45 protein-coding genes (1 of these 45 running past the window's edge) are annotated in these 57,671 nt (G+C 66.0%); 12 read left to right on the top strand and 33 right to left on the bottom strand.

The window, feature by feature from the left end; translation table 11 throughout:
• Positions 1–88, bottom strand: the 5' end (the start) of a protein-coding gene (gene galU / locus BBA01S_RS31590; RefSeq protein WP_027819929.1) for a UTP--glucose-1-phosphate uridylyltransferase GalU. Its footprint begins 818 nt before the window's first position; the window shows 88 of its 906 coding nt (coding positions 1–88); its start codon is at positions 86–88; the stop codon falls past the left edge of the window.
• A gap of 317 nt (positions 89–405) precedes the next feature.
• Between galU and BBA01S_RS43670 the strand changes: the two genes are divergently transcribed.
• Together BBA01S_RS43670 and BBA01S_RS43665 are read left to right on the top strand one after the other, a co-directional pair.
• Positions 406–1,614, top strand: a complete 1,209-nt coding sequence (locus BBA01S_RS43670; protein ID WP_042298234.1) for an acyltransferase family protein — start codon at positions 406–408, stop codon at positions 1,612–1,614.
• 41 nt (positions 1,615–1,655) lie between these two features.
• Positions 1,656–2,711: an acyltransferase family protein gene (locus BBA01S_RS43665; RefSeq protein WP_052391984.1), complete on the top strand. Its 1,056-nt coding sequence runs from the start codon at positions 1,656–1,658 to the stop codon at positions 2,709–2,711.
• Between the two features lie 18 nt (positions 2,712–2,729).
• Here the strand turns inward: BBA01S_RS43665 and BBA01S_RS43660 are convergent, their stop codons facing one another.
• Genes BBA01S_RS43660 through BBA01S_RS31565 form a run of 3 tightly spaced genes read right to left on the bottom strand, consistent with a single transcriptional unit; the run spans position 2,730 to position 8,178 of the window.
• Positions 2,730–6,350 carry an NHL repeat-containing protein gene (locus BBA01S_RS43660; RefSeq protein ID WP_052391983.1) on the bottom strand — a complete coding sequence of 1,207 codons (3,621 nt, stop codon included), beginning with the start codon at positions 6,348–6,350 and terminating at the stop codon, positions 2,730–2,732.
• The gene (locus BBA01S_RS43655; RefSeq protein WP_042298233.1) at positions 6,347–6,880 is read right to left on the bottom strand and encodes an acyltransferase; all 534 of its coding nucleotides are present in this window, start codon (positions 6,878–6,880) and stop codon (positions 6,347–6,349) included. The genes BBA01S_RS43660 and BBA01S_RS43655 overlap by 4 nt, the downstream gene beginning before the upstream one ends.
• Positions 6,877–8,178, bottom strand: coding sequence for a lipopolysaccharide biosynthesis protein (locus BBA01S_RS31565; RefSeq protein ID WP_167336063.1), 1,302 nt, complete (start codon positions 8,176–8,178; stop codon positions 6,877–6,879). The genes BBA01S_RS43655 and BBA01S_RS31565 overlap by 4 nt, the downstream gene beginning before the upstream one ends.
• Before the next feature lie 114 nt (positions 8,179–8,292).
• Between BBA01S_RS31565 and BBA01S_RS31560 the strand changes: the two genes are divergently transcribed.
• Positions 8,293–8,733, top strand: coding sequence for a hypothetical protein (locus tag BBA01S_RS31560; protein ID WP_027819927.1), 441 nt, complete (start codon positions 8,293–8,295; stop codon positions 8,731–8,733).
• A gap of 10 nt (positions 8,734–8,743) precedes the next feature.
• On the opposite strand, the gene BBA01S_RS31555 is transcribed toward BBA01S_RS31560, so the two are convergent.
• From BBA01S_RS31555 to BBA01S_RS31495, 13 genes are all read right to left on the bottom strand, one after another.
• On the bottom strand, positions 8,744–9,298 hold the full coding sequence (locus tag BBA01S_RS31555) for a putative colanic acid biosynthesis acetyltransferase (protein WP_027819926.1): 555 nt from the start codon (positions 9,296–9,298) through the stop codon (positions 8,744–8,746).
• Positions 9,299–9,315: 17 nt separating this feature from the next.
• Positions 9,316–10,467, bottom strand: coding sequence for a glycosyltransferase (locus BBA01S_RS43650; protein WP_042298232.1), 1,152 nt, complete (start codon positions 10,465–10,467; stop codon positions 9,316–9,318).
• Positions 10,464–11,615: a glycosyltransferase family 4 protein gene (locus BBA01S_RS47685; RefSeq protein WP_052391982.1), complete on the bottom strand. Its 1,152-nt coding sequence runs from the start codon at positions 11,613–11,615 to the stop codon at positions 10,464–10,466. Before BBA01S_RS47685 ends, BBA01S_RS43650 begins: the two co-directional genes overlap by 4 nt.
• On the bottom strand, positions 11,612–12,967 hold the full coding sequence (locus BBA01S_RS47680; RefSeq protein ID WP_027819925.1) for a hypothetical protein: 1,356 nt from the start codon (positions 12,965–12,967) through the stop codon (positions 11,612–11,614). Before BBA01S_RS47680 ends, BBA01S_RS47685 begins: the two co-directional genes overlap by 4 nt.
• A 3-nt stretch (positions 12,968–12,970) precedes the next feature.
• The gene (locus tag BBA01S_RS43640; RefSeq protein WP_042298231.1) at positions 12,971–14,185 is read right to left on the bottom strand and encodes a glycosyltransferase family 4 protein; all 1,215 of its coding nucleotides are present in this window, start codon (positions 14,183–14,185) and stop codon (positions 12,971–12,973) included.
• Positions 14,182–15,201 (bottom strand): hypothetical protein, encoded by a 1,020-nt coding sequence (locus BBA01S_RS47675; RefSeq protein WP_027819924.1) that lies wholly within the window; start codon positions 15,199–15,201, stop codon positions 14,182–14,184. The genes BBA01S_RS43640 and BBA01S_RS47675 overlap by 4 nt, the downstream gene beginning before the upstream one ends.
• A gap of 34 nt (positions 15,202–15,235) precedes the next feature.
• Positions 15,236–16,237 (bottom strand): GDP-L-fucose synthase family protein, encoded by a 1,002-nt coding sequence (locus BBA01S_RS31525; protein ID WP_027819923.1) that lies wholly within the window; start codon positions 16,235–16,237, stop codon positions 15,236–15,238.
• Positions 16,238–16,259: 22 nt separating this feature from the next.
• Positions 16,260–17,375, bottom strand: coding sequence for a GDP-mannose 4,6-dehydratase (gene gmd, locus BBA01S_RS31520; RefSeq protein ID WP_027819922.1), 1,116 nt, complete (start codon positions 17,373–17,375; stop codon positions 16,260–16,262).
• A gap of 78 nt (positions 17,376–17,453) precedes the next feature.
• Entirely contained in the window at positions 17,454–19,721 is a 2,268-nt protein-coding gene (locus BBA01S_RS43635; protein ID WP_084162673.1) for a polysaccharide biosynthesis tyrosine autokinase, read from the bottom strand.
• Positions 19,718–20,911: a polysaccharide biosynthesis/export family protein gene (locus BBA01S_RS31510; RefSeq protein ID WP_027819921.1), complete on the bottom strand. Its 1,194-nt coding sequence runs from the start codon at positions 20,909–20,911 to the stop codon at positions 19,718–19,720. Before BBA01S_RS31510 ends, BBA01S_RS43635 begins: the two co-directional genes overlap by 4 nt.
• Before the next feature lie 190 nt (positions 20,912–21,101).
• Positions 21,102–22,529: an undecaprenyl-phosphate glucose phosphotransferase gene (locus BBA01S_RS31505; protein ID WP_042298229.1), complete on the bottom strand. Its 1,428-nt coding sequence runs from the start codon at positions 22,527–22,529 to the stop codon at positions 21,102–21,104.
• 60 nt (positions 22,530–22,589) lie between these two features.
• A complete protein-coding gene (locus tag BBA01S_RS31500) occupies positions 22,590–24,047 on the bottom strand; it encodes a mannose-1-phosphate guanylyltransferase/mannose-6-phosphate isomerase (protein ID WP_084162677.1) in 1,458 nt (485 codons plus the stop codon).
• A 349-nt stretch (positions 24,048–24,396) separates the two neighbouring features.
• Positions 24,397–25,248 (bottom strand): helix-turn-helix domain-containing protein, encoded by an 852-nt coding sequence (locus BBA01S_RS31495; protein ID WP_407668349.1) that lies wholly within the window; start codon positions 25,246–25,248, stop codon positions 24,397–24,399.
• Positions 25,249–26,217: 969 nt separating this feature from the next.
• Between BBA01S_RS31495 and BBA01S_RS45335 the strand changes: the two genes are divergently transcribed.
• Together BBA01S_RS45335 and BBA01S_RS31485 are read left to right on the top strand one after the other, a co-directional pair.
• Entirely contained in the window at positions 26,218–26,961 is a 744-nt protein-coding gene (locus BBA01S_RS45335; RefSeq protein ID WP_052391981.1) for a hypothetical protein, read from the top strand.
• A 145-nt stretch (positions 26,962–27,106) separates the two neighbouring features.
• Entirely contained in the window at positions 27,107–28,411 is a 1,305-nt protein-coding gene (locus BBA01S_RS31485; RefSeq protein WP_027819917.1) for a glycosyltransferase WbuB, read from the top strand.
• A 151-nt stretch (positions 28,412–28,562) separates the two neighbouring features.
• Here the strand turns inward: BBA01S_RS31485 and BBA01S_RS47670 are convergent, their stop codons facing one another.
• The 3 genes from BBA01S_RS47670 to BBA01S_RS31470 all read right to left on the bottom strand — a co-directional run bounded on the left by BBA01S_RS47670 (position 28,563) and on the right by BBA01S_RS31470 (position 30,904).
• Positions 28,563–28,718, bottom strand: a complete 156-nt coding sequence (locus BBA01S_RS47670) for a hypothetical protein (RefSeq protein WP_167336062.1) — start codon at positions 28,716–28,718, stop codon at positions 28,563–28,565.
• A 211-nt stretch (positions 28,719–28,929) separates the two neighbouring features.
• The gene (locus BBA01S_RS31475; protein WP_027819916.1) at positions 28,930–29,982 is read right to left on the bottom strand and encodes a hypothetical protein; all 1,053 of its coding nucleotides are present in this window, start codon (positions 29,980–29,982) and stop codon (positions 28,930–28,932) included.
• 235 nt (positions 29,983–30,217) lie between these two features.
• On the bottom strand, positions 30,218–30,904 hold the full coding sequence (locus BBA01S_RS31470; RefSeq protein WP_027819915.1) for an MgtC/SapB family protein: 687 nt from the start codon (positions 30,902–30,904) through the stop codon (positions 30,218–30,220).
• Positions 30,905–31,086: 182 nt separating this feature from the next.
• Here BBA01S_RS31470 and BBA01S_RS31465 point away from each other — a divergent pair, with 182 nt between their 5' ends.
• Positions 31,087–32,169, top strand: coding sequence for an AGE family epimerase/isomerase (locus BBA01S_RS31465; RefSeq protein ID WP_027819914.1), 1,083 nt, complete (start codon positions 31,087–31,089; stop codon positions 32,167–32,169).
• 89 nt (positions 32,170–32,258) lie between these two features.
• Here the strand turns inward: BBA01S_RS31465 and BBA01S_RS43625 are convergent, their stop codons facing one another.
• Positions 32,259–33,884 (bottom strand): methyl-accepting chemotaxis protein, encoded by a 1,626-nt coding sequence (locus tag BBA01S_RS43625; protein WP_042298240.1) that lies wholly within the window; start codon positions 33,882–33,884, stop codon positions 32,259–32,261.
• 304 nt (positions 33,885–34,188) lie between these two features.
• On the opposite strand from BBA01S_RS43625, the gene BBA01S_RS31455 reads away from it, so the two are divergent.
• The 3 genes from BBA01S_RS31455 (at position 34,189) to BBA01S_RS43620 (ending at position 38,683) form a co-directional block, all read left to right on the top strand.
• Entirely contained in the window at positions 34,189–34,632 is a 444-nt protein-coding gene (locus tag BBA01S_RS31455; protein WP_027819913.1) for a PaaI family thioesterase, read from the top strand.
• Positions 34,633–34,807: 175 nt separating this feature from the next.
• Complete coding sequence (locus BBA01S_RS31450) at positions 34,808–36,550, top strand: ShlB/FhaC/HecB family hemolysin secretion/activation protein (RefSeq protein WP_027819912.1); 1,743 nt, start codon at positions 34,808–34,810, stop codon at positions 36,548–36,550.
• Positions 36,551–36,598: 48 nt separating this feature from the next.
• Entirely contained in the window at positions 36,599–38,683 is a 2,085-nt protein-coding gene (locus BBA01S_RS43620; RefSeq protein WP_042298228.1) for a two-partner secretion domain-containing protein, read from the top strand.
• 90 nt (positions 38,684–38,773) lie between these two features.
• On the opposite strand, the gene BBA01S_RS31440 is transcribed toward BBA01S_RS43620, so the two are convergent.
• From BBA01S_RS31440 to BBA01S_RS31400, 9 genes are all read right to left on the bottom strand, one after another.
• Positions 38,774–39,622: an ureidoglycolate lyase gene (locus BBA01S_RS31440; protein WP_027819911.1), complete on the bottom strand. Its 849-nt coding sequence runs from the start codon at positions 39,620–39,622 to the stop codon at positions 38,774–38,776.
• A 54-nt stretch (positions 39,623–39,676) separates the two neighbouring features.
• The gene (locus BBA01S_RS31435) at positions 39,677–40,438 is read right to left on the bottom strand and encodes an SDR family oxidoreductase (RefSeq protein ID WP_042298227.1); all 762 of its coding nucleotides are present in this window, start codon (positions 40,436–40,438) and stop codon (positions 39,677–39,679) included.
• A gap of 206 nt (positions 40,439–40,644) precedes the next feature.
• On the bottom strand, positions 40,645–41,514 hold the full coding sequence (locus BBA01S_RS31430; protein WP_042298226.1) for an amidohydrolase family protein: 870 nt from the start codon (positions 41,512–41,514) through the stop codon (positions 40,645–40,647).
• Positions 41,511–42,560, bottom strand: a complete 1,050-nt coding sequence (locus BBA01S_RS31425) for an aldo/keto reductase (RefSeq protein WP_027819908.1) — start codon at positions 42,558–42,560, stop codon at positions 41,511–41,513. Before BBA01S_RS31425 ends, BBA01S_RS31430 begins: the two co-directional genes overlap by 4 nt.
• Before the next feature lie 13 nt (positions 42,561–42,573).
• Positions 42,574–43,884 (bottom strand): UxaA family hydrolase, encoded by a 1,311-nt coding sequence (locus BBA01S_RS31420; RefSeq protein ID WP_027819907.1) that lies wholly within the window; start codon positions 43,882–43,884, stop codon positions 42,574–42,576.
• 21 nt (positions 43,885–43,905) lie between these two features.
• Positions 43,906–44,271 carry a UxaA family hydrolase gene (locus tag BBA01S_RS31415; protein WP_042298225.1) on the bottom strand — a complete coding sequence of 122 codons (366 nt, stop codon included), beginning with the start codon at positions 44,269–44,271 and terminating at the stop codon, positions 43,906–43,908.
• Between the two features lie 16 nt (positions 44,272–44,287).
• Complete coding sequence (locus tag BBA01S_RS31410) at positions 44,288–45,331, bottom strand: ABC transporter permease (protein WP_027819905.1); 1,044 nt, start codon at positions 45,329–45,331, stop codon at positions 44,288–44,290.
• Positions 45,321–46,850: a sugar ABC transporter ATP-binding protein gene (locus tag BBA01S_RS31405; RefSeq protein ID WP_027819904.1), complete on the bottom strand. Its 1,530-nt coding sequence runs from the start codon at positions 46,848–46,850 to the stop codon at positions 45,321–45,323. The genes BBA01S_RS31410 and BBA01S_RS31405 overlap by 11 nt, the downstream gene beginning before the upstream one ends.
• A gap of 65 nt (positions 46,851–46,915) precedes the next feature.
• Positions 46,916–47,983 (bottom strand): sugar ABC transporter substrate-binding protein, encoded by a 1,068-nt coding sequence (locus BBA01S_RS31400; protein ID WP_027819903.1) that lies wholly within the window; start codon positions 47,981–47,983, stop codon positions 46,916–46,918.
• Positions 47,984–48,302: 319 nt separating this feature from the next.
• Between BBA01S_RS31400 and BBA01S_RS43615 the strand changes: the two genes are divergently transcribed.
• A complete protein-coding gene (locus BBA01S_RS43615) occupies positions 48,303–49,136 on the top strand; it encodes an IclR family transcriptional regulator (protein ID WP_042298224.1) in 834 nt (277 codons plus the stop codon).
• A gap of 18 nt (positions 49,137–49,154) precedes the next feature.
• Here the strand turns inward: BBA01S_RS43615 and BBA01S_RS43610 are convergent, their stop codons facing one another.
• A complete protein-coding gene (locus BBA01S_RS43610; protein ID WP_167336061.1) occupies positions 49,155–51,176 on the bottom strand; it encodes an O-linked N-acetylglucosamine transferase, SPINDLY family protein in 2,022 nt (673 codons plus the stop codon).
• Positions 51,177–51,393: 217 nt separating this feature from the next.
• Here BBA01S_RS43610 and BBA01S_RS31385 point away from each other — a divergent pair, with 217 nt between their 5' ends.
• The gene (locus BBA01S_RS31385; RefSeq protein WP_027819902.1) at positions 51,394–51,939 is read left to right on the top strand and encodes a hypothetical protein; all 546 of its coding nucleotides are present in this window, start codon (positions 51,394–51,396) and stop codon (positions 51,937–51,939) included.
• A gap of 34 nt (positions 51,940–51,973) precedes the next feature.
• On the opposite strand, the gene BBA01S_RS31380 is transcribed toward BBA01S_RS31385, so the two are convergent.
• Positions 51,974–54,334, bottom strand: a complete 2,361-nt coding sequence (locus BBA01S_RS31380; protein WP_027819901.1) for a bifunctional acetate--CoA ligase family protein/GNAT family N-acetyltransferase — start codon at positions 54,332–54,334, stop codon at positions 51,974–51,976.
• 348 nt (positions 54,335–54,682) lie between these two features.
• Here BBA01S_RS31380 and BBA01S_RS43605 point away from each other — a divergent pair, with 348 nt between their 5' ends.
• Entirely contained in the window at positions 54,683–55,870 is a 1,188-nt protein-coding gene (locus tag BBA01S_RS43605; protein ID WP_042298223.1) for a GGDEF domain-containing protein, read from the top strand.
• A 78-nt stretch (positions 55,871–55,948) separates the two neighbouring features.
• On the opposite strand, the gene BBA01S_RS31370 is transcribed toward BBA01S_RS43605, so the two are convergent.
• Positions 55,949–57,550: a peptide chain release factor 3 gene (locus BBA01S_RS31370; RefSeq protein WP_027819900.1), complete on the bottom strand. Its 1,602-nt coding sequence runs from the start codon at positions 57,548–57,550 to the stop codon at positions 55,949–55,951.
• Positions 57,551–57,671: the final 121 nt, after the last annotated feature.

Below are 57,671 nucleotides of genomic sequence, written 5' to 3'. Positions count from 1 at the left end.
GCATTTCCTTCGGGCTCGCCTTGGTGGCCGGAAGAAAACGCGTGCCGAGACCCGCGACCGGAAAAACCGCCTTGCGTATTGTGCGCATCGTTATTTCCTCGACGTAGTGTGCGGGCGTCGTTATGGATAAGCCCCGTAAATTCGAGCGTATGGGCACAGCGTCGAGCGCGCTCGCCAATGCCTCGCCGGTTGCAGCCACCGCGCCCCGAATCGCTGGACAACGTGCGCCAGCGCACGCACGGCCCACACCGTGCGCTGCAATGCGCAGTCGATGTCGCACAACGCCGAGACCCTGGCGCACAAAGGCGCCTGCACGGCAGTAGCATCGTTCGAAACATGCAGTCTTCGCGGACAGCCGCACGCGTTCGCCCCGACATTCGCCACGTTGAATCACGATGAGCCACGATGAAGCCAGGGCTTAGCACCTTCCTCGACCTGTCGCGCTGGTTCGCCGCGCTGCTGGTGGTCGTCAATCACGCGCGCGCACTGGTGCTTGCGGATTTCGCCGCGGCATCGGCTTCGTCCGGGCCTGCTGGCGCGCACGGGCCGTTGCTGCGCGCGCTGTACTTCATCACGGGGCTGGGCCACGAGGCCGTGGTGATCTTCTTCGTCATCAGCGGCTTCCTCGTGGGCGGCTCCACGCTGCAACGCTGGCAACAGCGCGGCCCCGATCTGCGCGCGTATACGTCCGCGCGGGCAAGCCGCATCTATACGACGCTGGTTCCCGCGCTCATCATCGGCATTGCACTCGATAGCATGGGCCTGCGCTGGTTCAACGCGAGCGGCATCTACACGACCCTGCCCGAGCCGCCCAACGCGACGATCAATTACGTGATCGCCTCGACGATGAACCTGCCCACCTTTCTCGGCAATCTGTTCATGATGCAGGGCGTGCTCACACAGACGCTCGGCAGCAACGGCCCGCTCTGGAGCCTCGCCTGCGAGTGGTGGTATTACTGCGTGTTCGCGCTCGGTGCGTATGCACTCACAAGCGCGAGAGGCCGCCGTCTGGGCTGGGCCACGGCGGCCTGCGCGCTCGCCGTGCTGCTGCCGTTCTCCATCATGCTGTGGGGCGTCGTCTGGTTGATCGGTGTCCTGACTTTCCGATGGGTCTATTCAAAAGCGTGGCGTCCGCATCCGGTCGTGGGCTTCGCCCTGTTCGGCGTCGCGCTGGCTGTGTCGCGCTTCACGCACGGCATCAGCGCCATCGAGACCCATCTCCTCGCTGCATTCGCACGCGACCTCATGCTCGGCATCGCCTATGCAGCAGCGCTCGCGAGCGCGAGCCGACTCGCTCGCGGCCTGCCCTTCGCGGCGTGGCACAAGCAGCTCGCCGAGTTCTCCTACACCACCTATCTGTTTCACTTCCCCGCGCTGCTGCTGATCTGCGCGGCAGCGGCGCAAAGCTTCGGCCTGCATTTCGCGCAGCGGCCCGACGCGCGCGCCATCGTGTTGTTCACCGTGGCCGTCGCGCTGGTCTATGCGTATTGCTACGCCGTTTCGCTGCTCACCGAGCGGCACACGCCGCGCGTGCGTCACGCACTCGATACGCTGTTGCGCGCGCGCCCCGCCTTGCAGGTCGAGCCGTCGCGCTCCCCGGCGTCCGAGGCCTGACCAGGCCGACGCACGGCGGATCGCACCAGGAGGGAAGGAACATGGCGCCAGGCGCTTTGCGGTTTTTGCTCGCCACCCTCGTCGTGGTGTTTCACTACACCAGCTTCGGCATCGGTCACATGCCGGTTTATCTGTTCTTTGCGCTGAGCGGCTATTGGGTCTTCACGATGTGGCAGAACAAGTATTCGGCCACACGCGAGCCTTACGCGACCTTCATCGTTTCGCGCGCGTGGCGGCTCGCGCCGGTGTTCCTGCTGTGCAGTGCCGCGGCGCTGGTGGTGTCGTTCGCGCTGCCGCTCGTCGTCGCGCCCGCCGTGCCGTTCGCGCCGCCCGAGCCGCTCGCGCTGGTGTCGAGCCTCGTGATTCTCGGCTACAACACGGCGGGCGGCGCGCCGCTCGTGCCCGCGTGGTCGCTCGATATCGAATTGCAGTTCTACCTCGTCGCGCCATTCGTAATCGCGCTGCTGCAGCGGCGGGCGCTGCTCGCCGCCGTGCTGTGCGCGGGCGTGAGCGTGGCGTCATTCGCGCTGTTCTACGACCGTGCGTTTACGTCGTACCTGCCGTGGTTTCTTGCGGGGATGCTGGCCGCGCGCTATCCCGCGCTGCTGCCGCGCCGACGCGTCGCGCTCGCTTCGGGCGCGCTCGCGGCGGGCGTGATCGTGCTGTTTGCCTGCGTGCCCGCGCTGCGCCCCGTGCTGTTCGGCGGCGCGCATCGCGGCGCACTGTATCTCGCCTGGAATCCGCTGCTCAATGCAGCGCTGGCCGCCGTGGCGCTGCCGTTCGCGCTGGGCACGCTCAGCGTGCGCAGCGGCAAGTTCGACCGCCTGCTTTCCGATGCTTCGTACTCGCTTTATCTGGCGCACTGGCTGCCGCTGATGTATGTCACGCACTACGTCCCGCAAATAGCGGCGCTGTCGCACGTCTCGCGCGCGCTCGCCACCTTGCCGTTGGTGGCCATGTCGTATGCGGCGGCGTTTGCCATTACCGTCTATGTGGATCGCCCTTGCAGCCATGCGCGCGAACGCTTCGTGAAGGCCCGGCGCTCGACGCGCGAGCAGGCCGCTGCGGGAACGCTGGCGCATCGCAGCGCACGCTAAGCGCAACGTCGATTCGCGCTACTGACTCGCGGCCGCCACGAAACGCAGCTTGCCCCATAGATTCGGTGTGAGTTCGGCTTCGCCGGGCAAGTCGCTGACCAGCCCACCCGCCTTGTTCGACCAGTACGCGCGTTGCAGCGTCTGAAAGCCGTTGCCGCGCAACACGCCAATGTCACCGGACAGCGTGCGGCCCGCCGTGGCGTTCACACCCAATACGCCGAGCGGCACCGACAGCTTGTACAGCACGCCAGGCACGTCTTGCGCGTTCGGCGCTGCCTGCTGACGCTCGATCGACACATCGACCTTGTCGCTGACGTCATCGACGCGATCGAAATGGATCGTGCGCAGCGGCGAGCTGTACGTAATCGGCGCGAGCCCATCGGGCGTCGCCACTGGGCGATAGAGCATCGCCTTCGTCATATCGTGCACGCGCGACACCACGAGTCGCTCGTCGCCCTTCACTGCGTTGCTGCGATTCGGGTCGGCGTCCGCATCGGCGCCCAGCATGAGGTCGATGCCGCCACCTGTTGCGAAGAGGTTCTGCAAGGCTTCGCCGCTGTTGTCGAGCAGCGTGGGCGCATCGGTCGTCACCGCGATATAGAGCCGGTCGCCGAAGATCGCCAGCGCCGCCTTCGTTTCGCTATCCTGATGCCCCCAGTCGCCCACCTGCACCGAGCGCGTATCGATGGTCGCCCACCGCGTGCCCGAGTCGGGCCAGTTCTGCGCGCTCGCCTCGGCGTGAATCGCCACGTCGAGCACATTGCCGCCCGCGCTTGCACTGGCGACGCGCGCGGCAGATTCTCGCGATGCGCGCTGCGCGTCCACGAGTTGTTGCGCACTCAACGTAATCTGCTGGTCTGGCAAGCGCCGCACGCCTTCCAGCCCGACGATGCGCAACAACGGCGCGGTGGAACCCGCCTGCATGTAGACGTTGCCGTCGTCGGCGCGCACGATGGTCGGATGGAAGCACTCCGGGCCGAGGCTCATCGCAGCCAGATCCATCCCGCGCGTCGCGGATGACGGCGGCGGCGCGGTATCCAGGCGCGTGTCCCTGAACAGCGTCGCGACGAACAGGCCATCGGTCGTGAAGAGATAGACGCTGCCCTCGTTGCCGTTGATCGCCCACAATGGCCCCGCGTCCGAAGGCGCGGGCGCATCGAACGGATTGCCCAGCACGCGCGTCGTGCCGATCAACTCGCCCGGTTTTGCAGGCACCGGCGCGGCATGCGAGGCGTGCAGGCCAGGCCACAGACTCGGATACGACCACGCCGCGCCGTCCGCACGCATGCCGCTGACGCCTTGCGGCGCGAACGGCGCGGGCGGTGTCGTGAGGATGGCCCAGCCATCGCGGGCCACGAGAACCTGGCCGCCGCCCGTGCTGACGGGCGCCTGCACATTCGTCGCGAGTGTCTTCGGATGCGCGGTGTCATATACGGGCACGCCACGCGCGCCAATCGACGTCGCGGACACTTCGACGGCTGAATTCCCCGCATACGCAATCGCAAACGAAAGATCGTCGAGCACCGTCACATTGCCGAGCATCGCCGCGTTGCCGCGCGCTTCGCCTTGCGGCTGCCAGAACGTGACTTCGTCGGACGTCATGCGGCCATCGCCGTTCGCGTCGCGCCAGAGGAACAACAGCGCGCGATGTTGCGCATCGCTGCCCGGCGGCATGCGCGCGCGCATCGCATCGGTGTTGAAGGCGGGCAGCAGCTTGCCCGCGCTATCGAAGGTGCTGCCCGCCGCAGCGACCGCACGCGCCACGCCATCGGCGCCCAGATGCCAGACGATCGCGCTGGGCCTGCCGCTCACCTGCGCACTGTGCGCGTTCGTCAGATAGCGCTCGTTGCCGCGATAGAGCGGATAGTCGGGCATGCCGCCCGTATCGCTGCCGCTCAGGCCGAGATCGTCGCTATCGGCGCGGTACGTAATCGCCGAGGGTACGCTCGTGCCGTGCGCCCAGTCGAGCTTGAATTCCATTGCGCCTGCTTCGTCCGCGTAATAAAACCGCGTCCGGTCACGCGGATCGAGCGTCCCGCCGCCGCCATAACGCGGCGGCCCGTAGAACGCGTTCACGAGCCTGCCGCTCGCCGCGTCCCACACGCTCACGCGCTTGGGCGTCTTGTCGTTTTCGGCGACCCAGAGATGCCCGCTGCCATCGAGCGAAATGCCGGCGGGATGATTCATATGCTGCGGATCGTATGCACCCACCACGGGCGCGCCCGCGTGGCCGATTGCGCGCAACAGCTTGCCCGCCGCGTCGAACACCTTCACCTGATGGCTCCTGCCCCAATCGCTGACGTAAATTGCGCCGCCCTGGTCGACGCAAAGCGACTGTGGATCCTCAAGCGCCGAAACGGTCAGCGCTTGCGGCGCGGAAACATGCAATTGCCCGCCGCTGTCGAGACTCGCATCGAGCCGCACGAGCCGCGTGCCCGATAGCGCAAGCACATGCCCCTGTGCATCGAACGCGAGACCGCGCGGGTCGGCCAGCGCTGCACGCCCCGCCACGCGATGACGAGTGGCGTCGACAAACAGCAGTTGGTTCAGCGCACGCAATGCGACGACAACGAGACCATCATGTGCGGCGAGGCCCGCTATCGCCGCATGACGCTCGGGGTAGGGATCGTCGGCGGCGGGTTTCGCGGTATCGGCGGGTTCCTCTATGCGATAGGGCGGCGTGAGCACCGGCACGTCCTCGCCTGTGCCAAGACGCGCATCGGCGGGCGCATTGCGCTGCGCGGCCGCTGTCATCAACGCGTTCAAGCGCAGTTCGCTGTAGTGGTCACCCGGCTGATCGCCGCGCCATGACGCCGCCGCGTAGGCATACACGCCTGCAGCCGCATGCGCGCCCGTATCGCGCGTGAGTTGCGTCGCGCCCGTCCACACGCCGCCCATCCACGTCTGGCCCCACAGCTTCTTGCCCTGCGTATCGAGCCACGCAAGCCCGCTGCCGCCTTCAGTGACATAGCTGCCGACCAGCACGGCGCCATCCGGGCCAGCGTGCGCTGCGCCACTCGCGCCGCCGGGCACGAACAGCACCGCCGAAGGCGCGGCATGATTCGCCAGCCACTCGCTGTCGCGCTGCGCCGTCTTCCACGGCGGACGCCCCGGATCATAGGGATTGAATTCGTAGAGCGCCTTCAACGCGGGCCGAACGAGCCCGCGCACGCGATACGTGCCCGGCGCGACGAGGCGTCCAGGAATGCGATATTGCGCGTGCGCGGCGGCATCGGCGTCCCGGCCCAGGTCGTCCAGACCGTCCCACCAGGCGGTGTTGTCGCCCGCAGGAAACGGCGTCTCGCTGACGAGATTGCGCACGCGGCGGCCATCCGTCGTCTCGATCACGAGCGTCACATAACCCGGCTGCGCGAGCGAAAAGCGAATGGGAATCGCCGCATGATCGGCTGTGTCGGCGGCTTGCTTATCAGACGCATTCAGGCTGGCTTTCGCATTGGCGTCGCTTGCCGCGCTCACGGCATCGGCCGCTTGCACGACCGCCGACGACCGCATCATGTCGAGCGCGATCCACGCTGCGTAACCCAGCGCAATCGCCGCGCAAATCGCGATGCTCCAGCGCGCGATGCGTCTGCGCGCTGCCGTCTGTTCGCCGTGCCGGGTGCGCCGCCGCTGCATCATTTGAATAAGCGCTGGTAGCGCGTGCTGTAATCGAGCTGATCGTGACGCCGCCCGATCGCGCGCGCCGGCACGCCCGCGACAATCGCATACGGTTCGACCGAAGCCGTCACCACCGCGCCCGCCGCAACGACCGCGCCCTCGCCGACCGTCACGCCCGGCATGATCAGCGCATTCAGCCCGATCCACGCGTAATCGCAGATCACGACGCCGCGCTCGTAGCCCGCGAAATTCGCGCTGTTCGGATCATGCGACGCCGTGAGAATGGTGGCGCGCGAGCTGATCGACACGTTGCGCCCGAGCACAATGCCGCCGCGCGTATCCATGCGCGCGTCCTCGTTGACGACGGAGTTCTCGCCCATCGCGAAGCCGCGCCGCGCGTCGAAGGTCACGCCCATCAGGATCGCGGAACTGGGCGCGACGCTAAAGCCCATGACGTTGCGGTACCAGATGCGCCGCACGAAATGCGACGGAAGGCGGTTCGCGAGGAAGTTGTTGACGTAGAGAAGCAGTTCGCTGATGACGGTTTTCATCCTTCCATCCTGCCGAAATGAAGCATGGCCGAAGCCAGATAGACAGCGATCGACACCACCGGACTGATCGACGAAAAGATCACGACATGCGCAATCGAATCCATCGGCATGAAGGCGAGCAGCACGGCCTGGAAGGCGAGTGTCACCGCCACCTGAATCCACGAAGGCGTGATCCACGCGCGCGACATGTTGAGCGAGAACAGCAGCGCCTCGATCACATAGAGTGCGGCCGAGCCAAGAATCAGCAGCAGTTCGCCATGCAGCCCCGCATAATGGCCGCCGAGCACCGACAGCACCGTGCCGGGAAACAGCCACGCCGCGCCGAGAAAGACCGCGATCAGCGCCAGGAACGCCAACAGCGCCAGCACGTATTTGCGCTTCATATCGGCTTTGTCTTTCAGCACGGCAAAACGCGGCATGAGGATGCTGGCGAACACCGACTGCGCGACCATCAACAACGCGGATATGCGCCCGAGCGCGCCCAGTTGCGCAACCTGCGTCGCGCTGCCGAAATAGCCGAGCAGCAGCACATTGAGCTGGCCTTGAATGCAGAAGTAGATCGACGCGGGCGCCTGCCGACGCGCGACTTTCGAAAATTCCGCGCGGGCCTCGTCGAGCGGGAAATGCGTGTCCTGATCGACAATGTCGTAGCGGCGGCGGATCGCCCAGGCTTGCCAGGCAATCGCGACGAGCGCCGCGCAGAGCGCCGTGAGCGTATTGGCCGACACGAGCAACGCGGCCAGCAAGACCAGCCGCAAGGCTGCGCCGGAAATCGTGATCTGCTGGAGCGACTTGAGGTTCTGTTCGAGCTTCGGCAGCACCGAAAGCAGGCTGAAATTAAGCTGGAAGAACGTCACGGCCACCACGCATGCCATGATCGCAGCAGCCAACATCCATGACGCCTGCGACTTCATCAACAGGAAGAATCCCGCGGCAAATACCACTGTGCCGAACAACGCGAAGAATCTCGCACGCGCTTCATAAGCCACGGTAAAGAGACGGTTGACCTTCGGACGGTCGGGCCAAAGCCGCCCGGCAAGACTCATCAGCGCGGCGCTCACGCCCATGTCGCTGAGCACGCTGCCCGCGCCGAGCATCGTGATGGCGATGGTGTACCACGCGTACTCGTGCACCGTGAGCGCGCGCACCACCCAGATGCCGCCGACGAAATTGAGGCCCTGCACCACGGCCTCGCGCGAGAGAAACTTCGCGACAAAGACCGGCAAGCCGCCAGACTTGCGCCGTGAATCCGGAAGCCAGGGCGTGTCGCCTGGGGTCTCGCTGCGTGGAGTGCTCATCGTGACCGTCATCGCCTGAAAGGGTTTGGTTTGCAGACCGGTGCTGCCTATAATCGTTGCGGTCGGCTTCGGATTCTTTCGTTCAACGCCTTGCCTAAATTAATACGGACTGCGATGAAACATTCGATTGCATGGATTGCGTTCTTCACAGCGTCAGCCGTCATGCTGACGTGTCCTTATGCCAGCGCAGCTTCGAGTGACAGCACGGCCTCCGCTGCAACTTCCCCCGCGACGGCATCGCCAGCACCCGGCACGTCGAGTGAATCGGGTCAATCGGGTGACTCAGCGTCATCGCACGACAGCGGCCTTGCGACCGAAGACGCCTCGCGCGCCAGCGAACAACAACTGCTCGGCCTGCCTCGCGTGCCGAAAGACACCAACCTGAGCGCCCCGCTCGACGACGGCACGGCATCCACCACGCGCGTTGCGCTGCGCCGCTCGACGTCAACGCACGTAAGCGCCGCTCCGAAGCGCGTGGAGGTGTTCGCCGCGCCGTTCCCTTCGTCCATCTATTCCAGCGGCGCAACCCGCTCCGTCTACAAGAACCCCTGGTAATCGCCGTCATTCATGCAGGCTTCGGCACGCGCCGCCGCACCGGCTGGCACGGATGGCCGAAGCACACCATGCCTTCGGGCATGTCGCCGAATACGCTGCTGCGCGCGCCCACAATCGCGCCCCGCCCGATCGTCACACCCGGCCCGACAAAGACATCGGAGGCGACCCACGCCTGATCGGCCACCCGGATATCGCGCGCACGGATCGGAAAATTCTCCAGCGTGGCATCGTGATCGCCCGCGCACAGATAGCAGCCTTGCGAAACCACGGCGTGATCGCCCACGACGATTTCGCCGAGGCTATAGAGCACAGCGTGGTCGCCAATCCACGCGTAGTCGCCGATGCGCACCTTCCACGGATACGTGATCGTCACCGAAGGCCGGATCACCGTATTGCGCCCCACGCTCGCACCGAAGCGACGCAGCAGCCACGCGCGAAATCCATAAGCGAATTGCGGCGAAGGCTTGAACAACAGCGCCTCGGCGATCCACCAGCACTGCACGAACCATTTCGAGCGGCCACGAAAGTCCGCTGGCACGCTGAACTGCGAGAGATCCTGATACATGGCGCGCTCCAGGAAATTCAGGCGAAACGCTCGACAGCGTCGATCAGGCCGTGCGCCATCGCCTTCACGGTAAAGTGCGATTCGTAGAGCGATTGCGCGCGCACTTTCATGCGCTCCTTGTCGCCCAGCTTCAGGCGCAGCCAGCGATCGAGGCTGTGCTCGACGCCATCCACGGTGTCGTCACTCACGAAACCGGCCTCGTTTTCCAGCACTTCGCGCCAGATGTTGACCTTGTTCGTGATGAGCACGGGCAACTGGCAAGCCAGCGCCTCCGCAATCACAATGCCGAAATTCTCCTGGTGCGAAGGCAGCACGAAGACATCGCTCGCATAGAACGCGGCCCATTTGTCGTTGCCTTCGAGCATGCCTGTCCACGTGATGCGCTCGCTCATCCCCAGCTCGCTTGCGCGTGCGCGCAGACGCTCGCCCAGGTTGCCGCTCTCGGGGCCGGCCACCACGAGCTGCCAGTCCGGATGCGCCTGGGCACGGCGCGCAAATGCCTCGATCAGCAGGTCGCAGCCCTTCTTCGGATGCACGCGGCTCAGGAACAGCATGAGGCGCTTGCCGCGCAATTGCGGGTGGCGCGCAAAGAACGTATCGCGCAGCGAATCGCCTTGCGCGGGCGGGCTGGCCGTGCCGCAGGGCACGATGTGCTCGTTCGCGCGATAGAGCCAGAACGAATCGCGCGAGAGCAGGCGCTCTTCTTCGCTGGTGAACAGCACCGCGCAGGCGTCGCGCAGCAAGCGATATTCCGACCACGGCCAGTAGAGCCACTTCTTCAGGTGCTTCAGCGGATAGGTGCGTTTGAACCACGGATCGAGCATGCCATGCGTAAACACGAAATACGGCACGCCTGAGCGCCGCAACGCGCGCCAGGCGCCAAAGCTGTGGTATTGCCAGAGCCCGTTGATGATGACCGCGTCATAGCGCTGTGCATTGGCGCGTAGCCACGGCACGAGGCGCGAGTTATAGCGGTAGTGCCCCGCCGAAGGCCCGATTGCGTGCACCGGCAGCGAGAACGCCGCCACGTGCGCCTCGCCGGGATCGTCGAGCGACAGCACATCGACGGTATGGCCCGCCGCGCACAGATAGGCGCCCGACTGGCGCACCGCTTCCACCGTGCCGCCAAGCTGCGGATTCGTCGAAGGCAGGATATGCAGTATCTTCATGCGTGCGTCCCTATGGATTCCTCATGAGTGGCGAAAGACCGGGTTGTGCGCAGGCCCATCGTGACGATGAGCTTGCGGGTCATTTCGTCGATGCTGAAGCGCCCCGCGTTGTCGAGCCCCGCCAGCTTCAGGCGCTCGAAGTTCGCGCTTGCAACGAGCTGCGCCGCGCGCGCCGAATCGGCGGGATCGAAATAGACCGCCGCCGCGCCGCCCACTTCCGGCAGCGGGTCGATGCAGGAAGCGAACACTGGGCAACCGCACGCCTGCGCCTCGATCACAGGCCAGCCAAAGCCCTCGTTGAGCGACGGAAAGAGCATCGCCTGCGCGCCCGAATAGAGCGCGACAAGCAACGCATGCGACGCATCCTCGATCGTATGGACGCGCGAGGCAAAGCCGCCCGTCGCGATCACTTCGCGCATCGCGGCATCGGGCGGCGGGCCGACGAAGACGAGCTGCGCATCGGCGAAACGCGGCATGCGCTGCAGATGCGCAAAGATGCGCGTGACCGCCACGCGGTTCTTGCGTGGATGATCGGAGCCGACATGCAGGAAATAAGGACGTGCGGCCAGCGCGCCATAGCCGTTTGCCGATAGCGCGGCGCGCCACTCGGGATCGGGACGAAACGCACCATTGAGCGCGTTGAGCACGACAGACGTGCGCGGCGCAAGCTCGTCGCGCAGCGCCAGCAGATTCGAGCGCGTCAGGTCAGACACGCACACGATGCGCTGCGCGCGCGCCATGCCATGAAAATTCAGCGCCTGGAGCACTTTGCCCGTGAAGCCGGTATGCCAGCCTTCGACGAGTCCACGCGCCGCCTGAATGGCAATCACGTCATGACATGTCACGCTGCTGCGCGCGCGCGGCAGCCAGAACAGATACATGCCGTTGGAGTGATCGCAGACATGCGTGCGATCGAAGCGGCGCGCGGCGCGTACGAGCGAAAAGGGAAAAATCACGAACTTATCGATATACCCGATCCACTTCGCGAGCCCCGACACCGAGGCGCCCGCGCGCAACAGCACCGGGCGCGGCGCGATGAGCTCCACCTCCACGCCCGCGGCGCGCAAGCCGTCCAGCAGCATGTGCGCATAGGCCAGCATGCTTTTCTGGCCATCGGCGGGATAGTTGCCTACCAGCAGCACCTTCATGAGCGCACTCCCCAATCGAGCATCGGGTCGCCAAGCGGCGCAGTCACCGGCAAATCGCGCGTCGAGCACAACGCCAGGCCCAGCGCGATATAGCCGAACGCATTCGCACTCACCTGCCCGCTCACCGGCCACGACGACATGCCATAGGCGGTGGTCGCCCAGATCAGCAGCGGCAGGGTCTCGCTGCAACGCACGAGCCGCACGAGGCTGCGCGAGATGCCCACCGCGAAAATCAGGCACTTCACGAGCAACCACGCGAAGCCCACGACGCCCATTTCCAGCAGCACGCGCGCGGGCTCCGATTCGGCAAGCTCGAATGCGTTCTCGCCGGTAAGCAGCACCGATCCCGCATTGGTGCCCGCGCCCAGGCCGTGGCCGACAAAGGTCATTTCCTTGCGCGCGGCAGGCTCGCCGAGCAGCTCGGTTTCGATGCGGCCCATCACGTCTTCGTCGGCAGCCGCGGTCTGGAAGCGCTCCTGGGTCGCGACCAGCGCATCGCTGAAGAGCCCGAGCGTGAGCGCAAGCGCAAGCACGGCCAGCACCGTGCGCGCGATCGACTGCATCAACGCCTTGCCGGTCTTCGCCGCGCCAAAGCCCGCGAGCGTCTGCACGGCAAGCAGCGCGCCGAAGAACATGATCGATGCACGGGAGCCGCTCACCAGCGTGGAAATCGCCACGCAGATGAAGGCCACCACCGCAAGCCACGCATGCCGGTACAAACGCACGCCGTTCCACACCGAGCTGATCGCGAGCGGCGACACGACCGCGATGAAGCACGCAAAGCCCATCGTGAACGTGAAGGTGCCGCTCACGCGCACGATATCGGCGGTGACGCGGAAGATGGCGTCTTCGTCGGTATCGGGCTGCACGTTGAGCGGCGACGAGGGCGGCAGGAAATGCTGGAGCATCACGAGCGGCGTCATCACGATCCCCAGTGCGATCATGAGGCGCATCACGCGCACGATCTCCAGCGTGGTAAGCGTGCAGGCCATCGCCAGCGCCATCCAGAAGTACAGCAGCCAGAAGCGCAGGCCGAGCAGGAAAAGCACGATTGGCCCTTGCAGCACGACGATCTGGAACAGCCCCCAGCCCGCCACGACGAACGTCCACGCCAGCAGGCATTGCGTGGCGAACGGCATCGCCGCGAAGCGGCCGCGCAACGCGGCGCGCATCACGAGCGCGAAGGCGGCGGCGTCGCGGCACAGCAGCAGCGGGCTCGTGAGGCCGGGCGCGATCCACTTGCGCACCGCGCCTTCGAACACCGTCACGAGTATCACGGTCAGCACGAGCATGAAATCGAAGCGCAACGGCTCGCGCCCGACGGCATTCGTGGCGTGCACAGGCAGTCGCATCGGTTACTCCAGCGTTTGCGCGATCAGGTCGGCGACGCGCCCGCGATACGCGCGCCACGTGAAATAGCGCGCGGCGGCAAGCGCGCTGGCCGACGCTTCGCGTATCGACTGGCGATTGGTCACTTTCTCGCGCATCGATTGATAGATCGCCTCTTCGGTCGGCTCGATCACCCAGCCGCTATCGGGAAAGCGCGTGATGACCTCGCGCGCGCCCGTCATCGTCGACACGATCGCGGGCGTGCCCGTCGCCATCGCCTCGACCACCACCATGCCGAAGGCGTCGAAGCGCGAGGGCAGCAGCAGGCAATCGGCATCGGCAAACAGGGCGTAAAGCGCTTTCTGCGGCACGCCCGCCAGGCAGCGCACATGCGGCACCTGCTTTGCGAGCGTGAGCCACTGGGGTTCCTCGCTGCCGCCCACGAGCGTGAGATCGGCGCAATGGCCGTCGGCGTTCAGGCGCTTGAACGCGTCGAGAATCAGGTCGATCGACTTGCGCGACGACAGCGTGCCCGCGAAGATGAACTGCACGGGCCGCGCGTCATCCGGTCGACGCGCGACGCCAGCGGGAAGCTCCGCGCCCAGCAGCACCGACCGCACCTTGCGCTCGTCCACACCCGCACGCAGATACGATTCTCGCGCCATGTCCGAGCAGGTGATGACGAGGTCGGCCAGTTGCACTTCCTCGTCCTTGCGGCGATTGATCTCGTCGATATAGCCGTTCGAGGGCACGTCGATCAGCCGCTTCGCATCCTCATGATGCAGCGAAGGCGCGTCGAGAATGCAGGTCGCGCCCACTTCGCGCGCCGCCTTGAAGGTGTGCCACGCCGAGTTTTCATAGCCCACGACGGCGGCGGGTTTCAGCGCGCGCACCTGCTGCGCGACCCACCAGTCGAACCAGTGAAACACGCGATGCGTGTAGTCGTGACGCGTGGGTGCGGTACGCGCGAGCGAGCGCGCGCGCAATAGCATCTGCCACCACACCGGATGGCGGCGCAGCGCCTGCGGCACGGCGGTGCCTCGCACTTTCCTGCGCCATTGCGCGGGCATATAGGCAGGCGCCTTGTCGTCCGCGCACTGCACCGGCACGCCCGACCAGAACGTCTGCAGCATGCCGCGCTCATAGAGGCCCCACGCAAGCTGGTGCGAGTGCTGCAAGCCAGGATGAAAGACCGCGACCGTCTTGCCGGGCTTGCCCGTGCGTAGCACTGCATCGCTCATGACGTGATCTCCACGATTTTCTCGATGAGTTGGGCGCTGCGCGCGTGCTCTGCGAATACGCGCGCGCCGATGGCCGCCGACGTCGTATCGAGTCCGTCGCCAGCGTCGCGAAACGCGTTGCGCGTGAGGAAATGCCGCTCCGGCAGCGGATAGTGCGTGGGCACCGGATAGTTGCCCACGCCGTCGAAGATCGACACCGGCGCGACGCCGTGGCACGCGTAGGCCGCATAGACGCCCGACTTCGACGCCTGGCCCCAGGGCGTGTTGAAAAAGCCCCATTTCGCCCGCATCAGCCGCTGCGAGATGGCTTCCGATGGCAGCGGCCCCGTCGCTTCGAAAGGCCAGGGCATGAGCGACTGCGCCACCGCGTCGAGCCACGCGCCGCCACTGCCGATGTCGACGACGCGCTCGATATGGCCGCGCCCCAGTTGCTCGGTGAGCGCGGGCAGCGCTTCGCGATAGATCTCCTCACGCGTGCGCGCGGAGCCGAACACCACCGCCACGTCCTCGCGCTCGCGCCAGGCGTCCACCTCATCGGGCTCGCCCACGTTCGAGAACGTCGGCGCATAGATCGCGCGCTCGCCCATGCGCTCGACGCCCCACGTGTAGGCCCAGTCGGTGTTGAAGAACGCGTAGTCGGCCAGCTCGGCAATGCGCTCGCAGATGCGGCGCTGCATCGGCGCGAGCCAGTACGCACTCGACAGGCCGCGCGCGACCAGCACCCAGAGCTCGTGAAAATAGACCACGACTTTCACGCCCCGCGCGCGCGCCGCGTCGACGAACGCCGGCAACCAGAGCGGCACGCCCTTGCGGCTGAAACCGTAGATCGACAGTTGCAGGATCCACACGTCGCCGGGCACGACGGGCACCACGCGCGCAGCGGCGCGATTGGGCACCGCATAACGCTGCGCTTCGCGCTGGCGCTCGCGCAACAGCCGCACGAGCACACCCGAATGGTCGGATACGCCGCAACCGTGCTCCTTGATCTCGGGTTGAACGATGCGAAAGCTGGTCATAAAAGCGCGATCCTCGCGGTCGGCAGGGGTAAGTTCAGGCGCTGGCCAGGCCGCGCACCGGCTCGGCTTCGTGAGCGCCCAGGAACGCGTTGTAGGCACGCGCCAGTCCGTCCACCAGCGCGACGCGCGGCTGCCATCCCAGCGCACGCAGGCGCGCGCTGTTCATGAGCTTGCGCGGCGTGCCGTCGGGCATCGACGTATCGAACTGCACCTCGCCGTCGTAATCGACCACGCCCGCAATCGTCTGCGCTAGTTCGGCAATCGTCACGTCGCTGCCGAAGCCCACATTGATATGGCTTTGCATCGGCGCGGTGCATTGGCCGTACAGCGCGCGATCCATTTCCATGACGTAGACGCTCGCGGCGGCCATGTCGTCGACGTAGAGAAATTCGCGGCGCGGGCGGCCCGACCCCCACACCTGAACCGCACGGTCGCCCTTGTTGCGGGCCTCGTGAAAACGCCGGATCAGCGCGGGCACGACATGGCTCGTCTGCTGGCTGTAGTTGTCGCCGGGGCCGTAGAGGTTGGTCGGCATCACGCTGCGATAGTCGGTGCCGTGCGATTCGCCGAACTGGCGGTTATAGCTCTCGCACAGCTTGATGCCCGCGATCTTCGCGATGGCGTACGGCTCGTTGGTCGGTTCGAGCTTGCCGCTGAGCAACGCGCCTTCGTCGATGGGCTGCTCCGCGAACTTCGGATAGATGCAGCTCGAACCGAGAAACAGCAGGCGCTGCACGCCCGCGCGCCACGCTTCGTGAATCACGTTCGCTTCGATCATCAGGTTCTGGTAGATGAAGTCGGCGGGGTAGTGGTCGTTGGCGAAAATGCCGCCGACCTTTGCCGCGGCCAGATAGATCTCGTCGATCGATTCGTCGCGAAAGAACGCACGCACGGCCTCCTGGCTCGTGAGATCGAGTTCGGCATGTGTGCGCGTGATGAGCTCCACGTCCGGGCGCAGCGCGAGGATACGCGCGATAGCCGCGCCGACCATGCCGCGATGACCCGCTACATAAACGCGCTTACGTTTGTTCTGCATGATGAGCTCCTTGCCGCTGCGCTTACTCGTGATAGTCGTAGGCGACATAACCGTGCTCCTTGACCAGCTCGTCGCGCCCCGCCAGTTCGTAGTCCGACCAGACCATTTCCTTGACCAGTTGCTCGAAGCTCGTGGTCGGCTCCCAGCCCAGTTTCTGCTTGGCCTTCGCCGGGTCGCCCAGCAGCGTCTCGACTTCGGTGGGACGGTAATAGCGCGGGTCGATGCGCACGATCACGTCGCCGGGCCGGACATGCTTGCCATCGCGCACGCTCGCCACGGTGCCGGTTTCCTCCGCGCCGTTGCCGCTCCACGCGATCTCGATGCCCATTTCGGTGGCCGCCGCCTCGACGAAATCGCGCACGCGATACTGCACGCCCGTGGCAATCACGAAGTCCTCGGGCTGTTCCTGTTGCAGCATCAGCCACTGCATCTGCACGTAGTCGCGCGCGTGGCCCCAGTCGCGCTTCGCGTCCAGGTTGCCCAGATAGAGCGTCTTTTGCAGGCCCAGCTTGATGCGTGCGATCGCGCGCGTGATCTTGCGCGTGACGAAGGTCTCGCCGCGATTCGGGCTTTCGTGATTGAACAGGATGCCGTTGCACGCATACATGCCGTACGCTTCGCGATAATTGACGGTGATCCAGTAGGCGTAGAGCTTCGCCACCGCATAAGGGCTGCGCGGATAAAAAGGCGTGCGCTCAGTCTGCGGGATCTCCTGCACCAGCCCATAGAGTTCGGACGTCGAGGCCTGGTAGAAGCGCGTCTCCTTGGTCATCCCAAGAATGCGGATCGCTTCCAGGATGCGCAGCGTGCCCACGCCATCGGCATTGGCCGTGTATTCGGGTTCCTCGAATGACACCGCCACGTGGCTCTGCGCCGCGAGGTTGTAGACCTCCGTGGGCCGCACCGACTGGATGATGCGGATAAGATTGGTCGAATCGGTCAGGTCGCCGTGATGCAGCACGAAATTACGGCCCGTCTGGTGCGGATCCTGATACAGGTGGTCGATGCGGTCGGTATTGAACAGCGAGGCGCGGCGCTTCACGCCGTGAACCTCATAGCCCTTGTCGAGCAGCAGTTCCGCGAGATAGGAACCGTCCTGCCCCGTAATGCCCGTGACCAGTGCAACCTTGCGTTCCATGATGGCGCTCTCCAGTGTGCGTGCGCGCACGTCCCGTGCGGTGCGATTCGCGTTGTCAGTGTTGTCGGTGTTATCGAGTCAATGCAGTTCCACGGCGTCCGCCGTGTAGGTGGGGAAATTCGAGCCGTAGCCAAACGGGCCGCGCGGCACATCGGTGAGCACCACGCCCTTCACGGCGATGCCGCCGTGGCGCAGCCGCCGCACGGTCTCGCCGATGCCGGACAACGCATCGCGCCCATGACGGCAGACCAGCAGCGTCGCACCCGCGCGGCGCGCGATCAGTGCGGCGTCGGTCACGGCCAGCACCGGCGGCGTGTCGATCAGCACCACGTCGTAGCGCGCGGACAACTCGTCGAGCAGCGAGCGAAAGCGCTCGCTCATCAACAACTCGGAGGGATTGGGCGGCACCGTGCCTTGCGGCAAGGCGTCGAGCCCTGGCAGCACGTTGCGGATCAGCGCGCTGTCCAGGTCTGCTCCCGCAATCACATCCGAAAGACCGGGACGGCGACGGATGTTCAGGTACTCGTGAATGTCGCCGCGCCGCATGTCGCCATCGACGATGATGGTGCGCTTGCCGCCCAGCGCGAGCACCGCCGCAAAGTTCACCGAGACGAACGATTTGCCGACCTTGTTGCGCGGCCCGGTGATGGCAACGATGTTGTTGCTGGCCGCAAGCAGTCCGAACTGCATCGCCGTGCGCAGGTTGCGAATGCCTTCGATCGCCACGTCGTGCGCGGCGCAACCGGCAAGCACATGCTGGGCGCGCGTACCGCGCTTCATGGCTTCATAGATCTTGAGTTGCGCGGGGCTGCGCGGCACGACCGCATAGACCGGCACGCCGATCACATGCTCGATCTCCTTCGAATTTTCCACGCCGCCGAACACCATCTTGCGGCACAGCGCGATGCCCACGCCCACCAGCACGCCCAGCAGCGCGGAGAACACGAGAATCACCGAGCGGTTCGGACGCACCGGATATTCAGGCAGCGAAGCGTGGTCGACCACGCGCACGCTGCCCACCTGCCCCGCTTTCACCACGCGCAACTGCTGGGCGTTGTTGAGCAGGTTCGTGTAGAGCTGCGTATCCACGCGCACGTCGCGCATCAGGCGCAGCGCATTCTGCTCGGTGTCGGGCATCTTCTCGACGCGCGCGGACAGATCGGCCATCTGCTGGCGCAGCGTGCCCATCTGCGCGTCGAGCGCGGCCACGGCAGGATGCTTGGGCGTAAAGCGCTGGATCATCTCGTCGCGCTGCTGCTGGAGATCGACGAGCTTGGTCTTGTCGTCCACCACCTGCTGCAGCAGCAAGCGGCTTTCCTCGCTCAGGTCGACCGAGCCGTTTTCATTGCGAAAGCGGTTGTACTTCTCCTCGGCGTCTTCGAGTTCCGCGCGCAGTTGCGGCAACTGCTGCTCAAGGAATGCGAGCGTATGCTCGGCTTCGCCGGAGCGGCTGTCGATGTTCTGCTTGACGTACTGCTCGGTGATCGTATTGAGGATCAAGGCCGTACGCGCGGCGTCGTTGCCGTGCAGGCTCACGCCGATCATGCCGGACTGCTTGGCGCGTTCCGCCACCGTGAGATGGCTTTGCAGTTCGCTCGTCGCATGTTCGAGCGACACTTTCGTCACGCCGAACTGCGTGCCGGGACGCGCCACCAGCGTGTCGACGCGCATCGACACGGGTTCGCTGCCGAACTGCGCCGTCGCTGTCGTGCCCGCGCGGCCGTTGAGCACGAGCTGGCCGCCCTTCGTCACGAGGCTGTACGTATTGCCGCCCTGCGCGACCAGCACCACGCCTTCGCGCGCAAGACGCGGCGGCAGGTCGAGCGCGCTGATCGCCACTTCTTCGCCGCCCCACGCGTATTGCGCGAGGCCGAAGCGCGGCGGCGCGAGTTCGCCGGGCGGCACATGGCGCGCGAGCGCCGCGCCGATCAACGGGAAATAATGCGGCTGCACGTCGATATCGAGGTGCAGGCGCGAGACCGCCTGGCCGACCACGAGATCGGAGCGCAGCAGTTCGATTTCGGCGGCGGCCGTGCCGCCCTTATCGAAGATCGAAGCCAGCTCCCCCAGCGAATCGCGGTCTTTCGACGACAGCTCGTTGTCGAGAATCTGGATCAGCGACTGCGCTTCATACACGGGTGTCGCGACGAACGCATAGAAGCCGCCGAGCAGCAGCGCGAGCACGGTCATGGCCAGAATCAGGCGCCAGCTTTCGGCGATACGCGAGAACCACATCGACAGCGGCACATCCATCTGCGCGGCGAGCGGCTGCGGATCGAGTGGCGCAACAGCACTCAGGTGCTCGGCAGCGGGCTCTCGTACAAGGCGAGGAGTAGGTGCGTTCATTTTGTCAACACCGCTGCGGTAAGGCCCGCGTTAATGGCCGGAAGAAGGAGATTCAGCACGCGCGAAAGGCGTACGAGCCCATTGCTGTCGATGTAGACGACATCGTTCGATTGCAGCTGGAACTGATTGGCGAGGATCATCGACACCGGCGAGCGCGCGTCCAGGTGGTAGACCTGCGCCTGCGTGCCTTCCGCGCCGCGAATCACGTAAAGCTGTTGCGGGTCGGCGGTATTGGCGTTGACGCTGCCCGCCTGCGAGATCGCGTCGCTCAGCATCAGCTTGCCGTTGCGCATGGGCACCGCCGTGACCGGCTTCGACACCTCGCCCATCACGTAGACGCCGTTTTCCTCGCGCGCCACCACGCGCAGGAGGTCGCCGTTGCGCAGGCGGATGCTCGCGGGGTTTTCGTTGCGTGCGAGCATCGCGGGCAGGTCGAGCCGGTACGACTTGCCGTCGCGCACCAGCACCATCTGGCTCTGGTCGGCGTTTTTGGTGAAGCCACCGGAGCGCGCGACCGCCTGATAGAGCGTCATCGGCACATCGTTGATCGCAAGCGAGCCAGGCGACTGCACCTCGCCGTCCACGTAGATCTGTTTCGAGCGATACGACACGATGCGCACGGTCACCTGCGGCTTGTTGTAGACCTCGGAGAGCCGCTCGTGCACGATGCGCTGCACGTCCTCGATCTGCATGCCGGCGACATGCTGCCGGCCCACGTACGGAAACTGCAGATAGCCATCCTGATCGATCACGAAGCCTGGCGCCGGGTCGGCAGAACGTTGCGCCGACACGCTATTGGCCTGGCCGCTTTGCGCGGCGATCAGCTCCGGATGATCCCAGACGGTGATGTCGAGCACGTCGCCGGGGCCAAGCGTGTAGTGCGAGGGCTGGCTCATCGATTCGAGCATCGCCCACGTGTTGTCCGGCGCGGCGGCCGCACGCAGCTGCTGGATCAGCCGCAGGTTGATTTCGGTGATCGGCACTTCGGTTTGCGCCTGCGATGCATTGGCGTCCGTGCCTTCTCCTGTCGGCAAGGTCGCCGGTTGCGACATGCGCATGCCCGGCGCGGTCGAACAGCCCGTGAGCGCGCTGGCCAGCGCGAGAATGGCGATGAGCGCCGCCAGTCCGCCGCGGCCCAGGCGGCGGGACTGCGTTGCAGGGCGCTTGATACGAGGTGTCGGTGCGCGCATCGCGCCGCGTGCTCTCTGGCACGCGTGCAGGACGGCGGCAACGATGAACCCTTCCAGCATCTGGATGAACACGATCATTCTTCCCCAACGTTGAGAGGAAATGAAGGATGACGAACGAAAACCCCGGAACAGACGCGCTGTTTCCCCCCGCGTCCACCTCTCTTCGATCGCCACACCAATGGACGCGCGATCAGTACGCGTTGCTGTGCACAAGCCCCTTGAGAACGGTGGCCGCCACGATGCGCATGTCGAGCGCAAACGACCAGTGGTGAAGGTAGTAGAGATCGTGTTCGACGCGGCGCTCCATCTTCTCCACGCGATCGGTCTCGCCGCGATAGCCGTTCACCTGCGCCCAGCCCGTGATGCCCGGCTTGATGCGATAACGATGGATATAGCCGTTGACGACCTTGCGATAGAGCTCGTCGTGCTCGATCGCGTGCGGGCGCGGGCCGACCACCGACATTTCGCCGCGCAGCACGTTGTAGAACTGCGGCAGCTCGTCCATGCTCGTGCGACGCAGGATGCCGCCGATCTTCGTGATGCGCGAGTCGTTGCGCGTGGCCTGCACGACCTGCCCCGCGACTTCGGCATGCTGGCGCATGGTGCGGAACTTGTAGATGCGGAACACGCGACCGTCCGCGCCCATGCGCTTTTGCGTGAAGAACACCGGCCCCGGCGAAGAAAGCTTCACGGCGATACTCACCGCAATGAAGACCGGCAGCAGCGCGAACAACGCCGCCGCCGCAAACACGCGGTCGAAGATCTCCTTCTTCGCGAGCGCATGAGCGGGCATCGGCGAGGCGACAAGATTCATCGCCGGCATGCCGATAAGATCGATCATCGCGCTGCCGAACAGCGCCATGCTGCGCACGTCCGGAATAAAGCGCACGTTCACGAGATCGTCGCGAAACGCATTCACGCATTGCAGGATGGCCTGCTCCTCGCACAGCGGCAATGCCAGCCACACTTCCTGGATGCCGTTGCGGCGCACGAAATCGACGAAGCTCGCGAAGTGATCCTGGCCCGCAAACGCCGGCACGCCGATGATCGACGCGCCGCCTGCCGGCTTCGCGTCATACGCCGCCATCGCGCGAAAACCCGTGGCGGGCGCTTGCTGGATGCGCTCGACGATATGCTGGCAATGCTCGCCGCAACCGACGATCGCCACGTTGCGCAGGTTCATGCCCGCATGGCGAGCACGCGACAGCGCGGCGCGCACGACCAGCCGCGCGCCCACCAGCGCGAGCGCCGTGTAGCCGATCCACCACGTGAACCACATGCGCGAGACGGCATCGGCGCGATGCACCGCGAACATCATCACCAGCGCGCAGACGCACACCACCAGCCACGCGAGCAGCACCTGCGACACCAGCCGCACGATCGAGCGGCCGCGCCACGACTGATAGACGCCGAACACCGGAAACACCGCCAGCGTGAACGCGCAGGCGAACAGGGCGAACGCACCCTCCACGCCCTGCGAAATGCCGTCGGTCGCGTGCAGGCTCGTGGCCAGGCGCGCACAGACAACGATCAGCGTGACGTCCAGCACGCGCGCAAGCAGTCCCTGCACGCCGCCAAACGAAGCCGGGGATTCCGGCACGAACTCGATGGTACTCATGGCCCGACCCTCCAGTTGCGAGCGCAACGCGTGCGCTCGCGGTGCACGCTACAGATACGCTCAGGCTCGGCCATAGGTGTCGTCGAAGCGCACGATGTCGTCCTCGCCCAGATAAGCGCCCGATTGCACCTCGATGATTTCGAGCGGCAATTTGCCGGGGTTTTCCAGACGATGACGCACGCCGATCGGAATAAAGGTCGATTCGTTTTCGCTCAGCATGAACTGCTCGTCGCCGCGCGTGACGAGCGCCGTGCCGCTCACCACGACCCAATGCTCCGCGCGGTGGTGATGCAGTTGCAGCGAAAGCTGCGCGCCGGGCTGCACGACGATGCGCTTGACCTGGAAGCGCGCACCCTTGTCGATCGAGTCGTAATAGCCCCAGGGCCTGCGCACCTTGCGGTGCGTGTTGGCTTCGGGCGCGTGCAGCGCCTTGATCTTCGACACCAGGCCCTTGACGTCCTTCACGCGCGAACGGTCGGCCACCAGCACGGCGTCGTCGGTTTCCACCACGACCACGTTGCTCACGCCCACGCAGGCCACGAGACGCCCTTCGGAATGCGCGAGGCTCGACGTCGAGTTCTCGAACATCACGCGCCCGCGCCCCACATTGCCGTCCACGTCCTTGTCGAGCGCATCCCACACGGCGTCCCACGAACCCAGGTCAGACCAGCCCGCATCGAGCGGCACGACCACGCCGGGCGCGAGCGCCGGGTCGGTGCCCAGGCGCTCCATCACCGCGTAGTCGATGGAATCGGACGGCGAGGCCTTGAAGTAGTCGCGATGCGGACGGAAGAACGCGCCGTCGTGCTGCCCCGACACAAAAGACGCCATGCAGGCCTCGTGCATCGCGGGCTGCAGGCGCTGCAACGTATCCAGCCAGACCGATGCGCGCACAACGAAAATGCCGCTGTTCCACCAGTAATCGCCGGTTTCGACGTAATGCGCGGCCAGCTCGGGCGCGGGCTTTTCGACGAAGCCCGCGATATTGCGCGCGCCGTCGTCGAGCGGCTTGCCCAGGCGGATATAGCCGAAGCCCGTATCGGGCCGCGTCGGCGGCACGCCGAGCGTGGCGATGGCGCCCGCTTCCGCATGGCGCGCGGCGCGGCTCACGGCGCGCTGGAAGGCCGCAAGGTCGCCAATTGCATGATCGGCAGGCATGGCCACGACGATGGCATCGCCGCCTTGCGCACACGCCGCGGCACAGGCCAGCGTGAGCGCGGGCGCGGTGTCGCGCCGCTCGGGCTCGACGATGATCGCCGCCCTGGCGCCGCTCGCGCGGGTCTGCTCCGCGGTCAGGAAGCGGTGCTCGTCGCCGCATACGACGATGGGCTCCGGCACGATCTCCCACGGCGTGGGGAAACCGTCGAGACGGCGCATCGTCGATTGCAGCAGCGTGTCCTGGCCGATCACGCCGATCAACTGCTTGGGGAACTGTTCACGCGACATCGGCCAGAGACGCGTACCCGCGCCGCCCGCCAGCACGACCGGCGCGATGCGCAAAGTCGGCACATGCGTCATGGGCGCACCCGGCGTACTCACGTCGAGCACGTCGACAGTCACGAACACCGGCGTCGCGTGGGAGCCCGCACGCGTGGTTTCCGCGGGCTTTGCGATTTTTCCGTAATCGACTTCCATCGCTTCGTACTCCTATTATGTATAGCGAGTTGAAACCGCCGGGGCAACGCTGCGCCTGCGCGCGAGCGCTTCGCCCGTCGTCGAAGTGGAATGCGTGTGCTGTCTTCGTCCCGCACGGCGTCGAGCCGTGCGGGACGTACCGTTAGCGCGGAACCGCGCTATATGGATGAGTTCGCCAGAGCGGCGCTTAATAGGCGCTTATCGGGCGCGTATCGGGCGCTTATTGGCCTTCTCATTGGCCAATCGTGTCGTCCACCCGAACGCGATGGCGGCTGCGATATTCGGTGGGCGACACGCCCAGCCGGCTGCGGAAGACCTTGGAGAGACGGTCTCCGTCGCGCATGCCGCTGCGACGCGCGACCTTGTCCACCGGCAGATCGGTGTTGACGAGCAACTGGCACGTCAATTCGAGCCGCACCTGCAACAGATAGTCCGAGGGCGTCATGCCAAGCACGTCCTTGAAACGCCGCAGGAAATTGCGCTCGCTCATCGCGAAGGCCTGGGCTGCGTCCGCCACCGAGATCGCGCGTTCGCAGTTTTCCTGCAGCCAGCGCGCGGACGCCCACACCTTGTCGCCCGAAGTCGGCCGCGAGGCATCGGCAAACAACGCCGATAGCCGCGTGGAAAGACTCGGCAACGCGCGCTCGCCCACCTTGCGCGCAGCGTCGGCGCCCATGTCGCGGCGGATCAGCACGAGTGCCGCGCGCAGCGCCTCATGATGGTCGTCGGCGGCCGCGTCTTCTTCCGCGCCCGCAAGACGCACGCGCTGGCCGAACGGTGCGCCGCCCTGCCCGGATTCGAGCCCGGCTGCCTTCAGCAACTGATGGCCTTCGCCGATCGCGCGCACTTCATCGCTCGCCGGCACCACGCGATGCAGCCATGCCTTCAGGCGTGCATCGCCCAATGCATTGGCCACTGCCCGGCCACCGCCAATGAACAGCGCGTCGAAACCGCGGATGCACGAATCGCCCACTTCGTCGATCGCGGATGTCGCCAGCCTGAGCGACGACGAACAGGCCACGGCGCCCCCCTCTACCGAGAGCAGCCAGACGCGATACGGCAATGACCTTGCGCCTTCCGACATTGCAATATCGTTGGCCAGCTGGAACACCTCTGCCACCATCCCCGCGCCAAGCAGGGAAAAACCTTCAAACAGCACAATCCCGATTTGCCGAGTAACGCTTTCCCGGGTGACTCGCGTCGCGGTGTTTCTGGCCGACAGCGACGCGGCCGAACCTCGATCATCTATAACGACGTATGCCATGACTGATCCCCACTGTGGACGGTCCGCTGGCTCCCTTGTTTCGCATTCCGCGATGCGATTTTATTGTTCCGTGTGCAGTGCATCATAGCTTGCCGAAATGCATTGCGCGTGACGTGACCGATTATGGCGAGGTGTTGGCGGATCAATAAACTGTATATTTATGTGGGCCATCGCACATTGATATGACGAGTGCTGCACGCATTCCGCTGCTAAATAAGCGTGAAGTCATTCGATAAAAACTGGCTGGCGCAGGAACGCCGGCACGACGCGAGCGCCATTGCTGCTCGCTGGGACGCTGCAGCGCAACATGCTGTAAATGACTATTTATCAGTGCTTTATGACCGGTACGAGGTGAGTCATGACGTATCCAGCCACGTATTTTATTTGTCTGATTTAATCCATCGCTTCTATATGTCCTGTCGAATGAATACGTCAATATGGCGCCAAGCATTAATCATTCCACTCTGAGTCAGATGCACACAAAATCATCCGAGGAATGACGTTATCAATCAGAAATAAAAAACGGGTTTTCCCGTACTTTTTCTTCCCGCACGAATAACGTGTCAAAAAACCACGGGAAAAATTGCTTTTGTATGGTGCATGGCAAAAAAACGCCGGACGCATTTACCGCTCGTGAACCCCTGGATGGCCGATTAAGCCGAAAACTTGGCGTCGGCACCCTGCGGGCCCGTAGTAACGTGGGCCGAAAGCTTTGAAGCCGGCCGCCGCGAGTTAATGGCGGCCATGTCTTGCGGCACGCGATCGGTGAACAGACAAAAAGGCCAGGCCATGGACACAGGGGTGACGACTGAGAACGGCCTCATCGGCGAGTTCGTGAGGGAATTCGTCGGCGTGGTGCCAACGGAACTGCTCGCAAGCATCAATGCAGCCATCGAGGCCGCGCGCCACGAATGGCAGCCGCCCGACGGCCGCCGGGCGTCGGCCACGGCGCGCCAGTTCGCCGATGCCTTGCGCCTGCACGACGCCTTCAGCGCGATGGAAGCGCAGGTCTGCGCGGCGGCGAGGCTCTGGGTCGGGCAGACGCTGGCGCGCGAGGCCACCGATGCGCCTGTTCATGTGCTGCGTTGCGTCGGGCCGCACATGGCCGCGCAAAGCTACCTGCGCCATTTCGATTCGCATGTGCTCACGGTGCTGATCCCCTTGCAGCGCGCACCGGACGGCGAGCAGAACGGCGACCTGATCGTGCACGTGCGCCGCAACGAGCCGCTCGCGCCGCTCATGCATCTATTTAGCAAGACGTGGCTTTTCTTCGAACATGGCCTGCCCTTCGGGCTGCGGCGCGCGATCGTCAATAGCGGCTTCGGCATGCGTCATTGCCGGCGCATCCGTTGCGAGCCTGGCAACGCCTATGTGTTCAATGGCTTCGTCACGCTTCATCACAACCTGCATGTCGCCGATGGCGAGCGCCGCTCGCTCATCATCCACCATTACGACGCAGGACTCGAAGCCAGGCTGCGCACGATGGTGCGCGCCGTGCGCCATTTCCGCGACCGGCTTGCTGGGTACTCCTGATCGATATTTTGCGAGGTCGCGACGGGCTTGGGGCGATTGTCGGATCGCCGCGAGATCGTGGCGGGCGCGAGCGCATTTTGCCGCCCCATAATCGGCCACTCATGAGCGATGTTCAGGCAAGTCCCACAGCGCGCGCGGAGGCCCAGTGAAAATCCTGATCTACGGCATCAACTACGCACCGGAAATGACCGGGATCGGCAAGTACACCGGCGAAATGGCGGCATGGCTCGCCGCACGCGGCCACGAAGTGCGCGTGGTGACGGCGCCGCCCTACTACCCCGAGTGGCGCGTCGCGAAGCCGTACACCGCGAACCGCTATGCCAGCGAGACGCGCGATGGCGTACGTGTTTCGCGCGCCCCGTTGTGGGTGCCGTCGAAGCCGCGCGGCAAGGGCCGTCTCGTACATCTCGCGAGCTTCGCGCTGTCCAGCCTGCCACTGATGCTGCGTTTCGCGCTCTGGCGTCCCGACGTGGTGTTCTGCGTCGCGCCCAGCCTGCTCAATGCGCCCATCGGCTGGCTCGCAGCGCGGCTGTGCGGCGCGCACGCGTGGCTGCATATTCAGGATTTCGAAGTAGATGCCGCGTTCAAGCTCGACATCCTGCGCGGCTCGTGGCTCAAGCGCACGGCGCTTGCCGTCGAGCGCACGCTGCTCAAGCGCTTCGACAGCGTTTCGACGATCTCCGGCAAGATGCTCGAACGCGCCGCCGACAAGGGCGTGCGCGCCGCGCAACTCGTGCGCTTTCCCAATTGGGCCAGCACGGACGCGGTGTTTCCGCTGGAGCGCACGAGCCGCCTGAAGGCAACGCTGGGCCTCGCGCCCGATGCGGTGGTCGTGCTCTATTCGGGGAACATGGGTATGAAGCAGGGCCTCGACGTCCTGACCGACGCCACGCTCGCGCTCAAGGATCAGCCCGACCTGGCGTTCGTGTTCTGCGGCAGCGGCCCGGCGCGGGCGGCTATCGAAGCAGCATGCGGCCAGTTGCCGAATTGCCGCGTAATCGACCTGCGCCCCGTCGAGGAACTGAACGAGCTGCTCAATCTGGCGGACATCCACGTCCTGCCGCAACGCGCCGATGCCGCCGATCTGGTCATGCCCTCCAAGCTCACCGGCATGTTCGCAAGCGGGCGCGCGGTGATCGCGATGGCCAGCCCCGGCACTGAACTGCACGACGTGGTCGCGCCGCGCGGCATGGTGGTGCCACCCGGCGACGCCCCCAGTCTCGCCCAGGCGATCCGCACCCTGGCCGACGATCCGGTGCGCCGCGCGGAGTATGGCCGCGCGGGCCGGGCGTTCGCGGTGGCGTCGCTCTCGCGCGATGCGGTGCTGGAGGATTTCGAGGCGCATCTGCGCACGGCACGGGCCGCGCGTAAGGAACCGGCCATTGCGCGCGCCGAGGCGGAAAGCACGCCCGCGCTGGAACACGTGCGCGACGCAAAGCGGCCCGGCTGATCGCCTCCCGCCCTTTTTCCAGCTCCAGACGCAACAAAGCCGGCTCTTTCACAAGAACCGGCTTTGTTCGCTGCGTTTCAATCAACCAGCAGATGGGCGGTGTAGTGCAGTCGCTCCGATTGCGGTCAGATCTTTCCCAGCGGTGAACAGCTTAGTCGCGCGGCAGGCCGAACGGCGCGTAGTGCGAGCGGCGGATGCGTTCGGCTTCGCGGCTACGCGCAGCGTACGAATAATCGGCATCCATCGGCAGGTAGGGCGACGCGAAAAAGTCGTCCACCTTCTGGAGCAGTGCGAGGATGAAGCTCATGATGACTCCTGGTTAGGCGGAAGTTAAGGGTTTTCCCTGACTGAAAGCATTATAGGGTTTTCCCTGAGCCAATGCCAGTGCAGTGCAACAAAAAAAGCGCGGCGGGACGTCGCAGCCCGTAAATAGGAGGCCTGCGCAGGAGACCTACGCGTTGCGCTGAGGCAACACATAAGTTTCCTTCTATTTAGGGGTCGAAATCGAACCGCGACGATCAGTTTTTGGTCGTCTGACGCGTGCTCGATTGGGCATGCGCCCTGGCGGCAGCGTGCGAGGCGGCTTTCTCTTTGTCGGCTTTCTCGGCTTTGTCGGCGGCGGCTTTGGCCTTGGCCACGCGTGCGGCGTGGCGCGAGGTTGCCGATGCCGATTGCGCGCGGGCTGCGGCGGGAGCAACCGGCGCGGCCACTGCGGGCGCGACGACCGCGGCCGGCGTAACGGGCGGCGCATCCAGCCGCGCCGTCAGCTTGTCGAGCGCGGCCTGCTGGTTTTGCAGCAGCACTTCGATACGTTGCTGCTGCGCCTGGGCGTCCGACGAGAAGTTGGCCAGCATGGTGGTCTCCACCACCGCCACACCCGTCGTGACGACGAGGGCGGCGACCGCCGCCGTCAGCATCCACTTCGTTCTGCGCGCCTGCACCGCCAGCGCGTCGGCCAGGTCGGACGAGGCCGCCTTGTCGGCTTGCGCATGAACCGGGCCGTGCACGGCCGACTCGAAGTCCGACGCGTGCACCACCGAACTCAGATGCGCCGGATTGCCGCTCGCGCTAGTCGGCGCGTAGGAAAACGCGCTTGCAGTGGACGGTTCGGCAGGCTCGGTGGGCTGCGAGGGTTCAGGGGATTCAACCGCTGCGGCGGCTTTGACGACTTCAGCGGCGTCCGGCGCTTCGGCGCCCGCGGGCGCGGCCGGTTCATCAGCCACCGCAACGTGCTCCTGCGCCGGATCAGCATGGAAAAACGGCTCGGCGGGATCGGCAAGCGGCTCTTGCGGCAGCGGCGCGGTCTTCTGCCGCGCGGCACGGCGCGCGGCGGGCGACGCCATCGCGCGACCGACTTTCGGGCTCACGCCCGGCGTCGAGCCAGCGAACTCAGGCGCGAGGCCGTCTCCGAACAGGTCGAGGGTAGGTTCAGCGGGCGCGGTGTCCAGCGTCACGCCCGTGGTGGTCTCAGGCGCTGCTGCTCGCCGGCGGGACGTCGTGCCGCGCGCACTGCGCCCGGCTTCCGACGATTCATTCTCTGCGTTGTCTGCGTAGTCTGCTTGATCGGCCATGGGTCAACGATGAGGCTCGCTTCGGATGAACTCGCGTCGCGCGGCGGTCTAGCCTGGCCGCAGCGCGACAGCCGCGATCGCTCTTCGGGCGCCCGTGCGTCGACCCCGTATTCCCGTCGACCGTCCGCGCGCCCTGGACAGGCATCTTAGCCGCAAACGTTGCCGGTGTGCGTCCCTAAAATATGAAGTATCCATGACGCATCGACGCATCGATCCGCGCGTCAGGCGGGCCCCCTTAGCTCTGCGGGCCGTCCTCGCGAAACTCCTTGACGGCGTCCAGCCTGCGCAGCGCCGTGCAGATCGCGTCGTACTCCATCGACGACACGCGCGCCAGCACGATCATCACTTCGTCGAGTTCGGGCGAATCGTCGCTCTGCTGCACCACGAACTGCTTGACGCGCGGGCTCGACGTGCCCAGCGCGTCGTGCAGCGAATGGAACGTGAGCGCGCCGCGCTGCACCAGCAGCGAGATCTGCCGCCGCTGCCGGAAGGTGATGAAGCGGCGCTCCAGCGGCTTGATGCCCGCGAGGATGATGAGGATGATCACGGTCGCCGCGATCGACGCGGTATAAAGCCCGCCGCCCACCGCGAGCCCGATCGCCGCCACCGACCAGAGACTCGCCGCCGTGGTCAGGCCGCGCACGATCTCGCCGCGCAGCAGGATCGAGCCCGCGCCCAGGAAGCCGATGCCCGACACGACCTGCGCCGCCATCCGTGACGGGTCGAGCACGACATGATCCATGCTCAGCACATCGGCGAAACCGAACGCCGACACGATCATGATGAGCGCCGATCCCACGCACACCAGCATGTGCGTGCGCAGCCCGGCGGCCCACGACAGCCGCTCGCGCTCGAAGCCGATGACGCTGCCCAGCGCCGCCGCGATGACGAGCCGCGAGATGAGTTCGAAGTTGTTCAGCATGGTTGTCGTTCTCCTTTTTGTTGGAATGGGGAATTGCGGGTCGGGGACGGGCGGCGCGGGCGGCCTGCATGGCCCGAAAGGCAAGCTTTAGAAAGGCTTCGATTCGAGACAGGGCGCGCCGCAGCGTACAATCGCCGACACTGTTTTCGCTTCGTGCCGCCGCTTGCCGCGCACACGCCTCCATGAACGCATTCACCGGCGCAGCCAGCCTGCGCGACCACTACACCCGCATCGTCCTGCCGCTGTGGCGCGGCCCCGGCTTCAACGCCGCGCTGCGCCTGCCGCACGAGGCCATCGACGCCAGCGGCAGCCAGCCCCTGCCCGACGCGCGCTACCGCGCCATGGCCTGCGCCCGCCAGCTCTTCGTGTTCTCGCAGGCCGGCGACGCCGCCCACGCGCATACGCTGTTCGAATCGCTGCGCCACACCTTTCGAGACCGCACGCACGGAGGATGGTTCTACAGCGTCGATCCGCAGGGCGCGCCGCTCGATACCACCAAAGACCTCTATACGCATGCGTTTGTGGTGTTCGCGTGCTCGGCGTATGGCCAGCGCTTCGGCGTGAGCGAGGCGCTCGACGCGGCGCGCGAGACTTCCGCGCTGATCCTCGACCGCTTCAGGGCGCCCGACGGCCTGCTGCATGCCGCGCTCGACGTCTCGTTCTCAAACGTCATCGGCGGCCCGCTGCAAAACCCGCTGATGCACCTGACCGAAGCCTGGCTCGTGGCCCGCGACGCCACCGGCGACGCCGCCTTCGACACCGCCATCACGCAGCTTTGCGAAGCGCTCGCGCGCGGCTTCCTGCACGCGCCGACGGGCTGCATCGCCGAATTGCCGCTGGGCGCGGCCGGCAACCGGCTGGAGCCGGGCCATCAGTTCGAGTGGTTCTGGCTCGCGGCGCAGGCAGGCGAGCAGCGGCTGGGCGCGTCGGGGCTACAGGAAGCGCTTGTGCGCGCGTTCGCCTTTGCGGTGAAGCACGGCGTGAGCCCGGTCACGGGCGCCGTCGCCGCGGCGCTCGACGAGCAAGGCCGCGTGACCGACGCCACGCAGCGCATCTGGGCGCAGACGGAGTACCTGCGCGCGATCGCGACACACGGCGATACCGTTGTGCGCGCAACGTTGGACGCACAGATCGAGCGGTTCGCGGGGCGTTTCCTGACGCCGCAAGGCTGGGTCGAATGCCGCAGCGCAAACGGCGAGATCGCGCGCGCCGATATGCCTTCGACCACGCCGTATCACCTGCTCACGGCCTACAACGCGCTGTAAAAACCGGCGCCAGGAATAGAAAAAGGGCGGTGCATCTGAATCGATGCACCGCCCTTTCTTCATGCTGAAAGCACTTCTTGCCTGAATGCTCAGGCCGTTGCGAATGCGCCTTCCGGCTCCTTGCGCAGCGCGCTCATCTCGGCGAGATGGCGGCCTTCGGCCAGCACGGCTGGCGAGATCTCGAACGCCGCGACCGCTTCGGCAAGCTGGCGCGTCTGCTGGTGCAGCGAGGCCGCCGCTGCCGCCGCTTCTTCGACCAGCGCCGCGTTCTGCTGCGTCATCTGATCCATCTGCGACACGGCGGTATTCACCTGATCGATGCCCGCGCTCTGTTCGAGCGACGACGCGCTGATGCCCGCCATCATCTGCGTGGCGCGCGAGATCGACGTCGATACTTCGCGCATCGATTCGCCCGCGCGTTCGACCAGTTCAGAGCCGCCGCGAATCTGCGCGACCGATTCGCTGATCAGCGTCTTGATCTCCTTGGCCGACTGCGCGCTGCGTTGCGCAAGTCCACGCACCTCGCCCGCCACCACCGCGAAGCCGCGGCCCTGCTCGCCCGCACGCGCCGCTTCGACGGCGGCGTTGAGCGCCAGAATGTTGGTCTGGAACGCGATGCCATCGATCACGCCGATGATCTCGGCGATCTTGTCCGAGCTTTGCGCGATGGCGTGCATGCGCTCGACCACCTCGCCCACCACCGCGCCGCCGCGCGACGTCGCGTCGAGCGCGGCTTCGGCCAGCGCGTTGGCCTCGCGGGCGTTTTCGGCGGTATTGCGCACCGTGCCGGTGAGCTCTTCCATGCTGGCCGCCGTCTCTTCGAGCGAGGCAGCCTGCGATTCCGTGCGCGCCGACAGGTCGGCGTTGCCAGTGGCGATTTCGTCCGCGCCGACGTTGATGCCGCCCGCCGTCTCGCGCACCGTGTTGACCGTGCGCGCAAGGCTCGCCTGCATCATCGAAATGCCGCGGAACAGCCGGCCGATTTCGTTGTCGCCGCGCGCGCTCACGGTTTCGTCCAGGCGCCCGCGTGCGATGCGGTCGAAGTGGCGGCCCGCTTCTTCAAGCGGCGCGACCACGCCCTTGCGCAGCCCGAAGTGCACGCTGGTGGCGAGCGCGATCAGGCCAATCAGGATCACGATGCCCACGCTCTGGAACACGGCGAGGCGCGAATCGATCGACTCCAGCGAGCTGCGGCTGGCCGCCGAGCTGAAGCGCGAGAACTCCTGCAACTCACCCAGGTAAGCGTCCTGGTAGGACTGCGTCGGCTGGTCGAGGAAGGCCTGGATGTTGTTCGCGTTGAGGTCGTCGACGAGTTCGGCGAGCGCCTTGTGATAGACCTGATAACGCTGGCCGAGCGCGGCCACGCGTGCACGGTCTTCGTCGTTGATCGGCTCGACGGCGTTGAGCGTGGCGAACGACTGATCGGCTGCGGCCAGTTGCTCCTGCGCGTGGCCGATGATGTCGGTCGGCGCCGCGCCGCCGCCACGGATCAGGCGAGTGCCTGCGCGCGACAGGTTGATGCGCGCGTCCATCAAGTGCTGGGTGGTTTCATTGGCGGCGCTGGCCTGACGCAGCGCAACCTTGGAGAGATCCTTGACGTCATCGTGCGTGCGGGTGAGCGACCAGAAGCCGAGGCCCTCGGTTACGAGCTGGAGCACGCAGAATGCGACTAGAACGCATAGAAGGCCGGATGCGACCTTGATCTTGCTGAACATCTTGAACACCTGGGGTGGCAGTGAGTGTGGGATGAACGCACGCATGTGATCGCGCGCGCCTGCACTGCGTTTACGGCATCGGCAAACGTTGTATTGAGGCTAAAAAGATGAAATTTCAGCATCAAAACGGCGACAGATCGTTTCGCAATCAGCCGCCGAAATGATTACGAAAGCAGCCCGTCGATTCATTTTATTTTTCGCAACAATACTTGCGCCGTCACCCTGCGATTCACCTTGCGCCGCCGCAAGTCGCTTCCTAGAGTGGTTATGAATCCATGCGGGCGCACGCCCGGGGCAGACTTCCATGACCGATCTGGTGGATCGCGCGCGCGGCGCGCTGATGGCGCAGCCGTTCAGCATGCTGCTGGGCACGGAACTGATGCACGTCGGCCCCGACGAGCTGACACTGCGCCTGCCTGTGCGCGACGAACTCAAGCAGCAGCACGGCTATGTGCATGGCGGCGTGATCTCGTATCTCGCCGACAATGCGCTAACATTTGCAGGCGCGCTGGCGCTCGGCCCGCGCGTCGTCACCGGCGAATACAAGATCAACTATCTGAGGCCGGCGCTCTCCGGCACGCTGATGGCGCGGGCGCGCGTCGTCCACGCGGGACGTCAGCAGGCAACCTGCCAGTGCAGCGTGTACGTGATGGAAGACGGCGGCGAGCGGCTGGTGGCGCTCGCGCAGGGCACCGTCAGCAGGATGGCGGAAGCGGGACGGCCGGAAGAAAACGCCCAGGTTGGCTGACGCGGTTCGGTTGAACCGCGCGACGTGACGACAACGTCACCGAATTGCGCCGAAATGCGCGAGATCTGCAAAACAAGGATAAATCCGCGTTTCTGTCGCATATTTCAAAGCCATTACGCTTGACCTGCATTCCTTACAAATCTAACCTCCGGCGGTTTTCAGAGAACCCGCCGCCGTGTCCCCGTCCAGCACAACCACGATTGCCGCCGCAGCGCTCGCGCTTTACAGCCTGCCTTCGCTCGCCCAGAGCGAGGGCGCGATTTTCGTCGACGGCCTGCCGGGCGCGGACACGCAGCGTCTGCAGCAACAGCGGCTCGATGCGACTTCGACCAACGGCGCGCTCGGCAACGCACTCGACGAGGGCGCGCAGTCCAACAATGCCGCTGTCACGGATCTCGCGCATCTGCCTGCGGAAACGCCGTGCTTCCAGATCGACAAGGTCGAGATCGCGAACAATCCGTTCCGCTCGCTCCAGCAGGTCGTCGCGCCCGTCGTGGGTCAATGCGTGGGCGCGGCCGGCCTGAAAGCCACCCAGGACGCCGCCGCCAATGCGCTGATCGGCAGCGGCTACATCACCTCGCGCGTGAGCGTGCCGCCGCAATCGCTCGCAGGCGGCACGATCGGGCTGGAGGTACAGCCAGGCCGTGTCGGCGAAGTGCGTGAAGTGCGTGAAGTGCGCGAGGACGTCGCGGCGCCAGGCAACCTCGCGCGCGCATTGCCGCTGCGCACCGGCGACCTGCTCGACCAGCGTGGCGTCGATCAGGCGCTGGAAAATCTTCGCCGCCTGTCCTCGCAGTCGAACGCACGCTTCGACATCATGCCGGGGGCCAATCCCGGCGAGTCCGACATCGTGCTATATCCCGGCGACGGGAAGCGCTGGCGTGCAGCGATCGGCTATGACAACGCTGGCCAGAATGCGACGGGCAAGAACGAAATCTATGGGCTGCTAACCATTGACTCGCCGCTGCATCAGTACGACCAGCTGCAGGTCTCCGGCCTCACCAACGCCGACCGTGGCGCGCCCGGCAAGGGCTCGACCCAGGCAAGCGCCTCGTACAGCGTGCCGTTCGGTTACTCGATGGTTTCGTTCGACGCGTATCGCAGCAGCTACCTGCAAACGCGCTCGACCACCTTCGGCGACCTGCAGTACACGGGCGAACAGAAAGGCGCGGGCGTGAAGCTTTCACACGTCATCCAACGCAGCGCCCGCTCGCGCACCGAACTGAGTGCACGCCTGTATCGCGCGATCAATCACAACTACATGGCCGATACGCTGGTCGACGTGCAGGATCGCGACGTCTACGGTTATGAGCTGGGCGTGTCGCATCGCCATTTCTTTGGGCGCGTACAGGTGGACGCATCGCTGGGCTGGCGCGCGACCTTGCCCGGCCTCTCCCGCGCGCCCGGCTATGTGCTCGACGACGATCGCTTCAACGGCCGTGAACAGATCGAGACGGCTTCGGTGTCGGTGCTCGCGCCGTTTCGCGTGGCCAACCAGCCGTTCTCGTATCAATTCACGTGGACGAGGCAGAACGCGCGCACGCGCGTGACTTCGCCCGACTTCTTTACGATCGGCACCCGCTATGCCGTGCGCGGCTTCGACCAGCAGACGACGCTCGCGGCGGAAAACGGCTGGGCCGTATCGAACGAACTCGACTGGTACGCGCCGACGTCCTTTGGCGTGCAGGCGTTTTACGTAGGGCTCGACGCCGGGCGCGTGAACGGGCCGACCGCGCCGTACCTGACGGGCAACACCCTGGTGGGAACGGTGGCGGGCATCAGGGGCACGCTGGCGCCAAAGAATCGCTTCGCGGCGGGCGTCAACTATGACGTTTCGCTGGGATGGCCGCTCTACAAGCCGAAGGCGTTCCCCAATCGCACGCCCACCATGCTGGTTCAGGTCACCGCAATGGTCTGAACGCTTCTCCGCCGTTTTATCAACATCACGCTAGAGGCAATAATTAGTATGGCAAAACAAATCGGCAGCACCCGTCCGCTCTGGTTCGCCGCTCGCGCCAGCGCCTTCGCCGCGTTGTGCACGTTCGGCATGCAGCCGTTCGTCGCCAGCGCGCAGATCGTCGTCGATCCGGGCGCCGCCGCGCGCGCGTCGCTCGGCGCGTCGGGCAACGGCACGCAGGTCGTCAACATCGTCGCGCCGAACGCGGCCGGCGTGTCCAACAACCGCTTCACGCAATACAACGTCGGCACTGGCGGCGTGATCCTGAACAACGCCACGCAAGCCGTGCAGACACAAACGGGCGGCGCGGTGCAGGCGAATGCGGCGCTGGGCGGGCGTAACGCGAATCTCGTGCTGATGCAGGTCACCGGTGGCCAGGCGTCGCAACTGCTCGGCACGACCGAAGTCGCGGGCAAGGGCGCGAATGTCGTGCTCGCCAATCCCGCCGGCATCACCTGCTCGGGCTGCGGCTTCCTCAATGCCCCGCGCGTCACGCTCGCGACCGGCACGTCCGTCCTCAACAACGACGGGTCGCTGGGCGCCATCGACGTCAAGCAAGGCACGATCGCCATACAAGGCAAGGGGCTCAATGCGTCGTCAAGCGCGGTCGACCTGATCGCGCGCGCGATCACCGTCAACGCCGAGGTGCGCGGCAAGTCGATCGATGCGATCGCGGGCGCGAACCGCGTCGACTACGCGTCGAAGAACGCCACCGCGCAGCAAGGCACGGGCGAGAAGCCGCAAGTGGCCATCGACGTGCAGTCGCTCGGCAGCATGTACGGCGACGGCGCGGTGCGCCTGATCGGCACCGAAGCCGGTGTCGGCGTGCGCGACAACGGCGCGCTCACCTCGCTCACGGGCAACCTGAGCATCGCATCGAACGGCGACGTGTCGATCGGCGCGCCCGCACGCGTCAAGGCAGGCGGCGACCTGGACGTGCGCGGCGTCAACGTGCGCAACGACGGCGCGATGGGCGCGCAGGCTGTCCGTATCACCGGCCAGAGCGCGCTGACGCAGACCGGCACCGTCGAGGCGACGCGCGACGTCTCGCTCTACGGCGACCAACTCACGCTTTCGGGCGGCAGCGTCAAGGGCGCGTCGGTCGCGCTGGGCGGCACGAACGTGAGCAACCAGGGCGCGACGGTCAACGCCAGCCAGCAGCTCGGCGTCAATGGGAGCCGGGTGAGCAATGCAGGCACGCTCAGCTCCGGCGGCGACATGAGCATCGGCGCAACGGATCGCTTCACGAACGCGAAGGGTGCCGTCCTCGCACAAAACAGCGTGCAGTTCACGGGCGGGACGCTCGACAACAGCAACGGCAAGATCGACGCCGTGAAGGGCGGGATTTCCGCGCAGGCGCAGCGCATCGTCAACGCGAATGGCGCGATGCACGCCAACGGCATGCTGTCGCTGGACGCGCAGAACCTGGACAACACCAAGGGCACGCTGGCCACGGCAGGCAACGCGACGATCAACGCCGCTGCGGGCATCGACAATACGAATGGCGTCATCGACATCGGCAATGGCGCAACCGTTCGCACGAACGGCGTGCTGCTCAACGCGCAGGGCAACCTGAAGGCCGCCGACCTGACGACGCTGGAAGCCGCCACGCTCGACAACCGCAGCGGCACGCTCGCCAGCACGCGAGGATCGGCGCGGATCCAGGGCCGCGAGATCCTCAACGCCAGCGGCCGCATCGCTTCGGCCGACCGTCTCGACCTGAATGCCGACTCGCTCGACAACATGGCCGGCACGATGACGATGCAGGGCCCCTCGACGATCAACGTCAACGGCAAGCTGAACAACGATCGCGGCTCGATCGTCTCGCAGACCTTCGTCTCGGGCACGGCGGGCACGTTGTCGAATGTCGGCGGCACGATTTCCGGCGATATCCGCGCGCGTTCCGCCAATGGCGGCGCACAGCCACAACCGCAACCTGCGCCGCAACCGGACGCAAACGCCGCCGAAACACCGGCGGGCTACGTCCGCGTCGCGATGCAGGACTACGATCCGAACAAGTATCAGTCGGGCTATTTCGCCCCGGACGGCTACTTCTACGGCTACGTCGGCACGACCGTGCAGGCAATGCGCTAAAGAAAACACGGCGCGCATGAGCGCCTGAAGCAAACGGGCCCCGGCACGCATCGCAGCGTGCCGGGGCCCGTCCTGTTTCCGCGCCGAAGCTTACTCAGCCGCGCGCGTCTTCTGCTGTTGCTCGCCCAGGCCCTCGATGCCCAGGCGCACCATCTGTCCCGCCTTCAGGTACACGGGACTGGGCTTCACGCCCATGCCCACGCCCGGCGGCGTGCCGGTGGAAATCACGTCGCCCGGTTGCAGGCTCATGCACTGCGACACATACGACACGATCTTCGCGACCGTGAAGATCATCGTGCGCGTGTTGCCGTTCTGGTAGCGATGGCCGTCCACTTCGAGCCACAGCGACAGGTTCTGCGGATTGGGCACCTCGTCGCGCGTGACGAGCCAGGGGCCGGTCGGGCCGAAGGTGTCGAAGCCCTTGCCCTTGTCCCACTGCCCGCCGCGCTCGATCTGCCATTCGCGCTCGGACACGTCGTTGATGACGCAGTAGCCCGCCACGTGATCGAGCGCTTCGGCCTCGCTCACGTTCTTCGTGTGCTTGCCGATCACCACGCCCAGCTCCACTTCCCAGTCGGTCTTGACCGAGCCGCGCGGAATCTCGATGTCGTCGTTCGGGCCGACGATGGCGCTCGTCCACTTGTTGAAGATGACCGGCTCGGCGGGAATCGGCATGTTCGATTCGGCGGCGTGATCGGCGTAGTTCAGGCCGATGCAGACCATCTTGCCGATATGGCCCACGCACGCGCCGATGCGCGGATTGCCTTCGACCAGCGGCAGCGTTTCGGGGTCGATCGTGCGCAGCTGCGCGAGGCCCGCGTCGGAGAGCACGTCGCCCGCGATATCGGCGACATTGCCGGACAGCGCGCGGATTCGGCCTTCGGCGTCGAGCAGGCCCGGCTTTTCGTGGCCTTTCGGGCCATAGCGAAGCAGTTTCATCGTTTATCTTCCTCGTCTCTTTCTACAGATTCGTTTGTGTACGGCGCATCGGCTTCAGTTCGACCAGCCGCCGTCGATCACGTGCGCCTGGCCGGTCGTGAACGCCGATTCGTCCGACGCAAGATACAGCGCCAGCGCGGCAATTTCCTCGGTCTTGCCCACGCGGCCCATTGGCTGGCGCGCGACGAAGGCGGCGCGCGCCGCGTCGACGCTCGTGCCCTGCGCCACCGCCTGCGCAGCGATGCGCTCCTCCAGCGACGGCGAGGCCACGGTGCCGGGACAGATCGCATTGCAGCGGATCCCGCGCGTCACGAAGTCGGCGGCCACGGCCTTGGTCAACCCTATCACAGCGGCCTTGGACGCGCCGTAGACGAAGCGGTTGGGCACGCCCTTCACGCTCGACGCCGCCGACGACATATTGATGATCGAGCCGCCGCCCGCCTCCAGCATCGCGGGCAGGAACGCGCGAATCGTGCGGTACATGGCCTTGGCGTTGAGGTCGAACGCGAAATCCCAGTCGGCCTCGCTCGCTTCCAGGATCGAGCCCGCGTGCACAAAACCCGCGCAGTTGAACAGCACGTCGATGGCGCCCAGTTCCTGCGCGAACGCGTTGATCGACGCGCTGTCACGCACGTCGAGCGTGCGCGCTTCGACCGGCAGTTTGCCCAGCGCGTCGATGCGCACGTCGGTGGCGATCACGCGCGCGCCCTCGCGTGCGAAGAGCTCCGCCGCCGCGTAGCCAATGCCCTGGCCCGCCGCAGTGATCAAGGCCGTCTTGCCGGCCAGTCTTTGTCCCCTTTGTTGCTGCTGTTCCATCTGCCACTCCCGTTGATCCGGTGATTGATGCCGTTTTTCGGTGATGAAGCTGTGATGACGCCTGCAGACGGCCATTATGGCGAGCCGCGTTGCGGCGCGGGCCATTCGGCGAGCTTGTCTAACAGGTTGGATGGTTATGCAGCCGCTTGTTGCTGCTCACAATCTCACAAAGCGGCACAAAGCGGCACAAAGCGGCACAAAGCGGCTCACAACCGGTAGAACGCCGCCGCGTTGCCGCCGAAGACCGCCGCACGCTCGTGCGCGCCCAGGTGCGCGAACAGGCGTTGCGCGCTTGCGTGCCAGCGCGCGTAGTCGCCGTTCAAGTTCAGCACGGGCCAGTCGCTGCCCCACATCAGACGATTCGCGCCGAAGCTCGCGAGCAGATGCGCGATAACCGGACGCAAGGTGTCGTCGTCCCAGCCGCTTGCGGCTTCGGTCGCGAGGCCCGAGACCTTGCAGTGCGCGTTGTCGTGGCGCGCGAGACGCGTGATGGCGCGCGACCATGTTTCGAAACTGGCCGCACCGTCCTTGAGCGGCGGCTTCGCGCCATGATCGATCACCACGCGCAGCGTTGGATAGCGCGCGAGAAAGGCGTCGAGCGCGGCGGCGTGACGCGCGAAGATCAGCGCATCGAACGCCAGTCCGTGCGCGACCAGCGCCTGCACGCCGCGCGCGATATCGGCGGTGGCGATCCAGTCGTCGTCGGGCAGGTCTTGCAGCATCGGGCGCACGGCGCGCAGCTTTGGCTCGCGCGCGAGGTCGGCGATGATGTCCGGCGCACGCGCATCGTCTAGCGGCACCCAGCCGACTACGCCCGCGATCGAATCGTCGTGGCGCGCGAGGTCGAGCAGATAACGGGTTTCGTCGAGCGTTGGCGCGGCCTGCACGAGCACCGTGCGCGCCACGCCGCATGACGCGCGCAGCGGCGCGAGGTCGCCCGGCAGGAAGCGCCGATAAAGCCCGCTCAGCGACGGCGTGAGCCAGCCGTAATCGCCGCGCGACGGATCCCAGTAATGCTGATGTGCGTCGATCTGCGCGACTTCGGCGGACTCGGTGAACCCGGCGGATGCGGTCATTGCGCGACGCGTTCCATTTCCGTTACAGGCAACGGCGCACGCGCATCGATCAAACCTTCATCGCGCATCGCGAGCCAGAATTCGCGCGGCAACGGCGTCTCGAACGAGGCGGCGTTCTCGCGCAATTCCGCCGCGCTGCGCGCGCCCGTCAGCACCGTCGCCACGGCAGGATGCGCATAGGGAAACTGCAGCGCCGCCGCCGCGAGCGGCACGTCAAAGCGCCTGCACAACGCATCGAGTTGCGCCACGCGCGCCACGACTTCAGGCGGCGCGTCGCCGTAATTGAACTTGCGCTCGCCCGCCAGACCGCGCGCGAGAATGCCCGAATTGAACGCGCCGCCCAGCAGGATGCTCACGCCGCGCTCGACGCAGGCGGGCAACAGATCGTCGAGCGGCGCCTGTTCGAGCAGCGTATAGCGGCCCGCGAGCAGCGCGCAGTCGATATCGAATTCGCGCATCGCATCGAGGATCACCTCGCGCTCGTTCACACCGAAGCCAATCGCCTTCACCGCGCCCGCCGCACGCAGGTCGTCGAGCGCGCGAAAGCCACCGCCTTCGGTCAGTTGACGCCAGTAGTGTGCGTTGCGCTCGCCGTGCGTGAGCGAGCCGATGTCGTGAACCAGCAGCATGTCGATATCGACGAGACCCAGACGCTGCTGGCTGTCCTCATACGAACGCAGGATGCCGTCGCGCGTGTAGTCGTAGATCGCCTCGAAGGGCAGCGGGTTCTGCCAGCCTTCGCTGCCGTCATAGGCGTGCGTGCGCGGCACGAAGCGGCGGCCCACCTTGGTCGAGAGCACGTAGTCAGCACGCGGATAGCGCCGCAACGCAGCGCCCAGCCGGTGCTCGGCTTTGGTGTGTCCGTAATGCGGCGCGGTGTCGAAATAGCGCACGCCCGCGTCCCACGCGGCATCGACGCTGGCGTGCGCTTCTTCGTCGCTGAGGTCGCGGTAGAGCCCGCCGAGCGGCGCCGTGCCCAGGCTTAACGCGCTCACCTGAAGCGATGTGCGCCCAATGGAACGCCGATCTGCCACCTTGCTCGTCATGCGCTGGCTCTCCTCAATGCGAAGCGACGACGGGAACCGGCACGCGCGCGCTCGCAGGCAGGCACGCCGGGCCAACCGGCTCGAAAGTCTTGTACGTGAGAATGAATTCCTGGTGGCCGAGCGCTTCGGACTTCGAGCGCGCGCCGCGCGCCACGTCGAGCGTGACGTCGAACACCTCGCGCCCCACCTCCTCCAGCGTCGCGCGGCCTTCGAGAATACGGCCCGCGTCGACGTCCATGTCACCCGAAAGATTGCGGTAGGTAAGCGGGTTCGCGCACACCTTGATGACCGGCGAAAGCGCCGAACCCACCACGGAACCGCGCCCTGTCGTGAACAGGATCACGTGCGCGCCGCAGGCGATCAGTTCGGCGATTTCCGCGTTGTCGCTGATATTCGGGAATCCGAAGCGTGGTTCTCCGTCAGGCACCACGTCGAGCAGATAAAGGCCGCCTGTGGGCGGTACGTCGCCCGGCTTCACGATCCCGACAATCGGCGATGCCCCGCTCTTGGCATACGCGCCCAGCGACTTTTCTTCCTGCGTGGTGAGGCCGCCATCGGCATTGCCCACCGCGAACGAACCGTGCCCGAGGATCGAGTAATAGCGCGCCGCCTTCGCCACGCACGCGACGATTTCCTCGCCCAGTTCGGGCCGCGCCGCGCGGCTTTTCATGTGGTATTCGCAGCCCACCAGCTCGCCGGTTTCCTCGAACAGGCACGCCGCGCCCGCGTCGATGAAGCGATCGAACGCACGTCCCACGGCCGGATTCGCCGTGATGCCGCTCGTGCCGTCCGAGCCGCCGCAGATCGTGCCGACCACGAGTTCGTCCAGCCGCATCGGCACCTTCTTTTGCTGCGCGAGTTGCGCACGCGCCTCGCGCACCCAGTCCATGCCGTACTGGATCGTGCTGCGCGTGCCGCCCTTTTCCTGGATCGTCAGCACTTCCACGGGCCGGCCGCTCGCGCGCACCTGCTCCACCAGGTAGTGCTTGTTCATGCTCTCGCAGCCGAGCGATACGAACAGCACCGCGCCCACGTTCGGATGGGTGGTGAGGCGCGTCATCATCTTTTCCGCGTAGGCATTCGGATAGCAGCCCGGAAAGCCGATCAGGTGCACGCCCGGCTCGCGCGCGATGCCCGCTCCTCCCGCATCGTCGAACGCATCGAAGGGTTCGCGAAACTGCGCCACGATTTCGCGCGCCACGTGATGCGCGCATTCGACCAGATAGGCTACGGCCACCACGTTGCGAATGCCCTTGCGGCCATCGCCGCGCGGCCAGCCTTCGAGCAGCGGCGCTTCTGAAAGATTCGATTGAGTTTCGCTCATGACGTCATTCCTGCATGCGCATTAGCCGTGCGAAATGAATTCGTGGCCTGCGTCATGCGTATAGGTCGGCAGATAGTCGCTTTCGAGGTTGTGCGTGTGTAGATGCTCGCCGCGTGCGACGTCCGTTGTCACATGGCCGATGCGCGCGCCATAACGCAGCACCTTTTCGTCCTTCGTGAGCGCACGCCGCGCGAGCTTGTGCCCCAGCTCGATGGTCTTCGAAAGCGTGACGCGTTCGCCTTCGATGTCGAGCGTCTCGCCCGCGGGCAGGCGCGCCGCCGCGATCAGGCAGTTGTCGTCGGGCGCGAGCAGGATCAGGCGCGCATCGGTGCCTGCCCGCGTCGCTGACGCAGCTGGCGTGGATGGAGTGCTGACGCGATCGTTCAAGACGGGCCTCCGCGCTTCAGTTCTGGGCTTCGCCGCCCGCGAGCCGCGCCACCATCAGCGAGCCGAGGATAATCGCGCCGTAGATCGCCTGCACCCAGAACGACGGCACCTGGGCGAGCGTCAGCAGGTTCTGCACGACGCCGAGCAGCAGCACGCCCAGCAGCGCGCCGAACATCGTGCCCTTGCCGCCGTCCAGCGAAATCCCGCCGATCACCGCCGCCGCGAACACCGTGAAGATCATGCCGTTGCCCTGGTTCGCGTTGATCGCGCCCACGTAACCCGTCACTATCAAGCCGCCCAGCGCCGCCAGGATGCTGCCTAGCACGAACACGCCCCACGTGATGCGTTCGACGCGAATCCCCGCCGCACGCGCCGCATCCGGATTGCCGCCGATCGCGTAGAGCGCGCGGCCGATACGGTGATAGCGCAGCATGAAGGCCGCGAACGCGAAGGCCGCTGCCGCCAGCCACACCGAAAGCGGCAGGCCCAGCACGATGGTCGTGGCCAGCGCGAAGAACGACGACGGCATGTCGAACAGCGTACCGCCCTTGGTCGCGCCCACCAGCATGCCGCGCAGCACGATCAGCATGGCCAGCGTGACGATGAAGGCGTTCAGGCGCAGCCGCACGACGAGAAAACCGTTGACGAAGCCGATCAACGCGCCCACGGCCACGATCATTAGCAATCCTGCCAATGCCGGCCATTGCGTGCCGAATCCCGCCGACGCTGCCGGCATCACCAGCATCGCGCCCACTGCCGGTGCAATGCCCACGGTCGATTCAAGCGAGAGATCGAACTTGCCGGTGAGCACGATCAGCGATTCCGCCAGCACGACGAGCGCCAGCGCCGCCGACGCGCCGAGCACGCTGATGAGGTTCGCCTTGGTTAAAAAGCTCGGGCTTACGAAGCCGCCAATCGCCATCAGCAGCACGAGCGCAGGCAACAGCGCGAGGTCGCGCAGGCGGGCGAATTCGATGCGGGGCTTCGCACGGCGACCGGCGAGCTGGGCCGCGTCCGCGGGCGCCGCCGCGAACACCGGCGTGGGAATACTAGGCTTCATGGAGATCGACTCCTTCAATCGATGCAATCAGTTCGTGGTCTTGCCAGCCCGCTGCGAATTCCGCGACCACATTGCCGCGAAACATCACGAGCACACGGTCGCAGGTGCGCAGGTCGTCGAGTTCGCTCGACACCACGAGCACGGCCTTGCCTTCGTCGCGCACGCGGTCGACGACCGAGAGCAGCGCCTCCTTCGATTTCACGTCCACGCCCGCGGTGGGATCGATCAGCACCAGCACCTCGGGATTGCTCGCGAGCGCGCGCGCCATCACCACCTTCTGCTGGTTGCCGCCCGACAGCCCCGACACCACATGGTCGGGGCCCTGCGCAACGATGCCGAGCGCCTCGATCATGCGGCGCCCAATGAGCTGCTTTTTCGCGGGCGGCGCAAAACCCAGCCGGCCCAGCAGGCCGGCAATCGTCATCGACGCGTTTTCGGCGATCGATTGCGTGAGCACGAGCCCTTCGTGATGGCGGTCTTTCGGCACGCAGCCCACGCCATGCGCGAGCGCGTCGGGCACGTCGCCGGGCTTGAGCGCCGCCCCGTTCACGCGGATCTCGCCTTGCGTCTGCGCCGTGAGGCCTGCAACGGCCTCGCCCACGCTCGTGCGCCCGCTGCTGGTCGCGCCGGTGAGGCCGACCACCTCGCCGCGCCGCACCTGGAACGAGACGCCGCTGTAATCCGCGCCGACGATGCCGCGCACATCCAGCGCAACATTCGCATCGGCGGGCAAGGCTGCACGCGCGGCCGCGTCGGCGACATTGAGGCCGCCGCGCTCGCCCGTCATCGCCTCGATCAGGCGCTCGCGCGGCAACTCCGCCACCGGCGCGCTCACGATGTGGCGCGCGTCGCGCAGCACCGTCACCGCCTGGCAGATCTCATAGACCTCCTGCAGATGGTGCGAGATGAACAGAAAGGTCACGCCCTCGCGCTGCAATTCGTCGATGCGGCGAAACAGGCGCTTGATCTCCTCGCCGTCGAGCTGCGCCGTGGGTTCGTCGAGGATGATGAACCGCGCGCCGTACGACAGCGCCCGCGCGATTTCCACGAGCTGGCGCGCTTCCACCGTGAGGTCGCCCGCGCGCGCGTCCTCGCGCACGTCGATGCGCCAGTGATCGAGCAGCGCGCGCGCATCGCGGCGCATGGTCGTCCAGTCGATCACGCCGCGCTTCTTGGGCTGGCGATTGATGAAGAGATTCTCGGCGACCGTGAGATCGCGAATGATGGTCGAGTGTTGATAGACGCAGGCGACGCGCTCGCGCCACGCGTCGCGCTCGGCGATCGCGGGCGCGGCTTCGCCGTTGAAGCGCACGGTGCCCTCGTCCGGTTTGCGCAGGCCCGTGAGGATCGACACGAGCGTCGATTTGCCCGCGCCGTTGCGCCCCACGAGCGCATGCGATTCGCCCGCCATCACGCGCAGGCTCACGTTCGACAGCGCCGCCGTGGAGCCGAAGCGGCGCGTGATCCCGCTCGCCTCGACCACGGGCGGCAGCGCCATCGCCGCCCGCTCGCGCGACATCGCGAGCGGCGCGGCATCGGCCTGAGCCATGCTTCGATCGTGCATCTGATCGCTCATTTGACTGCTCACTTGATCGTGTTGCCCCAGAGGTTCTTGTCGTCGACGTTCTGCTTCGTCACGAGCGGCGCAGGCAACTGGTCTTCGAGCACACCGGGCTGCAACTGGATGATGTTGCTGTCGTGATCGGTCTTGCCCGGCTTGAAGGTCTTGCCCTCCAGCGAGGCCTTGATGTAATAAAGGCCGTATTTTGCGTAGAGGTCAGCCGGTTGCGAAACGGTTGCGTCGATCTCGCCCTTGCGGATTGCTTCGTATTCCTGCGGAATGCCGTCATTCGAGACGATCACGATGTGCTTTGCGTCGCCTGCCGGAAACAGCAGTTGCTTGCGGCGCAGCGTCTGCAGTGTGGGCGAAAGATACACGCCGCCCGCCTGCATATAGATCGCTTTCACATCGGGATTCGCCGTCAGCAGGCTGTCCAGCGCGCTCGCGGCCACGTCGCCCTTCCAGGCCGCCGGAATCTCCAGCAGCGAGAGATTCGGATAGTGCTTCAGGCAGGCGCGAAACGCCTCCGAGCGGTCGCGCCCGTTCACCGAAGCCAGGTCGCCCATGATCTGCACGACCTTGCCCGACTTCACGTGCTCGCCGATGTACTGACAGGCTTTTTCACCATACGCGCGGTTGTCGGCGCGCACCACCATGGCCACGGCTCCCTGCGTCGGCGCGACATCGACGGCCACGACCTTGACGTTCTTCTGCGCAGCGTTATCGAGCGCGCGGCTGATGGCGGCCGAATCGATCGGCCCCACCACAATGCCCTTCGCGCCCAGATTGATCATGTTGTTCATGTCCGTGATCTGCTGCGCGGGGTCGTTGTTCGAATTCACGGGCGCGAGGATGTCGACGCCCATTTGCTTCGCGTACACGCTCAGGTAGTTGTTGTACGACTGCCAGAACGGCGAAGTCAGCAGCGGCAGGCCGAGCCCGACCTTGCCGGGATCGGCGGCGCGCGACGTGGCGGGCGCGGCGAGTGCCGCGGCGCAGGCCGCGACGGCACAGAACGTCTTTGCGAAGGCGCGCGCGCGGCGCGATGGAATGGAGCGGCGGGCGGCTGGGTGCCCGGATGCGAACGCCATGACTGTCTCCTGTCGACGCTGATTTCGTCGGTTCTTTCGTTGTGGAACCATCCGTATGCGCCGCGCCCGCGTGATCGGGCCAACTCGCAGGCAAATTCGCCGGCAAATTCGCAAGCAAAGCACGCCAGCGGCGCTGCAACTGCTCTTTCCTTTTCAGACGATGCTGGTGTATGTTCACCAGTGAACCTATTATTCATATACGCACGACACAAGGTCAAGGAATGTGCGCTGCAACAACCGTCCGTGATTTCCCTGGGGCGTCGGGGGGCATCGCGGGCGCGCATAAAATCCGCCGCGCGCACGCAACAGGAAGGGAAGAATGAAAACGAAAGAAGCGCAGGAACCCGAAGACCGCGACGACAAAGACGACAAGGACGATGGCGACCGCTACCGCGCGCCCGCGCTCGACAAGGGGCTCGACATCCTGGAACTGCTGGCCGAGCAGCGCGGCGGCCTCACGCGCGCCGAAATCACCAAGGCGCTCGGGCGCAACGCGAGCGAGATCTACCGGATGCTGGAGCGGCTCGTGGCGCGCCAGTACGTGATGCGCTCGGAAGCCGGCGACCGTTACGCGCTCAGTCTCAAGCTCTTTGCGCTCGCGCACCGTCACCCGCCGATGGAACGCCTGATCGCCGAGGCGCTGCCGCTCATGCAGCGCTTCGCCAACGACGCCGAGCAGTCGTGCCACCTGGCCGTGTACGACCGCGGCAACCTGCTGGTGATCGCGCAGGTGGACGGGCCGGGCACGTGGGGCATCGCGGTGCGGCTGGGTTCGCGCGTGGGTCTCGTCGACACGAGTTCGGGGCGCACGATCCTCGCATATCAAAGCGCGGAGCAGCGCGCGCACATGCTCGCGGAACACACCAAGGTAAAAGGCGAAGTCGCCATCGACCACGCCGCGCTGGAAAGCGCGTGCGAGCAGATCCGGGCGGCGGGGTTTTCGCGCAAGGACAGCCAGCAGATTTTCGGCGTGACCGATGTGACGCTGCCGGTGCTCGGGCCGTCGGGGCAGGCCATCGCGGCGCTGACCTGCCCGTTTCTCAAGCGCATCGACGATTACGTCGCGCCGTCGCTGGAGGACGCGACGCAGATGCTGGCGCAGACGGTGCAGGAACTGTCGATGTTTCGGGAGGGGGAGGCGCAGTGGTCTTAAGGGTCAGTCGTTGCGCTTTTATTGCGCGACGACCGGCCCCTCGCCCCCCTCCACCTCGCGCCTGACGATCGCCACGAAAAGCTGCTCCAGGTCGCGCGTGAAGCGCGCCGTATCGAACAACGGCGCCTCGCGCCTTGCCTGCGCAAGGCGCTTGCGAACCTGCGCGTGCCACGCCGGATCGCTCGCCAGCGCGAGCGCGATCTGAAAGTAGTTGTCGAGGTCGCGTGCAATCAGTTCGTCGAGCCCCATCGCATGCAACAGGCTCGCGCCCACTCGCCCCGCGAACAGCGCACCAGGCGCCGACACCATCGGCACGCCCGCCCACAGCACGTCGCTGCCCGTGGTATGCGAGCCGGTCGGCAGCGTATCCAGCGCAAGATCGGCGAGTTGCAGCCGGGCGAGATGCGCCGGCTGCGCAAGACGTGGCGCGAAGATCACACGCTCGCGCGCCACGCCTTGCGTTTCGAAGAACGCATGCAGATTCTCCCTCGTCCGTTCGCTGCCGGGGTCGAGCAGCCAGAGCACGCTTGCCGCCGTGGCGTTCAGCAGCCGCGCCCAGATCGTCGCCATCTGCGCATTGAGCTTGAACGTCTGGTTGAAGCTGCAGAACACGAAGCCGTGCTCGGGCAGGCCTGCGGCGGCGCGCGTGGGCGGCGGCGGATCGAGTTCGCGCCGATGATCGTTCGGTTGATAGCAATGCGGCATGAGCGCGAGCGTTTCGCTGTAGTTCGACGCGGCGGCGGGCGGCGTCACCACGGCGTCGCCGATGAGGTAGTCCGCCAGCCGCGGCGCGCCCAGCGAGCCCGGATAGCCCAGCCAGCTCACGATCACGGGCGCGGGCCGCAGCGCCGTGATGCCAAGCCGCGTATCCGTCGTATAGCCCTTCAGGTCGACGAGCAGATGAATGCCGTCGTGCGCGATTCGCGCGGCGGCCTGCGCGTCGGTCAGGCCGCCAATCGCATGGAAGGTGGCGGGCAGCGCCGCGAGCCGCGCCTGCCAGAATGCGTCGGGCGCGTGCTTTCCATAGGAATACAGATGAATATCGAAGCGCGCGGCGTCGTGCAGCTCCAGCACGCCCGCCAGCAGTCGCAGCGTGGCGTGCTCGTGGAAATCGGCTGACAGATAGCCGATGCGCAAGCGTGCGCCGTTGCCGCACGCAGCCAGCGCTTCGGCGAGGCCCGCACCGCGCGCGACCAGCGGCGCCGCCGCCAGCTCGCCGCGCCAGCGCGTTTCGGCAAAGCGCCGCCCGGCTTCCCGATGCAGCCCCGGCGTGAGCGCCGGAATGCCGAGCAGTCCCCACGGCGTGAGGTGCTCTGCCGTGCCCGAGGCCACCATCTCCAGCGCCGCCCGATCGATCCGGTCAAGATCGCGCCAGTGCGCGACGCAGCGCCGCACATACTGCGCCGACTCCCAGCGCTTGCCCATGCAATACGCTTCGTCGGCTTCGTCCAGCCGGTTCAGGCGCTCCAGCAAGCCGCCGTAGCTCTGCCACAGACGCGTTGCCTTCGGATCGAGTTCGAGGGCCTTGCGCAAGCTCGCCTCGGCGGCTTCGAACTGGCCCGCGTCCTGCTGCAGCATGGCGAGATTGCCGTACGCAAGCGCATAGGCGGGATCGGCTTCGATGGCCGCGCGATAGGCGGCTTCGGCGTGAACGGCATCGTTGCGCTTCTTGAGCAGGTTGCCGAGGTTGTTGAAGAGGCGCGCTTCGCGCATGCCCAGGTTGATCGCGCGCGAGTACGCGGCGATGGCTTCGTCGTCGCGGCCTTGCCAGAGCAGCGTCCACGCGAGATCGCGCTGGCGTTCGCCGCTGTCGCCCAACGACAGCGCCCGGCGCATCGCCGCTTCGCCCTGCGCGAACTGCTGCTGGCGCGCGAGCGTCACGCCTAGCTGGTGCCAGGCCCCGGCATGGTTCGGGTCGAGCGCCACGATCTCGCGAAAGAGCGCTTCGGCGAGCGTGTATTGGTCGGCGTTCAGGCGATCGATGCCACGCTTGAGCAGATCGGCGGAACGGGAAGCGATAGTGGGGCGGGAAATTTTCATGCCCCGATCATAGGAAGCCGAATGGGGCGCGAACATCAGAACGTTCCTGGTTTGGCGCGGCATGCGCACCCGACCCTGCACCCAATGTGACCCGCCGATGCGGCACTCAATCGCGATGCTTCGGCAACTGGAAGCGCGCAGCGCAAACCGGTTAAAATGGCGGCCCTCTCAAATTCCGTCCGGCGCGCGACGCATGCCGGACGCGCACGCATACCTCATGGCGAAACTTCTCACCGATCACGAATTCCAGCGCTTTTCCGAGCTTCAGCAGAAACAGGCGAGCTTCACGATTTCGGCCGAGGAAGCCGACGAGCTGCGCGACATCGTCGCGCGCGCGCAGAAAAAGCGCGACGACCGCGCCGACGCAATGAAGACCGTCGAAACCGCCATCGCGCAATTCGAGATCACGCCCGACGAGCTGTTTTCGGCCGAGCAGATCGCTGAAGCCGCGCGCAATTTCGGCCTGATCCCGGCCACGCGCAAGGAGCGCGTGCTGCCGCCGTCGCTGACCTTCAACGGCAAGACGCATCAGTGGACGACGCGCGCGCTGCCGGAAGAAATCCGCACGCCGCTGTTCGAGGCGTTCCAGGGCGGCCAGTCGATCAAGACCTTCATCGCCACGCCCAAGGACGCCGCGCGCTGCGCCGCGACCATCGCGCGCCTGGAGAAGGAAACCGGCGCGCAGTACGCCGAAGACTGGCTCGAAGAGCTGTCGGTCACGCGCGCACAGGTCGATGACGCGCTGGCGAAGATCGCCGCTTAAGCCCCCCCAAGCCGCACCCGATGCCGCCCGACACTCAGTCGAGCGGCATCCTGAATCCCACCACGCCCGGATCGTCCGTCGGCGTCACCGTAAAGCCCATCGCCCGCGCGAGGCCGATCATCGGCCCATTCTCGCGCAGCGCCTCGCCCAGCAGCCAATGCGTGCCGCGCGAGCGCGCGTAGGCGATGATGCGCTCCATCAGCAGGCGGCCCAGCCCGCGACCCTTGAGCGTGGACAGAATCGCCACGGCGAATTCGGCGGTCTCGTTGTCCGGGTCGGACACCGCACGCGCCACGCCCAGCGTGCGTGGCTTGCCGTCCTCGCCCACCACGCTCGCGATGAGCGCCATCTCCCGGTCATAGTCGATCTGCGTCATGCGCGCGAGCTGCGAATGGTCGAAGCTGCGTACCGCCGAGAAAAACCGCAAGCGCAAATCGTCGGGCGTCATCGACTCGACGAAGGCGCGGTGCATTTCCTCGTCCTCGGGCCGGATCGGGCGAATCGTCAAACGCTCGCCGTGCCAGTCGATGGTCTCTTCCAGGCGGCGCGGGTACGGCATGATCGCGAAGCGGCTGCGCTTTTCGGCCAGCTTGACGCGCGGCGCGGCCAGCGCGACGCCGCCGGGCCGCACGCGCAGCGTCAAATGCATGCCGACGATCTCGCGCACCTCGCACACCGTCTGCGACAGTTCCGTGAGCGCGCGCAGCGCCGGCTCGGGCGCGACGCGCCGCGCGTAGGGCGACTGCGCGATGATGTCGCGCGAGAGCACCGGGTTGAGCGGCGGCAGGCTATAGACGCGCAGCGGCGGCGAAAAGCCATCCGGCGACGGCGCGGCGAAGCGGAACACGGGGCCGAAGTTGTCGTCGTCGCGAAACTCCACGCTTACGTCCACGATGGTGTCGGGCGGCGCGGGCTCGTCCACCGTCTCCAGCCCAAACGCGGCGAACAGGCGCGCCGCCTCCTCGCCTTCCAGCGTGTCGCGCCCCGCCGCCAGCGCCGCGCGCGCGACGCCCTGCGCCGCCTCGATCGCCGCCGCGCCCTGGGCGGGCGAGCTTTCGGGCGTCTGCATCAGCAACTGGCGGCCCAGCCGGTAATCGACCAGACGCGCGAAGGCGCGCGCGAGACGGCGCGGCGTCGTGTGCACCGGAATGCCGTGCGCGTGCAGCGCGTCGCGCGTGGCGTCGTCCACGCCGCCGAAAAAGCACGCCAGCATGCCGCGATACGCAAATTGCTGATGCTCGATCAGCACGCGCGCAACGGCATTCACCGGCGCGCTGTGGGTGGGCGCATGCACGACGAAGGCCGTGCCGCTAGAGCGCTGCGAAGCCAGCGTTTCCAGCGCCTGGCCGAAGTGCTCGGGCCTGGCCGTATCGCCAAGCACGAGCGGATTGCCCGCCTGCGCGTGCGGCAACGCGGCCTCCACGGCGGCGCGGGTTTCGTCGCTCCATTGCGCCAGCGTGTCGCCGGCCTTGTTGAAGGCGTCGCGCGCGAGCGTCGCCACGCCGCGGTCGCTCGTGATGAGCGTGGCCGTATCGCTGGCGGCCACGCGGCCCACGCCGAGGGTTTCGATTTCGTCGAGCAGATCGTCGAGCGTATCGACGCGCACGAGGCCCGCGCGCCGGAACGCCGCCGTATAGAGCGCGTCGCCGGGCTCGTCGCGGCCGCTACGCAGCGCGAGCACCGGCTTGTTGCGCGCCGCCGCGCGCGCCGCCGACATGAACTTGCGCGCCGCGCTGATGCTGTCGACTTCGAGCAGGATCGCGCGCGTCGAGGGATCGCTCGCCAGATAGTCGAGCACGTCGCCGACGTCGATATCGGCTTCATCGCCCAGCGCGACCGCATGCGAGAAGCCAAGGCCGCGCGCGTCAGCCCAGCGCAGCACGGCATTGGTGAGCGCGTTGGACTGCGAGACCCAGGCCACGCCGCCCTTGCGTGCAACCGTCGCGGCCGCGCCCAGTTGCGCGTTGAGCGCGGGCGTAAGCGCCCCCAGGCTCCCCGGCCCGAGCAGCCGCAGCAGGTGCGGGCGCGCCGCCGCCAGTGCGTGGCGCAGGTCGGCGCGATCTTCCTCGCTGCGCACCTCGCCGACGATGATCGCCGCGCGCGTGCCCATGCCGCCCAGCCGGTGCACGAGCGCGGGCCAGGTGGAGGGCCGCGTGCAGATGATCGCGACGCTGGGCGCTTCGGGCAGGTCGCCCGCATCGGCCAGCACGAGGTGCTCGTCGAAATCGTCGGATTGGCCTGCGTGACGCGGGTTCACGGCCCACAGCGGCCCCGCGAAGCCGCCTTCGATCAGGCGCTGCCAGACCATCTGGCCAATGCTGCCCTCGCGCTGCGAAGCGCCGATCACGGCAACGGACTTCGGCTGGAATATCGCGTCGAGATTGCGTACGGTCACTGCCCCTCCTCGCTCTTTTCAATGCGGGCGCTGCGCGCATCGAAGCGCCGCCCGCCGTGACGATGAGGATAGGCGAATCGGCCTCTGGATGCGTGGATATCGCCGCCAGCCGGGGCGCCTGGAGCGGCGGCATAAAGCCACGTGGGGGCCGCACGACGCCACGCGTGCCGCATCGGCACCCACGGCGACGTCATGCGGAACCGGAAAACGTTACCGGTATCGAACCCCGCGCCGCAGCGCATCTGTTGCAAAACCGCAGTCTTCTGACGCGATCATTCTGACAACACTTTTTCATCGTAAAATGCGCCAGCCGCCGGGATGTAACGGCGTAGCGCTTTTACGCCCGCGATGCACGTCGATCTTCTCACCCTATATTTCCTCGCGATCGGAACCCTGCTCGCCAGTTCCGCGATGACCCTTTGGGAGCATCGCACTCATCCTGGCCGCAGCAAGGAACTCAAAATACTCGCCGCCGGATACACCACGCTCGCCATTGGCTGCGTGGGCATCATCTATCGCTTTGCGTTGCCCTGGGTGTGGGGCTCCGCGCTAAGCAATCTCGTCATGCTGTGCGGCTACCTGCTGATCGCCCACGGCGTCGCGACGATGAACGGGCGGCGCTACGGGCTCGCGTCCGCGCTCATCCTCGCCGCGCAGGCGCTGGCCTGGGTGATTTCGGGCACGCGCTGGCTCGACGTGATGTGGATGTATGTGACGGCGGTTCCGTTGTCGCTGGCTTCCGCGATGGCCGCGCGCGAGCTGCTGCGCGGCGACGGCCGCAAGTGGGGCCACGCGCGCAATATCGCCGTGCTGGTGACGGGCGCCCATGCGACGCTCTACGCGTTTCGCGCGCTGGTGCTGCCGTGGCTCGCCGCGCGCTATGGCCACGCCATCCTGCCGACGCTCAGCAAGATCACGATGTACGAAGGCGTGCTCTATTCCGTCGTGCTGCCGATGACGCTGCTGCGCCTCGTGCGCGAAGAAACGCACAGCCAGCTTTTGCAGGAATCCCAAACGGATTACCTGACGCGACTGGGCAACCGCCGCTGGTTCTTCGAAGAAGGCGCGCGCGTGCTGCGCCACGCGGGCAACAACACGCCGGTTTCGCTGCTGGCATTCGACCTCGATCGCTTCAAGGCGATCAACGACCGCTACGGCCACAAGACCGGCGACGAGGTGCTGAAATCGTTCTCGGCGATTGCACGCGGCGTGGTCGGGCCGCAGGCGCTGCTCGCACGCATCGGCGGCGAGGAATTCGCCGCGTTGCTGCCCGATCTGGAAAGCGCGCCCGCTCAGGCCATGGGCGAGCTGATCGTGCGGCGTTTCGAGCAGGCGGCCGCGCACGGCATCGACGGCGTCGGGATGCGCACGACGGTCAGCATCGGCCTCGCGTGCAAGGAGGCGTCCGGTGCGACGCTCGCCGACCTGCTCGCCGCTGCCGACAAGGCGCTCTATCGCGCGAAATCGCTGGGCGGCAACCGCCTGGTGCACGCCGACGGCGATGTCGATACGGACGAGCAAGCCACGCACGCCTGAAACGGCGAAAGCGCAAAAAAAAACGGGCCGCGGGTCAAAAACCCGCGGCCCGTTTTGCGTCCGGCACGCCCGTTGTCTTTACATCGACTTGCGGAACGGCGCGCCCGAGTGCTCGCGCAGTTCGTTGAAGACGATCTTCGGCCAGGCCTTCTGCGCGACTTCAATCTCAGAGATGTGCGAAGCCAGGTAGGTCGGCGCGTTCGACGCGTCGTAAGCCATGCGCGCTTCGTACGAATCGGTGAAGCGGCGCAGCTCGACCGGATCGTCGCAGGTGACCCAACGCGAGAGGCGATAGCGTGCCGGCATCAGGCGCACGGCCACCTTGTACTCGGCCGACAGGCGGTGCGAGACCACTTCGAACTGCAGTTGGCCGACCGCGCCCAGGATCGTCGCGCCGCCGTGGATCGGGCGGAACACCTGGATCGCGCCTTCTTCGCCAAGCTGCTTGAGCGCTTCGCCCAGTTGCTTCGCGCGCATCGGATCGACGACTTCGACGGCCTGGAAAATTTCCGGCGCGAAGAACGGCAGGCCGGTGAATTGCAGGTCTTCGCCTTCGGTCAGCGTGTCGCCCAGGCTCAAGGTGCCGTGATTAGGAATGCCGATGATGTCGCCAGGGTACGCCTCGGCCACGGTTTCGCGGCGCTGCGACAGGAAGCTCACCACGTTGTTGGCGCGGAAGGTCTTGTTGTTGCGCGTGACCTTGAGCTGCATGCCGCGCTCGAAATGGCCCGAGCACACGCGAATGAACGCCACACGGTCGCGGTGCGCGAGATCCATGTTGGCCTGCACCTTGAACACGACGCCGGTGAACTTGGCTTCGTCCGGCGCGACGGCGCGCTGCACGGCCATGCGCGGCGACGGTGCCGGCGCGAGGTCGACCAGCGCGTCCAGAATTTCCTTCACGCCGAAGTTGTTGATCGCCGAACCGAACAGCACCGGCGACTGCTCGCCCTTGAGGAACGCTTCGCGATCGAACGTGGGCGTCGCGCCCGTGATCAGCTCGACTTCTTCCTTGGTGCGCTTCCAGTGGTAGCCGAAACGCGCTTCGCCATCGGCGTCGCTGATGTTCTGGAGCGTTTCCACCACGCCGCCAAGCGACTGCTCGCCCGCGCGGAACACCCGCACCTGGTCGCGCTGGATGTCGTAGACGCCCTGGAATTCCTTGCCCATGCCGATCGGCCAGGTGAACGGCACCGCCGCCACGCCAAGGTGCTGCTCGATTTCGTCGAGCAGGTCGAGCGGCTCGCGCACTTCGCGGTCGAGCTTGTTGATGAACGTAAGAATGGGCGTCTTGCGGCTGCGGCAGACTTCGAGCAGCTTGAGCGTCTGCGCTTCCACGCCGTTCGCGCCGTCGATCACCATGACGGCCGCGTCCACTGCGGTCAGCACACGATAGGTGTCTTCCGAGAAGTCCTCGTGGCCCGGCGTATCGAGCAGGTTGATGACGGCGTCGCCGTACTCGAACTGCATGACCGAGCTGGCGACCGAAATGCCGCGCTGCTTTTCAATCTCCATCCAGTCGGAGGTCGCGAAGCGGCCGCTTTTCTTGCCCTTCACGGTACCGGCAATCTGGATCGCGCCCGAAAACAGCAGCAGCTTTTCGGTGAGCGTGGTCTTACCCGCGTCCGGGTGAGAAATGACCGCGAACGTGCGGCGGCGTCTGAGTTCGGCAACTGACATGGATGGAGCGGGTATCACAGATGAATTCGGGCAACCGGCCGCGCGGCGGGGGTTGCGGGTGTGGCCGGCGCATCGGCGGCGACCGGCCCGGCGGCCAGCGCGGCGGCAGGCCGGCTGCGGC

The sequence above is a fragment of the Paraburkholderia bannensis NBRC 103871 genome (assembly GCF_000685015.1).
Classification (GTDB): Bacteria; Pseudomonadota; Gammaproteobacteria; order Burkholderiales; family Burkholderiaceae; genus Paraburkholderia; species Paraburkholderia bannensis.
This window is presented reverse-complemented; position numbering and strand designations above follow the sequence as displayed.

What these genes read in the sequence shown, in the direction of transcription:
- BBA01S_RS43670 (WP_042298234.1), top strand. Translation starts at nt 406, where the DNA reads ATGAAGCCAGGGCTTAGCACCTTCCTCGACCTGTCGCGCTGGTTCGCC.
- BBA01S_RS43665 (WP_052391984.1), top strand. Translation starts at nt 1,656, where the DNA reads ATGGCGCCAGGCGCTTTGCGGTTTTTGCTCGCCACCCTCGTCGTGGTG.
- BBA01S_RS43660 (WP_052391983.1), bottom strand. Translation starts at nt 6,350, where the DNA reads ATGATGCAGCGGCGGCGCACCCGGCACGGCGAACAGACGGCAGCGCGC.
- BBA01S_RS43655 (WP_042298233.1), bottom strand. Translation starts at nt 6,880, where the DNA reads ATGAAAACCGTCATCAGCGAACTGCTTCTCTACGTCAACAACTTCCTC.
- BBA01S_RS31565 (WP_167336063.1), bottom strand. Translation starts at nt 8,178, where the DNA reads ATGAGCACTCCACGCAGCGAGACCCCAGGCGACACGCCCTGGCTTCCG.
- BBA01S_RS31560 (WP_027819927.1), top strand. Translation starts at nt 8,293, where the DNA reads ATGAAACATTCGATTGCATGGATTGCGTTCTTCACAGCGTCAGCCGTC.
- BBA01S_RS31555 (WP_027819926.1), bottom strand. Translation starts at nt 9,298, where the DNA reads ATGTATCAGGATCTCTCGCAGTTCAGCGTGCCAGCGGACTTTCGTGGC.
- BBA01S_RS43650 (WP_042298232.1), bottom strand. Translation starts at nt 10,467, where the DNA reads ATGAAGATACTGCATATCCTGCCTTCGACGAATCCGCAGCTTGGCGGC.
- BBA01S_RS47685 (WP_052391982.1), bottom strand. Translation starts at nt 11,615, where the DNA reads ATGAAGGTGCTGCTGGTAGGCAACTATCCCGCCGATGGCCAGAAAAGC.
- BBA01S_RS47680 (WP_027819925.1), bottom strand. Translation starts at nt 12,967, where the DNA reads ATGCGACTGCCTGTGCACGCCACGAATGCCGTCGGGCGCGAGCCGTTG.
- BBA01S_RS43640 (WP_042298231.1), bottom strand. Translation starts at nt 14,185, where the DNA reads ATGAGCGATGCAGTGCTACGCACGGGCAAGCCCGGCAAGACGGTCGCG.
- BBA01S_RS47675 (WP_027819924.1), bottom strand. Translation starts at nt 15,201, where the DNA reads ATGACCAGCTTTCGCATCGTTCAACCCGAGATCAAGGAGCACGGTTGC.
- BBA01S_RS31525 (WP_027819923.1), bottom strand. Translation starts at nt 16,237, where the DNA reads ATGCAGAACAAACGTAAGCGCGTTTATGTAGCGGGTCATCGCGGCATG.
- gmd (WP_027819922.1), bottom strand. Translation starts at nt 17,375, where the DNA reads ATGGAACGCAAGGTTGCACTGGTCACGGGCATTACGGGGCAGGACGGT.
- BBA01S_RS43635 (WP_084162673.1), bottom strand. Translation starts at nt 19,721, where the DNA reads ATGAACGCACCTACTCCTCGCCTTGTACGAGAGCCCGCTGCCGAGCAC.
- BBA01S_RS31510 (WP_027819921.1), bottom strand. Translation starts at nt 20,911, where the DNA reads ATGCGCGCACCGACACCTCGTATCAAGCGCCCTGCAACGCAGTCCCGC.
- BBA01S_RS31505 (WP_042298229.1), bottom strand. Translation starts at nt 22,529, where the DNA reads ATGAGTACCATCGAGTTCGTGCCGGAATCCCCGGCTTCGTTTGGCGGC.
- BBA01S_RS31500 (WP_084162677.1), bottom strand. Translation starts at nt 24,047, where the DNA reads ATGACGCATGTGCCGACTTTGCGCATCGCGCCGGTCGTGCTGGCGGGC.
- BBA01S_RS31495 (WP_407668349.1), bottom strand. Translation starts at nt 25,248, where the DNA reads ATGTCGGAAGGCGCAAGGTCATTGCCGTATCGCGTCTGGCTGCTCTCG.
- BBA01S_RS45335 (WP_052391981.1), top strand. Translation starts at nt 26,218, where the DNA reads ATGGACACAGGGGTGACGACTGAGAACGGCCTCATCGGCGAGTTCGTG.
- BBA01S_RS47670 (WP_167336062.1), bottom strand. Translation starts at nt 28,718, where the DNA reads ATGAGCTTCATCCTCGCACTGCTCCAGAAGGTGGACGACTTTTTCGCG.
- BBA01S_RS31475 (WP_027819916.1), bottom strand. Translation starts at nt 29,982, where the DNA reads ATGGCCGATCAAGCAGACTACGCAGACAACGCAGAGAATGAATCGTCG.
- BBA01S_RS31470 (WP_027819915.1), bottom strand. Translation starts at nt 30,904, where the DNA reads ATGCTGAACAACTTCGAACTCATCTCGCGGCTCGTCATCGCGGCGGCG.
- BBA01S_RS31465 (WP_027819914.1), top strand. Translation starts at nt 31,087, where the DNA reads ATGAACGCATTCACCGGCGCAGCCAGCCTGCGCGACCACTACACCCGC.
- BBA01S_RS43625 (WP_042298240.1), bottom strand. Translation starts at nt 33,884, where the DNA reads ATGTTCAGCAAGATCAAGGTCGCATCCGGCCTTCTATGCGTTCTAGTC.
- BBA01S_RS31455 (WP_027819913.1), top strand. Translation starts at nt 34,189, where the DNA reads ATGACCGATCTGGTGGATCGCGCGCGCGGCGCGCTGATGGCGCAGCCG.
- BBA01S_RS43620 (WP_042298228.1), top strand. Translation starts at nt 36,599, where the DNA reads ATGGCAAAACAAATCGGCAGCACCCGTCCGCTCTGGTTCGCCGCTCGC.
- BBA01S_RS31440 (WP_027819911.1), bottom strand. Translation starts at nt 39,622, where the DNA reads ATGAAACTGCTTCGCTATGGCCCGAAAGGCCACGAAAAGCCGGGCCTG.
- BBA01S_RS31435 (WP_042298227.1), bottom strand. Translation starts at nt 40,438, where the DNA reads ATGGAACAGCAGCAACAAAGGGGACAAAGACTGGCCGGCAAGACGGCC.
- BBA01S_RS31430 (WP_042298226.1), bottom strand. Translation starts at nt 41,514, where the DNA reads ATGACCGCATCCGCCGGGTTCACCGAGTCCGCCGAAGTCGCGCAGATC.
- BBA01S_RS31425 (WP_027819908.1), bottom strand. Translation starts at nt 42,560, where the DNA reads ATGACGAGCAAGGTGGCAGATCGGCGTTCCATTGGGCGCACATCGCTT.
- BBA01S_RS31420 (WP_027819907.1), bottom strand. Translation starts at nt 43,884, where the DNA reads ATGAGCGAAACTCAATCGAATCTTTCAGAAGCGCCGCTGCTCGAAGGC.
- BBA01S_RS31410 (WP_027819905.1), bottom strand. Translation starts at nt 45,331, where the DNA reads ATGAAGCCTAGTATTCCCACGCCGGTGTTCGCGGCGGCGCCCGCGGAC.
- BBA01S_RS31405 (WP_027819904.1), bottom strand. Translation starts at nt 46,850, where the DNA reads ATGTCGCGCGAGCGGGCGGCGATGGCGCTGCCGCCCGTGGTCGAGGCG.
- BBA01S_RS31400 (WP_027819903.1), bottom strand. Translation starts at nt 47,983, where the DNA reads ATGGCGTTCGCATCCGGGCACCCAGCCGCCCGCCGCTCCATTCCATCG.
- BBA01S_RS43615 (WP_042298224.1), top strand. Translation starts at nt 48,303, where the DNA reads ATGAAAACGAAAGAAGCGCAGGAACCCGAAGACCGCGACGACAAAGAC.
- BBA01S_RS43610 (WP_167336061.1), bottom strand. Translation starts at nt 51,176, where the DNA reads ATGAAAATTTCCCGCCCCACTATCGCTTCCCGTTCCGCCGATCTGCTC.
- BBA01S_RS31385 (WP_027819902.1), top strand. Translation starts at nt 51,394, where the DNA reads ATGGCGAAACTTCTCACCGATCACGAATTCCAGCGCTTTTCCGAGCTT.
- BBA01S_RS43605 (WP_042298223.1), top strand. Translation starts at nt 54,683, where the DNA reads ATGCACGTCGATCTTCTCACCCTATATTTCCTCGCGATCGGAACCCTG.
- BBA01S_RS31370 (WP_027819900.1), bottom strand. Translation starts at nt 57,550, where the DNA reads ATGTCAGTTGCCGAACTCAGACGCCGCCGCACGTTCGCGGTCATTTCT.